Genomic DNA, 57,202 nt, shown 5'->3' with positions numbered 1-57,202 from the left:
GCCGTCAACTCGTCGATCGCTACCTGATCGCCGTCGAAGACGAAACGCCCACCGACAAGCCGAGCATTGAAGAGCGCTTTGCTTCCGCAACGACAGATGGTCTTCAGCTCTTCGAGGCTGTGCGCCAGTTCGAGCAGTCGTCGCGAACCAGGGAACGCTTGGGTTTGAAAGTCGGTGCGAATACCGTACGCCAGCACCGGAACGCCGTCTAAAACCACGATCCGCAGCAGGTCATCCACCTGATCGCGCGTCAGGAACTGCGCTTCATCGACGAGAAAGCAGGCGACATCGGCTTGCGCGGCTTGATCGGCTTCTTCTGGAATCAGGGCTTCTGAAGCGGCACGGCGAGCGCGTGCTCGGTGCTCGTTGAACAGCGCTCGCAAATCGTCATCGGGGCGAATCAGAAAGTCCACCGTGCGCTTCACACCCAGTCGACTGTCGATCTGGTCAGCGCCTTTAGTGTCGATCTCGGGCTTCGCCAGCAACACATGCTGGCCGCGCTCTTCATAGTTGTACGCGGCCTGAAGAAGCGATGTTGACTTGCCGGAGTTCATCGCTCCGTAGCGGAAGTACAGTTTGGCCACCCGCAGAGTCTACGGAACCGCCGGAGCGCTTGTGTCAGCGACCGCGGCAATCTGCCAAACCTAGGCGGTGAGCGAAAGTGTGTCTGCGGTCTCGCCAAGCACCTTCTTGGCAACAGCGGGCTGCGGGTTGAGCGACTCGCCAAAGTTAGGAATGAGCTCACGCAAGCGAGGCTCCCACTCGTCGATCCGGTCGGGGAAGCACGTGTTCAACAGGTTCAGCATGATCGACACCGCCGTTGACGCGCCCGGAGACGCGCCGAGCAGACCAGCGATAGAGCCATCGGCCCCGGTGATGACCTCGGTACCGAATTGCAGCACGCCGCCCTTGTCTTTGTCCTTCTTCATGACCTGCGCGCGCTGGCCCGCTTGAAGAAGCTCCCAGTCGTCATCCTTGGCCGTGGGCACGAAGGTGCGGAGGCTGTCGACCTTGGCTTTGTGGTTTTTGACGAGCTCGCTCATGAGATAGGTGATCAGGCTCGGATTGTCGATGGCGACTTTCAGCATGGGCCACAGGTTGCCGGGGCGCACCTGGGTGACGATGTCGAACATCGAACCGTTCTTCAAGAACTTCGGGCTGAACGTCGCGAATGGTCCGAACAGCAACGAAGTCTCACCGTCAACTACGCGCGTGTCGAGGTGAGGAACCGACATCGGCGGAGCGCCGACTGATGCCTGCGAGTACACCTTGGCTTGGTGTTGCGCGACGATCTCAGGGTTCGATGTTTTGAGCCACTGCCCACCGATCGGGAACACTCCGTAGCCTGAGATCTCAGGGATGCCCGAGCTCTGCAGCAGCTTGATCGCCCAGCCACCGGCGCCGACGAACACGAATCGTGCATTCGTTTTTCCGGGCGTACGGCCCAGCGAGTTGCGCCAGTGAATGTCCCAGGTGCCGTCCTTCAGACGCTTGAGCTTTCGCACCTCGCGATTGGTGACAACGTCGGCCCCCTTCGCCTGAAGGTGAGTGAAGAGTTGGCGGGTGAGTGCGCCGAAGTCAACGTCGGTTCCCGCCGGAACGCGGGTGGCGGCGAATGGCTCATCGGTCTTGCGGCGCTTCTGCATCAGCAAGGGTGCCCACTGGTTGATGACGCGTGAATCTTCGGAGTATTCGATTCCGGCGAACAGCGGCTCCTTCTTGAGCGCCTCGTAGCGCTTCTTGAGGTAGGCCACATCTTTCTCACCGCGAACGAACGTCATGTGAGGGGTCGAGTTGATGAACGTCGTGGGCGCGTCGAGCACACCTTCGTCGACGAGCGTCGACCACAGCTGGCGACTCAGCTGAAACTGCTCGTTGATCGAGATCGCCTTTGCCGCGTCGACGGAACCGTCTTTGCCTGCGGGCATGTAGTTGAGCTCGCACAGGGCAGCGTGACCGGTGCCCGCGTTGTTCCAGGCGTTCGAACTTTCGAGCGCGACATCGTGCAGACGTTCGTAGACGGCGATCTTCCAGTCTGGCTGGAGTTCAGCGAGGAGTGTTCCCAGGGTGGCGCTCATGATTCCGCCACCAATGAGAACGACATCCACCGTCTCGTCACGCCCGTGGGTGCTGTTCACAGGAGATTCGGTCACCGAACAATTCTAGGCGCGCTCAGAACACCTGCTGACCGCAAGACGCGCTCAGAAGGCGAAAGGTTGTCGATTCTTATTCGACAGCCGAACTTCAGACCGCAGCCGGAGCCGACAAGTTCGCCGCGACGAGCTCGGCGATCTGCACGGCGTTCAACGCGGCGCCCTTGCGCAGATTGTCGTTGGAGATGAACACTACGAGGCCCTTGCCTTCGGGCGCGGACTGGTCTGCGCGAACACGACCCACGAAACTCGGGTCTTTGCCCGCTGCCTGCAATGGCGTCGGCACCTCATCAAGAACAACACCCGGGGCTTGTGCGAGCACCTCGCGCGCGCGATCCGGCGTGATGTCTCGATCAAACTCGGCATGAATCGAAAGCGAGTGGCCGGTGAAGACAGGCACGCGTACGCACGTTCCTGCGACGAGCAGATCGGGAAGCTCAAGAATCTTGCGGCTCTCGTTGCGCAGTTTCTTCTCTTCGTCTGTCTCGTTGAGCCCGTCGTCGACGAGGTTTCCGGCGAGCGGGATCACGTCGAACGCGATGGGTGCCACGTACTTCTCTGGCTCAGGAAAGTCGACCGCCGACCCGTTGCGCACGAGGTCAAGCGTGTGTCCCTGAGCGAGCACGCCCTCTACCTGTCCGAGGAGCTCTTGAGCGCCGGCAAGGCCGGACCCCGACACTGCCTGGTAGGTGGAGACGATGAGACGAGTGAGACCCGCTTCAACGTGCAGCGGCTTGAGCACCGGCATCGCAGCCATGGTGGTGCAGTTGGGGTTCGCGATGATTCCCTTGGGCGGGTTCACAATTGCGTGCGGGTTGACCTCGCTGACCACGAGCGGCACGTCGGGGTCCATGCGCCATGCGCTGGAGTTGTCGATGACCGTTGCACCTGCGGCAGCGAAACGAGGAGCGTGGGCACGACTGCCTGTCGCCCCCGCGCTGAAAAGCGCAACGTCGATACCCGCTGGGTCGGCGGTCGCAACGTCTTCGATGATGATGGTTTCGCCCGCAAACTCAACCGCTGTACCCGCAGAGCGGGAGGTTGCGAACAACCGAAGCTCACGAATGGGAAAGCTGCGCTCAGCCAGAATCTCGAGCATGACCGTCCCGACCTGGCCGGTGGCGCCGACGATGGCGACCGAGATTCCTGATTCAGAGATGCGGGTCATGATGTTCCCTTGCGAGTATCGATGTGCGAAAGGCTGATTCTACCGGCCGGTGCCGGCATGCACGACGACGTCGACGTCGCCGTCGAGTCCGTAAGCCGTGTGCACGAGCCGGGCCGCTTCGGCGAGGTCGTCACCGCGCAACACGACTGAAATGCGGATCTCCGAGGTCGAGATCATCTCGATGTTGATCCCCGACACGCTCAGCGCTTCGAACAGCGTTGCTGACACGCCCGAGTGAGTGCGCATTCCTGCACCGACAACCGACAACTTTCCGATCTGGTCGTCGTGCACCAAACTCGCGAAACCGACTTCATCTTGCTCGGCGGCGAGGGCCTTCATGGCTGTCGCCGAGTCGGACTTTGGCAGGGTGAACGAGATGTCGGTGCGCCCGCTGGTTGACACCGACACGTTCTGGACGATCATGTCGACGTTCGCACCAGACTTGGCGACGATCTTGAAGATCTCAGCGGCCTTGCCCGGCACATCGGGAACTCCGATGACCGTGATCTTGGCCTGACTCATATCGGTCGCAACTCCCGCGACAACTGGCTCTTCCATCTTTTCTCCCTCTACGCCATCGGGAAGCGACATTCCCTCGCCGAGCACGTATGTGCCGGTGCTTGAACTGAATGTGGAACGGGCGTGAATGAGCACGCCGTGACGACGGGCGTATTCAACGGCCCTGATGTAAAGAACTTTCGCACCGTTCGCGGCGAGTTCGAGCATTTCTTCTGCAGAAACGACGCCGAGCTTTCGCGCCTTCGCGACCACTCGCGGGTCAGCAGTGAAGATGCCGTCGACGTCGCTGTAGATCTCGCAGACATCTGCATTGAGAGCCGCGGCAAGTGCCACTGCGGTGGTGTCGGATCCGCCCCGGCCGAGCGTCGTGATGTCGCGAGTATCGCGGTTGAACCCCTGAAATCCGGCGACGATGACGATCGCTCCTTCGTCAAGGGCTTCGCGCAGGCGAACCGGCGTGACGTCGACGATGCGCGCTGCGCCGTGCGTAGCATCCGTGATCATTCCGGCTTGACTGCCGGTGAACGAGCGCGCCTCGAAACCCATCGAGTGAATAGCCATCGCCAACAGCGCCATCGAGATGCGCTCGCCGCTCGACAGCAGCATGTCGAGTTCACGCGGCGCTGGCATGGGGGCAACCTGTGACGCGAGATCGAGAAGCTCGTCGGTGGTGTCACCCATCGCGCTGACGGCAACGACCACATCGTGTCCGGCCCTGCGTGCATCGACAATGCGCTTGGCAACTCGTTTGATGCTCACAGCATCGGCGACAGAGGAACCGCCATATTTCTGGACGATCAGGGCCACGTTGAAACTCCTGGAGGTGCCGATCGGCACGCGTGGTGGGGATTGAGGAGAGCGATCGGATGCCGCGTCTCAGCATCCATCCTATTCAGGCCCTCATGCACACTCGTTCATGTGACATTTGTGGGCGCGCGAGCAGGACGCTCAGATACGATCGAGGGCGAGTTCCAAGACAACGAAAGTGAGCGGTAGCGATGCCTCCACAGCGCCGCAAGATTTTCAGCTCGCTCGGCGGTCTCGTGCATACGAATGTCGCCTCGACGGCGCTTACCGAGGCTCTTCCCGTTGTCGATGAAACGCTCGCCGTTCGCATTCTCGATCTCGCCATCCGCATCGGCGAGACGATGTTGGTCTCGGGCGCACCCGCGAGCGAGGTGACCCTGACCATCATTCGGGTGTCGGCGGTCTACGGACTAGACCCGGTGCACGTTGACGTCACCTACAACTCGATCACCGTCGCCCACCATCAGTCGGGCGCGACGCGACCGATCACCCTGATGCGGGTCGTCAAAGGCGCGGTCACCGACCACGACAAGCTGCAGCGTCTACAGGCGCTGCTTGCCGACATCACCACCGGTCTCGCCCTTGATCAGGCGATTGAACGCTATCGCCAGATCCGTCGCACACCGTTTCTCTACCGGCCAGCAATTGTCGTCGCCGCGCAGGCGCTTCTCGCCGTGGGCGTCGCCGTCATGTTCGGTGGAAACTGGCTCGTCATGGTGCTGGCTTTCATCGCGGCCGGGGCTGCCGCGCTCACCCAGCTCGGGCTCGCCCGACTGCGTGTGCCACACTTCTTCAGTCAGATCGCCGGCGCGTTCGTGCTCACCATGGTGGCGGCTGTCGCCCAGCTGTTGCGTCTCACAGGTTGGGCCGATGCTGACATGGTGCGCCCGTCGATCATCGTGGCCTCAGGCGTCGTGCTCATGCTCGCGGGCCTCACTGTCGTTGGCGCGGCTCAGGACGCCATCGACGGGTTCGCACTTACCGCAACCGGACGCATCCTTGAGCTGATGACGCAGACCTTGGGTGTGGTGCTGGGAATTCTGGTGGGTTTGCAGACAGCGCGTGTGATCGGGCTCGGCATGGATGCTCCCAATGACGCACTCCCCCTTGGTCCGATCCCGCTACAGTTTGCCGGCGCCGCAGTGATCGCAGTTTCCGTTGCGGTGTTCAACGGCGCGCGCTCACGAATCATCGTGGTCAGCGCAGTCTTGAGCTTGATTGCATGGCTCGGCTATCTCGCGTCAAGTGCGATCGGCTTTGACGCCGCGACGGCCGCGGGGATTGGCGCATTCGCCGGCAGCGTGGTCGGCATCATGGTGGCCTATCGCTTGCACGTGCCTTCCGTCGCCATCACTACCGCTGCCATCCTGCCGCTGGTGCCCGGTGCCGCGGTTTTTCGCGGTTTGCTGACAATCGTCGAAGCAAATGCGACCCCAGAGCTGATTCTGACCGGATTCGGCATTCTTGTCGGAGCCGCGGTGGTGGGCATCGCGCTCGCCGTTGGCGCTTCGCTGGGTATCTATGTTGGCCAGCCGCTACGAGGCACCCTCGCCAGCGTCACCCGCCCGCGCACGCGAACGCGCCGGTAGAGCGTCGTCACATCGAGCGACGGCCCTCAAAAGCGCGGCCAAGCGTCACTTCATCGGCGTACTCCAGGTCGCCGCCGACGGGAAGGCCGGAAGCAAGGCGGGTCACACTGATCTCGAGCGAGTGCAGCAGGCGGCTGAGGTACGTCGCCGTCGCTTCGCCTTCGAGGTTCGGATTCGTCGCAAGAATCACTTCTTGCACAGTGCCGTCGGCGAGGCGCTGCATCAATTGCGTGACGCGCAGATCATCAGGGCCGATGCCAGCAATCGGGCTGATCGCTCCGCCGAGCACGTGGTACAGGCCTCTGAACTCGCGGGTGCGTTCAATCGCCGACACGTCTTTCGCGTCTTCGACCACGCAGATCAGGGTGTTGTTGCGCCGAGGGTCGCGGCAGATGGAGCAGCGATCTTGCTCAGAGACATTGCCGCAGATGTCGCAGAAGCGCACTTTGTCGCGCACTTCGCTCAGCAGCAGTGCCAGGTGCGACACATCGAAGTTCGGGGACTGCAGAATGTGGAACGTGATGCGCTGCGCTGACTTCGGCCCGATCCCGGGAAGCCTGCCGAACTCATCGATGAGGTCTTGAACGATGCCTTCGTACATGGGCTAGTTGAACCTCGTCGGGGACTCGTATGGCTCTTCGCGGACAAACGTCGCGCCGAGCACCTGCCGTACAACGGCTTCGCCGTAGCGCTGCACCCCGTCGACGCGTGAAGTCACCGTGGGGGCAAGCGGAGGTGCGACAACGGGAGGAATCGGCACCTCGGCGGTGTGGTCGGTGCCAAGGTCATCGTCGTCGTCGCGCGTTGGCGCAGCGTCGAGATCGCGCGCAGGCAGCACGCGGCCTTCGGGCGGAGCGATCGTGGTGACGGGCGCCGATGCGGAACCGGTCGGGGCATCTTCGGGTTCGTCGTCGACTGCGAACTGCGCTGGCGGCTCTGCGAACGCAGCGGGGCCAGGGTCGGGAGGCGGAGCGTCTGCATCCGAGGGGATCGAAGCAACCGCCCACTCGGTCACCGGCGCGGCGGCGCTGGGCGCCGAACGCGGGACGGCCGAGGCGCGCTGTGAGCTAGAAGGGGGACGAGATGCGGCTGTCTGCGACGATGACGCGGGTTGCGAAGGTCTCGAAGCCTGCCCGCTGGGCGCGGCGTCGGACGGACCAGACGGCGTGGCAGACGGATTCGGTTTCTCCGGCGCTGGGCGCTGGTCGGGTGCGTGCTTCGCGAGGTACTTCACGCGCAGACCGACGACGCCGATAATCGCCTGACGAAGGTCTTCGCTGGGGCCCGTGCCGGCGTTCAGTTTTCGGAACTTGTCGATGTCGCCCGGGCTGCTGAAGGTGAGCGTGAGCACATCGTCGGCGAGGTCGGCGACGTTGGCATTCGCAACGAGCAACCAGGATGTGCGGCTGATGCCTTCGAGCACACCCATGATCTGCGTCCACGACGCGCGCATACGCTCTAGGTTCACCGGACCAGCCGGCACAGGTGCGGTCGCAGCGGGTGACGGCGCGTTGAGGGCGGGTTCCGCTGCCGGGCGCGAAGCGGGTGCAGAAGGATGAGACGGCGACGAGGGTGCGACTGGTTCTGCTGCTGCCGGCTGTGCCGGCTGGCCTACCGGGGCGGGCGCCGCCGGCGCAGCGGTAACGGGTGCTGCTGGCGGCGTGTTCTGGGCTGCGCCGCTCACGTTCTGGGCGGCGCTGCCAGCTGACGCTGCGGGCGCCTGCGCTCCAGCAGCAGCCCGCGCGAGAACCCGTGCGACCATCAGCTCGAGCTGCAACCGCGGCGATGTCGCGCCGGTCATGTCGTCGAGAGTGCCAATGACCAGATCGGCTGTCTGCGACAGCCGTGCTGCGCCAAACGCGTCGGCCTGTCGTTGCATGCGAACAAGATCCTCGGCTGACATCCCGCGCAATACCGCGGCTGCCCCTTGCCCCGTCGCGGCTACGACAATCAGATCGCGCAGACGTTCGAGAAGGTCGTCGACGAATCGGCGTGGATCTTGACCTGTCTGCACGACTCGGTCGACTGCTGCGAATGCTGCTGCGGCGTCACGAGCGGCGAATGCGTCGACCACTTCGTCGAGCAGCTCCGCGTGGGTGTATCCGAGCAATGCAACGGCGCGCTCATACCTGACCGTCACCGAACCTGATTCTTCAGACGGATCGGAGCCTGCAATCAGCTGGTCGAGCAATGAGAGCGTGTCTCGCGGTGAGCCGCCGCCAGCGCGAACGACGAGTGGCAATACCCCCGCTTCGACCCCGACCGCCTCGGTCTGGCACATCTGTTCGACGTAGTCGAGCATCGCGCCCGGAGGCACAAGGCGGAACGGGTAGTGGTGGGTGCGTGAGCGGATCGTGCCGATGACCTTCTCGGGCTCGGTCGTCGCGAAGATGAACTTGACGTGGTCGGGCGGCTCTTCGACAAGCTTCAGCAGTGCGTTGAAGCCCTGGGGCGTGACCATATGCGCTTCGTCGAGGATGAAGATCTTGAAACGGTCCCTCGCGGGGGCGAACACCGCTCGCTCGCGCAAGTCACGCGCGTCATCGACGCCGTTGTGCGAAGCTGCGTCAATCTCTACGACGTCGAGCGAACCGCTACCCCCGCGACCGAGTTCGACGCAGCTGTCGCACTCCCCGCACGGCGTATCGGTCGGGCCCTTCGCGCAGTTCAAGCAGCGCGCAAGAATGCGTGCCGAGGTGGTCTTGCCGCAACCGCGTGGCCCCGAAAAAAGGTAGGCGTGGCCCACGCGATCGCCGCGCAGCGCGGTCATCAACGGGTCGGTCACCTGTGACTGACCGATCATCTCGCCAAACGCTTCAGGGCGGTAGCGGCGGTACAGAGCTGTGGTCACGGCACCAGCCTACGGCGTGGCACCGACACGGTTACTGCTACGCCGCTTTCTGGTAGCCGCAATCGATCACGCGTCAGCGCCACGTTCGATATCTGCGGGCGCTCCAATGACCGGCATCGAGGTGGTTACCGTCGGTACCGAAGCTGAAAGCAGCGACCCGTCTTCGCGACGTTGATTGGCGAAGTCACCCAAAGATGGCTTGCCCTCGATCACCGGACCCTGGTCGTCAAGCGCCACGCGAACGGTCTCGCCGGCGCCCACCACGTATCCCGTGCCGCGGACGCTGAACGAGACAGGTGGGCCGTCGTCCGCGGCGACAGCGATCTCATCGCGCGTGATGCTCACCTCGAGCCTGGTGCCGCCCCAGTGCAAAGGGAAGGTGAGCGACGGCCACGCCTCAGGAAGACGCGGATCAAACGACAGTTCCCCGAAATGATCCCGCATGCCGCCGAAGCCAGAAACCAGTGCAGTCCACACGCCGCCAGCGGATGCGACGTGCACGCCGTCGGAAGCGTTGTTGTGAAGGTCGGCGAGGTCGACAAAAAGCGACTCGCGGAAGTACTCCAAAGCGAGGTCTTGGTACCCGACCTCTGCGGCCAGAATCGCCTGCACGACTGCCGACAGCGTCGAGTCCCCCGTGGTTAGTGCGTCGTAGTACTCGAAGTCGGCGAGCTTCTCTTCGGGGGTGAAGTGATTGCCCTGCAGAAACAGCGCGAGAACAACGTCAGCTTGCTTCAGCACTTGGTACCGGTAGATGACCAACGGGTGATAGTGCAACAGCAGCGGGTGCTTGTCGGCGGGTGTGTTCTCAAGATCCCAGATCTCGCGTTCGAGGAACACCTGATCTTGGGGATGGATGCCGAGGCTTGGGCTGAAGGGAATGTGCATCGCCTCCGCGGCGCGATCCCAGGCCGCGGGCTCATCTTCGCCCAGGTCGAGTCGGTCCACCATTCGGCGATAGACCTCGCCATCGACCTCGGCCATCTCGCGAATCGTGCGTGCGGCGAAACGAAGGTTGAACCGTGCCATCACGTTCGTGAACAGATTGTCGTTCACGACCGTGGTGTACTCGTCTGGCCCGGTGACACCGTGAATATGGAACGTGTCGCCCTCACTGCGCGCCTCACCGATGCGTCGGTTTTCGCCCGTGCTCGAGCGCCAAAAACCCAGGGTCGCCCACAGACGTGCTGTTTCAACGGCGATATCGACACCCTCGCGGTGCAAGAAGTCTTCATCGCCGGTGGCGCGCACGTATTTCGCCAGCGCAAAGCTCACGTCGGCGTTGATGTGATACTGCGCCGTGCCGGCCGCGTAGTATGCGGACGCTTCTTCGCCGCTGATGGTGCGCCAGGGAAAGAGCGCGCCGGCTTCGTTGAGCTGATAGGCGCGGCGACGTGCCGCAGGAAGCATGAGATAGCGCATGCGCAGGGCGTTGCGTGCCCACACGGGGGTTGTGTATGCGAGAAAGGGCAGCACGTAGATCTCGGTATCCCAGAAATAGTGCCCTGAATAGCCCGAACCGGTCACCCCTTTCGCAGGCACACCTTGACCGTCAGCTCGCGCTGCCGCCTGCGCGAGCTGGAACAGGCACCAGCGTGTGGCCTGCTGCAACTCATCATCTCCGCCGATCTGCACGTCAGAGCGGTGCCAGAAGCCATCGAGCCAAGCGCGCTGCCGCGCGAATTGCGGTTCGATCCCTTCGGAAAGCACACGATCAACCGAGCGGCGACAGCGATCAACGAGTTCGCGGGCGGGCACGCCGCGGGAGGTGTGATAGCTCACGATCTTGGTGACGCGCACCGGCACCCCAGCCTTCGCGCGCACGCGGAAGACATTCTTGGCGATGTCGGATTCGATCAACCGGCGCGCCGAGAACTCGTTCTCTGTTTCGATGACATGATCCGCGACGACAGCGATCGTCATGCCTGATTCCGAGACCCGATAAGACAATGCTGAACGCTCACCGTCCTGCCAGTACTCCTGGGGTTGCAGCACCCGTTCGCTGATGCGCTCGGCCTTGCGCGGGTCGAACCCAGCCTTCTTGGGAGCTTTGGGCGTGCCACCGTAGACGTCTTCACCGTCTTGGCGATTGAGCAGCTGGCAGCTCACCGTGACGGGGGCATCTGCGTTGAGCACGGTCACGTCGACCGACATGATCACGAGGTGCTTCTCTTCGAACGACACCATCCGCTCGAAGTCGATGCGCACATCTTTGCCTGATGGCGTCGTCCAGCGGATGTTGCGGCGCAATACCCCGTCACGCATGTCGAGAGAACGTTCGTACTCCCGCACGTCGGCCAGGTCGAGCGAGAGCGGCTCGTCATCGACGTAGACGCGCATCACCTTCGCATCGGGGGCATTGATGATCGTCTGTCCGACCTCGGCGAAACCATATGCCTGCTCGGCATGCCGAATCGGGAACGTTTCGTGAAATCCGTTCACGAAGGTGCCGTACTCGTGACCGTGGCGCCCTTCCGGATGGTTTCCACGAAGTCCGAGGTAGCCGTTGCCCGTGGCAAACAGCGTTTCGGTGACACCCGAGCTGTCGAGGTCGAATGATGACTCGACGAGTCGCCACGGGTCTACCGGAAAGCGGTCACGGTTGATCATGCAGTCGGCTCCTCATCGGCCACGTTCGGTTCCACAAATTCGCCAAGGTCGTTCACGACGATGTTGGCTCCAGCTCCAAACAGCGCTTCGGCGCCGGCGCCGCGATCAACGGCCACCACCAGGCCGAACTTGCCCGCAGCAGCGGACTCGACGCCGCTCAGCGCGTCTTCGACGGCGACGCTTCGGGCCGGGTCTACGCCCATCATGCGTGCGGCTTCGACGAACACGTCAGGAGCGGGCTTTGACGACAGATTGTCACGTTCCGCAATGACGCCGTCCATCACGACGGGAAAACGGTCTCGAATTCCGGCGACGGTGAGTACTTCTTGGGCATTCTTCGAACTCGAAACCACCGAGATGGGCACCCCTGCAGCATCCAACAAATCCATCAGCGCGAGCGATCCGGGATACGGCGCGATCCCTTCCTCACGCAAGACCGCTTCGAAGTATGTGTTCTTTCGATTCCCGATGCCGCATACAGTATTAGCCGCTGGCTCGTCATCGGGGTGCCCCCATGGCACTTCGATATCGCGCGACCTCAGCAAGCTCGCGACACCGTCATATCGCTTCTTGCCGTCGAGATAGTCGAAGTAGTCGCGTTCGGTGTAGGCGGGGTCGACATCCCACTCGGTGAAGAGTTGTGTGAACATCGTCTGCCACGCGTGCATGTGCACTTCGGCCGTGGGAGTGAGCACCCCGTCAAGGTCGAAAAGTACGGCGTCGTAGTCAGTCAGGTCGGGCAGTGCATTCGCGGTCACGAAGCCTCCAGCGATGTGTGGATGTCGGACATCGGCTCGCCTTCGCGCCGTCGTGCCAGCGTAGCGCGGCCCGGGCGCGCGGCGTCAATCATGATCTCGCCACGCTCAGCGTCTGGCGAGCAATCTCCAGCTCTTCATCGGTAGGTACCACCAGAACCGTTACGGGCGAAGCATCCGTCGAGATCACACGGATGCCACGCTCGGACGAAAGATTGCGTTCGCTATCGATCTCGATCCCTGCAAAGCCGAGAGTCTCAAGCGCACTCGCTCTGACCAGCGGCGCGTTCTCGCCCACGCCCGCGGTGAACGAGATGACATCGACGCCGCCCAACTGCGCGAGGTAGGCCCCCGCGTAGGCACGCAGCCGGTGAACATAGACCTCGTAGGCGAGCAGCGCATGCTTGTCACCGTCTTCGATCGCCGCTTTCAGATCGCGGTGGTCTGACATGCCTGCCATGCCCATCAGCCCGCTGCGCTTGTTCAGCAGTTGATCGAGCTCGTCGATCGTCATGCCTTCGCGCCGAGCCAGATGAAGCAGCACCGCTGGATCAAGATCACCCGAGCGGGTTCCCATCACCAGCCCCTCCAACGGGGTCAGACCCATCGAGGTCTCCACTGAGCGTCCACGGTCGATCGCCGCTGCCGACGCCCCGTTGCCGAGGTGAAAGACGATCTGGCGCAACTCGCTGTTGGGGCGGCCGAGGAATGCGGCGGCCGCCTCGCTCACGAATTTGTGCGACGTGCCGTGGAATCCGTAGCGGCGGATGCGATGCGCCTCGGCGAGCTTGCGATCGATGGCGTAGGTGTACGCCGCCGGAGGCAGAGTCTGGTGGAACGCGGTATCGAACACCGCGACGTGAGGCACGTCGGCGAACGTTTCGCGGGCCGCGACGATGCCGGCGAGGTTTGCCGGGTTGTGCAACGGAGCAAGCACCGACAGCTCAGAAATGTTGATCTCTACGAGGGGCGTGATGAGCGTCGGTTCGAAAAAGCGCGCTCCCCCATGCACGACACGATGTCCAACCGCAATCGGCGGGTGGTCTGCGAGAGCGGGCCCGTTCGCTGTGAAGGCGTCGATCATCACTTGGAAGCCGGCTGTGTGATCGGCGATTGGCATCTCTTGCACGTAGGAAGCGTCGAGCACCGCAGGAGCGTTCTCGCCGAGCGCGGCGGCGGGATAGACGGTGTGTTTAGCCCTGCCGATGTCTTCGCCGATGCGCTCCACCAGTCCCGAGGCGAGCGTCGCCTCGGTCTCCATGTCGATGAGCTGGTACTTGAACGACGACGAGCCGCTGTTGACCACGAGCACAGGAATCACGTGGAGCTCACTTCTTGCGCCTGGATCGCGGTGATCGCGATCGTGTTCACGATGTCAGACACAAGCGCTCCTCGCGACAGATCGTTGATCGGTTTGTTGAGACCCTGCAGCACCGGCCCCATCGCGACGGCGCCCGCCGAACGCTGCACCGCTTTGTAGGTGTTGTTGCCGGTGTTGAGGTCGGGAAAGATGAAGACCGTGGCACGACCGGCTACCTGCGACGTGGGCATCTTGGCCGCGGCAACGGCTGCATCGGCAGCAGCGTCGTACTGAATCGGCCCTTCCACCAACAGCTCGGGCTGGCGTTCACGCACCAGCGCCGTCGCTTCGCGTACCTTCTCAACGTCGGCGCCGGTGCCTGACTCCCCCGTGGAGTACGAGAGCATCGCCACTCGCACATCGATTCCGAACTGGCTCGCCGTCGCAGCCGATGAGATCGCAATATCGGCGAGCTGGCCGCTCGTGGGGTCGGGAATCACCGCGCAGTCGCCGTACACGAGCACGCGGTCGGCGAGCGCCATCAAGAAGACGCTTGACACCACCGATACGCCCGGCTTCGTCTTGATGATCTCGAACGCGGGGCGGATTGTGTGGGCTGTCGTGTGTGCGGCGCCTGACACCATCCCGTCGGCGAGACCGAGGTGAACCATCAGCGTTCCGAAGTACGACACGTCAGTGACTGTGTCAGCGGCCCGCTCCACCGTCATGCCCTTGTGCGCACGAAGCTTCGCGTACTCCTCAGCGAACTTGTGCACGTAGACGGCATCAAACGGCGAGAGTATCTCAGCGCCCTTCAGATCGAGCCCGAGCTCAAGTGCCCGCGCGCGCACTTCGATCGGTTCACCGAGAATCACGAGGTCGGCGATGTCGCGCTTGAGTACGGTCGCTGCCGCGCGCAAGACGCGGTCATCGGATCCTTCTGGCAGCACGATCTTGCGACGCTGCGAACGCGCGCGCTCAATAAGTTGAAACTCGAACATCAGCGGCGTTACGACGGTCGCTTCGGCGAGGCCGAACGCGCGCCGCAGTTCGTCAGTGTCAACGTTCTGTTCGAACAGCGCCAGCGCGGTGTCGTAGCGGCTACGCGAGTCGGCGGCCAGGCGCCCACGAGTGGACATGATGCGCAAGGTCGTTTCGTACGTGCCGTAGTCGGTCGTGATGATCGGCAAGCTCGAGCCCAGCCCGTCGAGAAGCTGCATTACGGGCTCAGGCACCTCGAATCCACCGTTGAGCACGATGCCCGCGAGCGAAGGGAAAGTTCCAGAAGCGTTCGCGAGCAGCGCCGCGAGCAGCACTTCGGTGCGGTCTGCGGGAATAACGACGACAGCGCCGTCGAAGAGGCGCGGCAACACGTTCACCATCGACATGCCCGCGACCACGACCCCGAGCGCCTCGCGCGTCAGCAATGTGGGGTCGCCCGAGAGCAACTCGCCTTCCACCGCGCGTTGCACGCCCCGCATCGACGGCGACACCAGAATGCGGTCTTCGGGAATCGTCCAAATCGGCACGGCCTCCGAACGCCCGAATGCTGAGGCCCCGATCGCCTGGTTGATCGCCGACACCGTGGCATCCATCTGCTCGGGGTCTGCGCGATTGGCGACAACGGCGAAGAGCTCTGCGCGGCCATGTGAGAGCTCTGCCAGCGCAAGTGAGGCGATCTGGCCCATTTCCGCCGCCGTGCGCGGAATGCTCGAACCGAGTTGCTCGGGCTGACCCTGCGCGGCACGCCCTCCGAGCACAAGAACGACGGGAGCACCCAGGTTCGCCGCGATACGGGCGTTGAAGGCGAGCTCGGCGGGGCTTCCCACGTCGGTGTAGTCGCTGCCCACGATGACTACCGCATCGCACTGCGCCTGCACAGCTTTGTAGCGTTCCACGATCGTCGCGAGCGCCGCTTCGGGATCGGCGCGCACATCGTCGTAAGTGACCCCGACGCACTCCTCGTACGCGAGGTCGACGCCGTCGTGAGCGAGCAGCATCTCGAGCACATAGTCGCGCTCGAGCGTGGAACGCGCGATCGCTCGAAACACCCCCACCTTCGGCGTCGCCGCGCTAAGCGCGTCGAGAACCCCCAAGGCAACGGTCGACTTTCCCGAATGACCTTCGGCTGACGTGATGAAAATGCTCTGCGCCACGGGCACCAGCCTAGAGGCTGTGATCAACGCAAATCGCGGATATGCCTGCAGAAAAAGTAAGACTCTCCGCGAACCCGGCAGAGCCTGGTTACCCTTGCTACGTTTCCGTCCTGGGGGAGTTGGCCTGGATGCCGCCTCGCGGAGAGCTGCCACAAGTCTAACCCGAGTGCGGGCGCCGTCAGCACGCGGCGCAAGTTAGAGCGCTGTTAATCCCACCCGGCCCGCGCGCTCGGGGTGATTGTTACGATTGCATAAAGGGCGATGGGGCCCGAATGACCGTCACCCGAGGCGGCACAAGGGAGGTCACGGTGGTTGACACCACGATGACGAGCACCGCACTGGATCTATCCGGCGACATGAACCCCGGTCGGTTTTCGGATGCTGCGGCCGCCATTGCCGCATCGGTGAGCACCGTCATCGACGGCAAGCCCGACGCGGTGCGAAGCGCATTGGTCTGTCTGCTGGCGGAAGGACATCTACTCGTCGAAGATGTGCCAGGCGTCGGCAAGACGATGCTCGCCCGCGCACTGGCGGCATCGGTCGATGCAACAGTGCGGCGCATTCAGTTCACCCCCGATCTGCTGCCCGGCGATGTAACGGGTGTCAGCGTGTTCAATCCGGTCGAACGCGAATTCGAGTTCAAACGCGGCGCGATATTCGCCAACATCGTGATCGCTGACGAGATCAACCGCTCGTCGCCCAAGACCCAGTCGGCGTTGCTCGAGGCGATGGAAGAAGTTCAGGTCACCGTCGATGGACACACCCACCATCTGCCCAAGCCGTTCTTGGTCGTCGCCACTCAGAATCCCCTCGAGATGGAAGGCACCTACGCACTGCCTGAGGCCCAGCGCGACCGATTCATGATGCGCGTTTCTATGGGCTACCCCGATCAGAAATCGGAGCAGCTCATGCTGCGCCAGCGCGATGCGGTGAACCCGCTCACCACTCTCGCTCCCGTGGTGACGTCAGCGCAGGTCAGCACTCTCATCACCTGGGCACGTTCGGTGCATGTCTCGCCCGCGGTCGAGGAGTACGCCGTATCGCTCGCCCACGCCACCCGGCATCATTCCGATCTACGACTGGGGGCAAGCCCTCGAGCAACACTCCAGCTCGTGCGGGCGGCCAAAGTATGGGCAGCGCTCGACGGTCGCCACTTTGTGATTCCAGACGATATTGCGGCGTTGCTCGTTCCGGTCTTCGCTCACCGGCTCATACCCACCCGCGCTGCGGGCGCAGGACGCGCCCGAGGCAGCACCGATGCCGTGACTGCGATCCTCGAACGGATCGCGGCAAGCACACGAGTGCCCATCGCGCCGAGGCAGTGACGCTCAGATGGTTCGCTGGTGGCCGCTGACAGCGCGGGGTACGGGCGCGCTTGCGCTTTCGGGCGTGTGCTTTGCGCTCGCACACGAGCTCGGCGTCACTGAGCTGCTCTACTTCGGTGTGCTGTTGCTCGCTGTGGTGCTCGCGAGCCTCGCGGCGGTGTCTCTCACTCGACGTACCGACACTGTGGTCAGAACGATCAGTCCCGAAGTCGCGCAGGTGGGCGAAGCGACCGTTGTCACGACTCGTGTGGGGGTACGCACGGCCGTGCCCACGCCGCCTGGCACCTGGCATGACACCCTGCCGAAGGGTCTGAGCGGCACCGCCGACGGCGTGCTCCCGGCGATTAATTCGGCCTTTCGCAACGGCGAGCGCACGGTTGAAGTTGCGTATGAGGTGACTGGTGAGGTTCGGGGAACCCGTTCTATCGGCCCGTTCTTCATCAGAACAAGCGACCCGTTCGGGCTTGCCGTGCGCCGCACGCGCTTCGACACTCGCACTTCCGTCACGGTCGCTCCCGCCTTGGTCGATGTGTCTGCGCTCAATCACTTCACCGGAGAATCCGGCGGGTTGCTGCACAGCGAAACCACCCAACTCGGCCAGGGCGCCGACAACCTCGTAGCGCGCCCGTATGCCTCTGGTGATTCCATGCGACGAATCCACTGGCGGGCAACAGCGCACCGCGACACCCTCATGGTGCGCCAAGAAGAGCAGGAGTCCACGCCCGAGGCCACTGTCGTGCTCGATCGAAGCGGCGAACGGTGGGGACGCCAGGCCCGCTACGCACCAGGGGGCGACGATGCCTTTGAAGCTGCCGTCTCAGCATGCGTTTCCGTCGTGGCTCGGCTCGTGCGCGACGGGTACACCGCCGAGGTGATCGACAGTGACGGCACCGTCTTGATAGAGCGAATCGACGGCGGTGATGTGAGTGAGCTCGACGAGATGCTCACGCAGTTCGCCGACGTGACCGCTCGCCGCGGCGATGACCTGCCTGACCTTGCCCGGCTGTTCACGGGGTCGGCGACGGGTCCGGTCGTTGTCATCACCGGGCAGTTGTCCTCGGCGGATGCTGATGCTCTCGCTCCCGCCGCGCACCACTCCAGCCTGCCCGTCTTGTTCGCTGTCGCCCCCGATGCCCAAGCCCTGGCATCAGCATCCGAAAGCGGCTGGCACGTCGGGCGGATAGACGTTGAGGGCGATTTCGCCGATGCGTGGCGTGAGGCGACAGGGCATGGAGCCAGCCATGTCGTGGCGTAACGCAGCCGCGTCGAGCGTGACGCCAGAGGTTGCCGAGATGCGAGTGTCTCGGCGTGGCGCCCGCACGCTCACGATCGCGGTCTACGCGGCGCTCACGGCCGCTCTGTTGCCCGTATTGAACGTGGTGGAACCGAGCGGGTGGCTGTTCGGCGCGCTCGCGCTTGCCGCTGTCATCTTGATGGCCGGATACTTCGCCCGCCGCGCCCGCCTGCCCGCGATCGCGGTCTCACTGATTGAGATCGTTCTTTGGGCATTGTTCATGACCGGCGCCTTTTTCGGCAGCACTGCCCTGTTCTGGGTGGTGCCGACGCCCGCGACGATCGACGCGTTGCCCACGGTATTGGCCGCAGCTCAAGACGAGATCATCCAGGGAGCAGCGCCCCTGGAGCCCTCCCTCGCGGTGTCCGTTCTCATTGTCGGCGCGATGGGGCTGTTGGCGATCATCATCGACCACGTGGTGATCACCGCACGCATGCCGTTGCTTGCGTCTGTCGGCTTGATCGCTGTTTCACTTATTCCCGCGATCGTCGTCAGCGATGAAGCCGACGTCATGTCGTTCATCTATCTGGCCGCGGCGATCCTCTTTCTGCTCCGCGCCGAGACGCGATCACGCGAGAAGCCCGCCGAACAGCAGGCCGAGCGGACGGCGGGCGTGCCCGCGACAGCGATGGGAATCGCCGCGATCGCCGTGGTCGTCGCAGTAGCGGCATCTCCCCTTCTGCCTGAACCGACTGTGCGCGTGGGCTCGCAATTCGGTGCGGGCCCGGGCATCGACGCTTCACTGTCACTGGGCGATGATCTACGCCAGCCAGATCCGATTGAAGTCATTCGGTACCAATCGAATGCTTCATCGCCCCCGTACTTGAGAGCCACGACGCTGTCACAGTTCGACGGAGCCGTCTGGGAACCCGATCCGTTGCGAACAGTGCCGCTGGAGAGTTCATCGGGGTTGGTCGAATTGAGCGTTGACGAAGATGTGCTCATCACCCCCGCCGAGACCTCAGTGTCTGTGGTGAACCTCGCCTCGTACTGGTTGCCGATCCCGTGGGCGGCAACAGCGGTGTCCGGGCTCGAGGGGTCGTGGTCTGCGGTGCCGGCGAATCGCACGGTGGTCTCACAGTCGGCGACTACTCAAGGCCAGCAATATGAGGTTTCTTCACTCGCAGCGCGCCCGACTCGCGAGCAGATTCGATCAATGGATGCTGCGCCGAGCCCGCGTATCGATGACGCCACCGTCGCTCTTCCCGACGACCTCCCGCCCATCATCGGAGAACTCGCTGCTGAGGTCACCGAGGGCACCACCAACGACTACGACGCGCTCATCGCGCTGCAGCGCTGGTTCCGTGGCGGTGAGTTTCGGTATTCCCTCGAAGCTCCCGTCGAAGACGGCTTCGATGGAAGCGGCGCCGATGCCGTGGCGGAGTTTCTCGAGGTTCGTGAGGGCTACTGCGTTCACTTCGCCGCCGCGTTCACGATGATGGCTCGCACTCTCGATATGCCGACACGTATTGTCGTGGGCTACCTGCCGGGCAACGTCACCGGCGAGGTCGAAGACGGCGAGCCGGTGTATTCGGTGATGAGTGACACCCTGCATTCCTGGCCCGAAGTCTATTTCGAAGGCGTCGGATGGGTCGGCTTCGAGCCGACAGCCGGCCTCGGCACGCCCACCGCCTTCGCCCCGGAATCGTTCACCCCGGGGGCTGCCGATAATTCGCTGACCGCGCAGCCCGAAGAGCGGCCGACCGCGACGTCGACGCCGGGAGCAGATCTGCAGGATCTCAATGTTCCTTTGGATGGCGCCAGCGGAGCCATTCGCGACGCGGAGACGAATTTCTATCCGGTGTTGGGCGCAGTCGTGTTCATTCTCGCTGCGCTGACGGCGCCCGCCATTATTCGCGCGGCGAGGCAACGGTCGCTCATTCGTTCAGCCAATGATGGCGATGCACTGGCCGCATGGGCGATCGTGCAGAACGCGGCGATCGATCTCGGTATCTCGGTTCCCGGTGCTGAAACTCCCCGAGCGTTCGCGAACCGCCTGGTGAGCGACCACGGAGCGTCGAGCGACGCGATGCAGACTCTTGTCTACGCGATCGAGCATGCGAGCTATTCCGGAACGATCGGCCGCAACTACGGTTTGACCGATGCTGCGGCTGCCGCGGCGGTCGAAGCGAGCGCTTCATTGTTCGCTCACGTTGCGGCCTCGAGGCGTGTTCTTGCCGTCGTCGTGCCGCGTTCTTTGCTTGTGCGACCGGGCAGTGTGTACGCGGGGGCAACCGGTCTACGTCAGGAGTGACAGTCGGCCAGCGCAGACAAGGTAGGATTGTCTGCGGCCCTCACGGGCTGCTGGAGGATTCGCCTAGTGGCCTATGGCGCACGCTTGGAAAGCGTGTTGAGTGAAAGCTCTCAGGGGTTCGAATCCCCTATCCTCCGCCATGTGATGTCTCGCGACATATGTCTCATATGTCGCGAGACATCTGTCATTTATGGGGCCATCTGCCTGGTTCTTCTTCGTTGGCCTGCCCACACCTCGCGACGCCCGGCAGCATCCCCATCGCCAGCTTCTTTTATCTATCCGGCGCGCGGGGCGGGAGCGGCCGGGAGCACTTCGATGACCGCGCCGGTATCGACTTGTTCAAGGCTCATGCCGACGGTGTTGATGCGGAACTTCCAAGTGATCACGGCCCCTAGCAGCGATGTCGCGACAAGCACGGTCAACAGCACACCCTGACCCCACACGTCGAGCAGGGTGGGAAACAGAAAGGCAGTCAGCACGGCGCCCACTTTTCCCGCGGATGCCGCGAACCCTGCGCCCTTTCCCCGCACACGCGTCGGGAAGACTTCTCCGGCGAGCACATACGTCATCGTGTTCGGGCCGAGGTTGGTCGAGAAGTTGAAGATCATGAAGCCCGCAAAGATCGCAAACGTCGGGTTCTCGAAGAACACCGACGACGCGGCGATCGCTAGGCCGACGCCGCAGCCGATGAATCCAACGACTTGAAGACGGATGCGTCCGACTCGGTCGACCAGAAAGAGTGCCACTGCAAGACCGACGAGCAAGAAGGTGTCGATGATGAACGCGCCCTCGGCGCCCTGCAGGTCGCTCGCGATCACGCCAGATACGGTGTCGTCGAGACCCGTGGTGTCGGTGCCGAGCGTGGTCGCGATAACGATCGGGGTGAAAATGCCGATGCCGTAGGTGCCGAGGTCTTGCAGAAACCAAGGCACGCTGGTCAGGATCGTCGCGCGACGCAACGGACGTTTGAACAGCGTCTTTATGCTCGACTGAGACGCTTTCTGGTCAGCCTTCACCGCGTCAACGACCGGCGCCTCACGCGTAATGCGCAAGTCGCCCGCCTTGTGGTCTCCGAAACAGAGGGCGGCAAGCACCGCTTCGGCTTCGTCATAGCGGCCCTTCGACGCCAGCCAATGCGGGCTCTGGGCCGTGAAAATGCGCGCGATCGTGACGACGAACGCGGGAATGATCACAAGGGCGAACATGATGCGCCAGTCGGAGAGCTCTTCGCGTTGGCTGAGCACCAGCATTCCCACACCGGTGCCGGCAACCGCTCCGACCGCTTGGAAGCCGAACGCCGCGAGCACTCTGCGGCCGCGAATCTTGGTCGGAAGCGTCTCAGAGATCATCAAGTGCGCGACCGGATAATCGGAGCCAAGAGCCAGGCCAGTGCCGAGCAGAAACAGCAGGAAGATCGGCAACGAATTGCTGAACGATACGCCAACGAGGCACGCAGTGAGCAGGCCCATCTCCCATAGGAAAAGCGGGCGCCGGCCCACTTTGTCAGCGAGCCCACCCAGAGCAGAAGCACCGATCAGAATGCCCAGCAGGGGCATGGCCGTGACCAATCCGATCTGCGCGGTGGACAACGAATATTGCGCGGCGATCAGCGGCGTTGCCACACCGACGAGAAAGACGATCATGCCTTCGAAGAACTTGCCGGCAGCGGCCAAGAACCACGTGCGCTGTTGCAACGCGGTGAGTCCGGCCTGCCCCGTCTCGTCAATGTGTTCCGAAACAGTGCGAGTCACGGGTGCAGTTACAGCCATCAGCGTCTCCTAGATCCCAGGCATCGAGTGGATCCAGGTTGCGGCATCAGTGTTAACAGCGGGCGAACGGCAACTCGCGCGGCAACAGCCGCAGGCATCTCAGTCGCTGCCTGCGAGGGCGCTGCGGCGCTCGACCAACACGGTGTCGCGCCACGTACCAGCGAACGGTCCCGAACCTGCTCGCGCGATCCGTTCCCTCGTACCGACGACCCGGAACCCGAGTGATTCGTGCAACCGCTGGCTCGCGGTGTTGTCAGCAAAAACGCTCGCCTGGATTGTCCAGATGCCTTCGCTTTCACACGCGGCGATGAACGCCATCAGCAGCAACCGGCCAACTCCGCGGCCTCGAGCATCAGGACTGACATAGACCGAGTGTTCGACGACTCCCCTATACGCTGGCCTGGACGACACCCGCGATCCTGCCACCCACCCAGCGACGGTCCCGCCGTCATCGACAGCGACGAATCGCGCAATAGACAGCTTTCCCGCGTCGAACGAATCCCAGCTCGGGGTCGAGGTCTCGAACGTTGCGAGGCCGTCATCGATCCCTGCGGCGTAGATCATCTCTACCGCAGGCCAATCAGCCGCATCCAATGCGCGCACCTGCATCATCGAGCCGGCCTCCTTCTTATCAGGTCGGTTCCACGATATCGGGGGCACCGATACGTAATGCATTCATGGGAATGGATGCCGCTGGCGTACCGTTGCATCCACTATGCAAAGCTTCGGCACTCTCTCATTCGGACACTATGGCCCTCTCGGCGGCGGCCGCATCCTGACCGCTGGCGACTCAATGAAACAGGCCATCGACCTGGCGCAGGGCATGGACGAGCTTGGCGCGAACGGTGTCTACTTTCGGGTGCACCATTTCGCTCGCCAACAGGCCGCCCCCTTGCCGCTGCTCGCCGCGATCGCGGCTACGACGAAGCGCATCGAGATCGGCACGGGCGTAATCGACATGCGCTACGAGAACCCGCTCTATCTCGCCGAAGAAGCCGCCGCGGTGGATCTGATCAGCGACGGACGACTCGCACTCGGTGTCAGCCGCGGCTCACCCGAGTCGGTCGTACGCGGCTACGAAGCGTTCGGCTACACCGGCGCGAACGACCCGCGCGGGGCTGACATCGCTCGCGAGCACTTCTCTACCTTCCTCCGCGCGGTCGAGGGCGAGGGCATGGCAGAGCGCGACCCGCACTCCCCCTTTGGTGGTGGAACCGGACCGCAGCGAATCGAACCGTATTCCCCCGGTCTGCGTTCCCGAATCTGGTGGGGTGCTGGCAACAGCGAGACCGCCGAGTGGGCTGGGCGAACCGGCGTCAACCTGATGTCGTCGACGCTGCTCACCGAGTCTGGCGATGTGCCGTTCGACGAGCTGCAGGCGAGACAGATCGACGTCTTCCGCAACGCGTGGCGCGACGCCGGACATGCCGGCACACCCCGGGTCTCGGTCAGTCGTTCGATCTTTCCCATCACAACTGCCGAAGAAGACATGTACTTCGGCGGTCGACAGGATGGTGACCAGGTGGGCGTGATCGACGGCATGCGCTCAACATTCGGCAAGACATACGCGGCAGCCCCCGATGTGCTCGTCGAGCAGCTGCTCGGCGACGCCGCAATTCAGAGCGCCGATACCCTCATGCTGACGATCCCAAGCCAGCTGGGCGTCGAGTTCAACCTTCGCATTGTGGAGTCTTTTGCCAAGCACGTCGCCCCTTCGCTGGGGTGGAAGCCTCAGTGATGCGATGCCGGCTGGCAGCGAGCTCAGCGTTGACGGTGCTCAAGCGCATCGAGGGTGCGCTTGAGCTGATCGCTGTCCGCTGAGGCCGACCCCGAGCCCAGTCAACCGCGAAAATCGTCGGGATCGACGTTCTCCAAGAAGCGCTTGAACTCATCGACGCGTTCTTCGGCGACAACAGGATCGACGACCTCGGGATCAACTGCGCCGTGTGCAACTTCTTCGTCGTCGGTCACCTCGTCGACGATGCCTGCCTGAAGAATCACCTCGTCTGCGACCCAGAGCTCGGCGCCGACGCGCGAGGCGAGCGCGATCGCATCAGACGGTCGCGCATCAATGCGATGGGTGCCGCCACCGGCGTTGAGAACGATCTCGGCGTAGTACGTGCCCTCGGTGATACGCGTGATCTCGATTCGCTGCACGATCGCATCGAGGCTGGCCAGCATTGAGCGCATCAGATCGTGCGCAAACGGCCGCGGGGTTTCGGCGCCTTCCACCGCGACGAGAATTGAAGTTGCCTCTTGTGCCCCTATCCAAATGGGCAGAATCTGACCTTCACCCGGCAGCTCATCGATCGGCTTGAGCAATATGACATGCTGTCCTGCCGGATCGAGGGCAATACCGGCCACACGCACCTGAACCATCAACACTCCCTCCGCGGTAGCGGTCGGTGTGAAGCCAGGCTAGTAGGTGCCGAGCGCTTCGCGGTCTTCGAGAATGGCGCGAGTGCTCGACAGCCCCAAACGTGTGGCACCTGCCGCGATCATGGCCTCAGCGTCAGAACGCGTGCGAATCCCGCCGGACGCCTTCACTTCGAGCCGGTCGCCGACCGTCTGCTTCATCAGCGATACGGCGTGAAGCGACGCGCCACCCGCCGGGTGAAATCCGGTCGACGTCTTGACGAAGTCGGCCCCGGCTGCCTCGGCCGCGCGGCAGCTCGCAACGATCGCTTCGTCCGATAGCGCAGCCGACTCGATGATCACCTTGAGAACCACGGGCTTGGGTGCAGCCTCGCGCACCGCGCGGATGTCGGCCTCGACGGCGTCGTAGCGCCCTTCGATCGCCGCGCCAAGATCAATCACCATGTCGATCTCGTCGGCGTGGTTGAGGGCCGCAAGCCGGGCCTCTGCCGCTTTGATCTCGCTGTGGTGTTTTCCGCTGGGAAAACCAACCACAACGGCAAGCTTCAACTCTTCGGGTAGCTCAACCGGAAGCACCGAGGGTGACAGGCAAACGCTGTAAGCGCCCAGCTCTGCGGCTTGAGAGATTGCTGCTTCGACATCTGCCGTCGTGGCGGCGGGAGCGAGCAAGGTGTGGTCTACGTACGTGGCCAGATCGGCAATAGTCATGAAGTGTCTCCTTGGCGCATATCAGGCGGCGAGCCCGCGGGAGCGGACTGATAAACCGGTGCTGACGACGACGATGGCGACAACGAGGCCGATTTCGCGCTCAGTTCGGCCACCGTCGAGTCTAGTGGGCACGCCTGGACACGAGCCGAACCTGCTATGGCCGACGTGGTGGCGCGGGCGGAACTTCTTTGGCCGCGATCACTGCGCCGCGCGGAATCGTCGCTACGCCGCGCTTGCCGTCGACCACGAGCGTCTGTTCGTCTGCGCTCAGCAACTCACCCAGAGCATCGGTCGCCTGCCCCGTCGGCAAGATATAGCGCACGACGACACGAGCACCGGGTGACGGCAGGTTCACGGCAGCGTCACCACTGCCCGCGTTCGTAGTCCTTCAAGAAGACACCGAACAGATCTTCACCGTCTTCACCACGCACGATGGGGTCGTACACCCGCGCCGCACCGTCGACCAGGTCGAGCGGAGCATGAAATCCTTCTTCAGCCAAGCGCACCTTGGTCGGGTGGGGTCGCTCGTCGGTGATCCATCCGGTATCGACGCTCGTCATCAGAATCTGGTCGCTTTCGAACATCTCCCGCGCGCTCGTGCGCGTCAGCATGTTGACCGCGGCCTTCGCCATGTTGGTGTGAGGATGCCCCGGCCCTTTGTAGCCCCGGTTGAAGACGCCCTCCATCGCACTGACATTCACGATGTACTTGCGGCGCGCAGGGCTTGCGACCATTGCAGGCCGCAGCTTGGAGATCAGCAAGAACGGCGCGGTCGTATTGGCAAGCTGCACCTCAAGCATCTCGAGCGGGTCGACTTCTTCGACACGCTGAGTCCACGAGTTGATCCCGTGCAGATCGGGAATGAGGCCGCCAGCATCGATTGCCGTGCCTGCGTTGAGGCGCTCAAGCGAGCTGGATCCGGCTGCCATCGCCTGCTCGGTGAGCTCATCGGCTCGCGACGCTGCCGCGGCGAGCACCGGGTGCGCGGCAACCGAACGCTCGAGAGCCTGCGGGTGCTGGTCGTTGGTGTGCCCAAAGGTCACCAGCTCCGGAAGGGGGCCGTCAGGCAGTGGCGAGAGTTCCGCATCGACCAGGGGCTGATACGCACCGGGCGAGCGCCGCACGGTTTGCGTAGCGTTGTTGATCAGAATGTCGAGGGGTCCTGCCGCAGCAACGTCTTCGGCGAGACCGATCACCTGCGCTGGATCCCGCAGATCGATGCCTACGACCTTGAGACGGTGCAGCCAGTCTGCCGAATCGGGAAGGCTCGAAAAGCGACGCACAGCGTCGCGTGGGAAGCGGGTAGTGATCGTCGTGTGCGCGCCATCTCGCAACAGGCGCAGCGCAATGTACATTCCGATCTTGGCGCGTCCGCCGGTGAGCAGAGCGCGCCGATCGGTCAGATCGGTACGAGCGTCGCGCTTGCGGTGGCTGAGGGCCGCACACTCCGGGCAGAGCTGATGATAGAAAGCGTCCACCACGGTGTAGGGCTTCTTGCAGATGTAGCAGCCGCGCGCTTTGATCAGCGTTCCCGCCGTGGGCGCAGTCGTGGCGGTGCTGATCGGGATGCCGCGAGTCTCATCGTCGATGCGGTCGGGTGCTCCCGTAGCCGTCGCAGCCACAACGGCACGATCAGCGTCAGCAACCATGGCTCGAAGCTCTCGACGCCGTTCCCGCTTCACCGCCTTGAACATCGCGGCCGTGGCGCGGCGCACCGTGATGTAGTCGGGATGCGCTTCGTTCATCTGCGCCATGTTCTCAAGCACACGAAGTGTCGTCGCGAGATCGTCGGCATCGATGCCTGCACCGAGATCAGTGCTGGCACCGAGATCAGTGCTGGCACCGAGATCGATGCCCGCTTCCAGATCGTCGGGCAGAGACTCAGCAGGGTCGGTCGGCGAAGAAGGCACACACAAGTGTATTGCGACGGATGCTGAAGGTGCGGTGGCCTTCAGCCCACAGGCGGCTCAAACGGAAGCACGCGAGCAGCATCCCACTGCTCAGTCCAGCCGAGGGACTCAAAGACCGCGTCGAGCAACATGGCGGTGAAGCCCCACACGAGGTGCTCATCGCCGGCGTATGTCGTGATGAAGCCTGGGCCACGCCACTCGTGACCGTCGCGCCGCAAGACGGTCGTTCCTCGGTTGGCGGGGTTGAGCAGGTCTGCCACCGGCACGCGAAAGACGTGTGAAGACTCGGCCTCATCGACGACACCGACCGCCGTCGGGTGTCGCCACCATCCGATCACCGGCGTCACCATGTGGCGCGAGAAAGCGAGCGGCACCTCGGGCAACTCGCCGAGCACCTCGACGCCTGCCGGGTCGAGGCCGGTCTCTTCCCTCGCTTCTCGAAGGGCCGCCGCCACGACCGAGTCGTCCTCCGGGTCGACTCGGCCTCCGGGGAACGCAACTTGTCCGGCGTGTGAACGCAACGTGGACGCTCGCGCCAACAACAACACGTCTAGATCTTGCGAGACGGCAGCGTCTTGCGCGTCATGTCTGCTCGGCAACGAATCGAGCACACCGAACAAGATGAGAACAGCGGCTTTGCGCGACGCGGCAGCCGCAGGCATCCCCTCAAAAGCGTCGAAGCTGTGCTCGGCGTTGTTGACGAGAGCGATTAATGCATCGCGGGCGTTCAGCGCGCGCTGGCCGGCAGACATCTTTTCAGGCTACGCCGCTCAGCGACTCGGCGCTGAATCGGCAGATGGCTAGGGTGTCGAGCCGCTCCTCGAACCAGATCCGCAGCAGACGCGTGCAGAGATCGGTTGCCGTGCTATGCTGATTGTTGCCCATTCGGGTACGCGTCACATTCCTCAATGCCTCACTGTGGAGTAGCAGACAACTGTGGAGTAGCAGACAGCCTGACGCCCGGATCGTCACCATGACATCCGCCTCAAACCTTCGACTTCCGCGCACGAGCGTCTGTATCGCCGCGCATCACCTGAAAGCTGCATGACCCTCGTAATTCCCACCATCTCGTCATCACGGCCGTCGCTCAATTGGCGACAAGCTGATAACGATGTTTTCGTCGCAACCGCTGCAGGCGAGTACGCTGGCTTTGTCGGCATTACTCCGCTCGGATACGAAGCGCATGGCGCGCAAGGCGAAGATCTCGGTATACACGGCACAAGTGAACTCGCCCATGCAGTGGTTGCGGCATCCGCAGCCCCGATAACACCCCTCGCGGATATTCCGCGTCTCATACGCCCGCTCCGCACACGTCGGCGCGGCACTCCCGGTCGCTCACGCGGCCCACAAAGTAAAAGGAAAGACACGATGGCCACTGGCACCGTGAAATGGTTCAACTCCGAAAAAGGCTTCGGCTTCATCGCTCCTGACGATGGCGGCGCCGACCTGTTCGCGCACTTCACCGCGATCACGGGCGACGGATACAAGGAGCTCCGCGAAGACCAGAAGGTCGAATTCGAAGCGGAGCGTGGCCCCAAGGGCATGCAGGCCGCTAACATTCGCCCGCTCTGATTTCATCCGTTGGCCGGGGTTGCGTAAGCTCCCCGGCCAACGAATGGGCTTTCCTGCCCGGATTTTTAGCGTGCTCTCCTCTGAACACATCTCACTCTTGTGAGCGGCGACTCAGATCAACGAGCCACGGCCTCACTGATTGCTGTAGCGCCCTCGTTGAATCGGATCGTTCGTCTGATCGTCGAATCGTCCGCCAACACGGCCGCAATGACTGAAGCCACATCGCCGCGCGACACCTTCGATGGCGCATCAGCGTCCACCTCGATCTGACCTGTCGGCTCGTCGAGCGTCAGCGTGCTCGGTGCGACGATAGTCCAGTCGAGCCCGCTCGCGCGCAGGTGCTCATCTGCGGCAGCCTTCGCTTCTGCATACGCGAAGAACGAGTTGTCACGCGGAACACCGTGATCTGCTCCGGCGCCGAAGTACGACACCATCACATACCGCGACACGCCCGCGGCTACTGCCGCGTCGATCGTGCGTATTGCCGCGTCGCGGTCTACGGCATAGGTGGTTTCGGCACTGGCACCACCCGCGCCGGCCGACCACACAACCGCTTCATTTCCGCTGATCACGTTGCTCAACTGATCAGTGTCAAGCATCTGGACGTCGGCTACGAGCGGCGTAGCTCCCGCAGCCGCGACGTCTGACTCGTGATCCGGGTTGCGAATCACCGCCGTCACGTGGTCACCACGCCCGGTCAACAGCGGTTCGAGCAACAGCGCAATCTTGCCGTGCCCACCAATTAACAGAACTCGAGACATCTCACACTCCAATCGGGTCGCTCCGAGCCTACGTTCGTTTGGGCTGTGGAAGACCTCGGCGCAATTCAGCGCAAAAAGGTGTATGGGTCGTACTCTTCAATCGGGATGACCCGCACCCGCGGAAGCGGGGCGTCAAAGACTTCGGCGTCAAATTCAAGATCGAATTTCTCTAGGCCAGCGATCGCCCCGAAGCCGATGTTGCGAAACTCGGCGAACGCGAGCAAGCCCACGCGACGCTCTGAGTCGATCAGCGCCTCGATATCTTCGAGAAAGTCGCCGTCATGGCTGACCAAAATGACATCTTCATGCCGGTGGCGCAGCGCCTGCAGAGTGCGCTGAATCGCGATGTCGACAACTTTCTCGTCGGGAGCTCCCGAAAGCGGAACTACTCGATAGTCCATCGCCTTGAGCGCTTGAACGAAAGACATCGGAATGCCGCTGGACGCGTTGAGAAAGAACAGTCCCTGCGCATCTTGGCGCCAGGTTCGTCGGGCGAAAGCGATCAAACGGTCCCAGCGTGGGCGCTCGTCAGGTTGCGGTCGTCGACCGAGAATCGATGAGCCCAGTGTGGCGTCGATGTTCTCGCCGTCGACCAGCACCCAGGTGATGCGTTCATCGTGTTCGCTCACTGGTTCCTCTCGATCTGCCGCGACTCGCGACCTGCAATGATCCTACGGGCACACCATGCTCCTGCTCTCGCAGCGCCGTGCAGGCAGACCGCGCGTCACCTGCTCGAGGTGAGTGCTCGAAGATACGCTGGCGACATGGCCGCCCCCAATTCGCGCCGCGCTCGTGCGCAGCGGCGACGCGTGAAACGTGTCGCGACTTCAGGCAGCGATCTGACCGATGCGCAGTGGGCTGCGATCTCTGAGGCCTGGGCGCAGTGCGCGTACTGCGGCAAAGCAGACGGCCCGTTTCAACGTGATTGCGTGTTGCCGATATCTCGCGGCGGCCGCTACACGCTCGACAATGTCGTGCCCGCGTGCCGGTCGTGCAATGCAAGCAAGTCCAACGACGAAGTCACCGCGTGGCTCCGTCGCAAACGGCTCGATGAGCCCGCGTTCCTGCTGCGATACCGCCAGGTGGTGCTCGAACTCAGCGGCTGAGTGCGCCCATCAGGCCGTCCCGGGCCAGACGCACGCCATCTCGATGTCTCGGGCCGCACGCAATGCCACTTCGTCACCGTTCATCGGGCCAATCACCTGCACACCGGTGGGAAGAGACGCAGCATCCAGCCCAGTGGGAACAGCGACAGCTGGCAACCCGAGAAAATTTGCGGCAAGAGTGAGCCACAGCGACCGCCAGGCATCCATTGCCTGTGGCTGACCTCCCAGGTCAAAATCCACGGCAGGAATACCCGAGGCGAGCACCGGGCCCAGGATCAGTGGGATGTGTTGCTGCAGTTGGCGCCACTCGGCCGCCACTACCACCCGCTGCGCCCATGCGTCGGCATACTCGCGCGCTGTCTCGTAGGGCCGTGCTGCGGCCGTGCTGTCGCGCATGAACGCGGTGGCCGCTTCTCCCAACGGCACTGCGAGATCGGCAGGATCGAGGGTGAAGAGCATGTCGGTGCAGGCGAGCCGTCGCCACGAAGTCGCTGCTTGTTCCAGGCGCGGCAGGTCGATCTCGACGACGTCCCACCCTGCGGCGCCCAATGCGTCAACGGCCTTGTCGATGGATGCTGCCACTCCCGGCTCGACGGGCCACCCTGCCGCTCCCCTGACGACACCGACACGACGCGGCGCGCTATCGGGGTCGAGCGCAACCGCATCGACCGAGACGCCATCACGTGGATCCGACCCGAGCAGCACCTGGAACGCCAACTCAAGATCAGCAACATTCCGAGCGATGGGCCCATTCACTGAGAACTGTTGCAACGTCATGGCGACACCTTCGCCGCAAACGGCCGAGCGAGGCACTCTGCCGTGAGACGGCCGCACGGCGCAGACGCCTACGGCATGGGCGGGAATGCGCAGTGAACCGCCGAAATCGTTGCCGAGGCCGATGCTCGACATTCCCGTTGCGACCGCCGCTGCGTCGCCGCCGCTTGAGCCGCCCGCGGTGCGGTGCCGGTTCCATGGGTTGAGCGTTCGGCCGAAGAGTTCGTTGTCGGTATCCCATCGCATTCCGAAGTCGGACATGTTCCCGCGCCCTACGGGAACCGCGCCCGCGGCGCGCATGCGCGAAACGATCACCGCATCTTCGGGTGGGATGTTCTCCATCGCCCCGCGCCAGCCGTTTGTGGTGGGCGACCAGGTCAGGTCGATGTTCTCTTTCACCGTGAATGGCACCCCCGCGAGTGGGCCCGGGTCAAGGCCCGCCGATACGGCTTCGTCAACCTCTCGCGCTGCCGCGAGTGAACGGTCGGCAAAAGTCGCGGTGACGGCGTTGATCGAATCATTGATCGCAGCGATGCGAGACAGATGGGTCTGCATGACCTCGACCGCGCTCAGCTGCGCTGTACGCACGGCAACGGCGATCTCTTGCGCTGTGCGCTGCATTTGCACGGGTTCGCGGCTTTCGGCGGGGCTCACCATCCGAGGCTAGTGCGTGCCGTATTGGTCGGCATCACGCTCGTGGGCTGAGTTGTGCCGCGTGACCTACTAAAGTTCTGCGTATGGCTTCAGAACAGCAGGAACACCATGGCGGCGCGCTGAGCGGAAACGGCAGCCCAGGACTGTGGGGGGCGCTGTTCGGTCTGATCATCGCTGCATTCATCGCGATTCCCCTCTCGGCAGCATTCTCGTTCGCTACGCACCCTCAGACTCAGCAGCTATTCGGGGGGCGGCTGAGCGAGGCGACCCAGGGCGGCTACGTCGCTTTCTGGTGGATTGTCGCGATCTTCTTGGCGGCGCTGCCGTTCTTGGTCGGCTTCGCCGTGGCCAAGATGTCGGGAAAAACGCTTGCCATCGTGGGCGCGATCGTCGCTCTCTTCGTGATCACAGTGCTCGTAATGGGTCAGCTCTTCGTCTTCTAAGACGCATCCCCCAAAGACTGGCTAGTCGACGGGCTGATCAGTCCGCCAGGATCCGTTCTGCGTGCGAGTAGACGTTCATCGTCGTGCCACGCACGAAGCCAGCCAGAGTAAGACCTGATGCTGTCGCCAGCTCGGCGGCGAGGGTTGAAGGCGCTGATACGGCCGAGAGAATCGGAATGCCGGCCATCACCGCCTTCTGCACCAGCTCGAAACTCGCTCGCCCCGATACCTGCAACACGACCCCTGTAAGCGGCAAGCGGTCATTCAACAGTGCCCAGCCGATGACCTTGTCGACCGCGTTGTGTCGGCCGACGTCTTCGCGCACCACGTACCGCTCGCCCGATACCGCGTCGTACAACCCTGCGGCGTGAAGGCCGCCGGTGCGCGCAAACGCGACCTGGTCTTCACGCAGACGATCGGGAAGCGCGGCAAGGGCGTCGGCCGAAACAGTCACACGATCCAGCGAGGGGTCGAACTTCGATGCCGTCTCGATCGCGTCAATGGAGGCCTTGCCACACACTCCGCATGAACTCGTGGTGTAGAAATTGCGCGCGAGCTCTGGGGCTGGAAGCGTGACGTCAGGGGCGAGCGCTACGTCGAGCACGTTGTACGTATTTCCCTCTTCGGTGCCGCTGAGCGCGCCGCCGGGGGTGCCAGCGCCACCACAATGGATGGCGTTGCGAAACTGGCCGCGCTGCGAGATCACACCCTCTGACACCAAAAATCCGGCGGCGAGCTCAACGTCGTGGCCGGGCGTGCGCATCGTGACCGCGAGCGGTTTGCCCATCACTCGAACCTCAAGTGGCTCCTCGACGGCGAGGTCGTCGGCTCGCTTGCGCGATCCCGACCCCAGGGTGATCTTGACGACCGGTCGGCGCGCGGTGATGCGGCCCATTGTTCAGCCGCCGATCGCGTTCATGCCACGAGCGGGCTGCAGGAACGAGGGATCGTTGATGGCATGGCCGGGAAGCTTGCCGCGCACGCAGGCGCGAAGCATCCGATCGACTGCGACCTCACGACTCTGGCTCGACTCGCGATCGGTCGCCCGCAGGATCGGGAGCAGGTCATACTCCGTCTCTGAAAAGAGACAATTGCGCAGCTGCCCGTCAGCAGTCAGCCGCAACCGGTCACAGTCCCCACAGAACGGCGCCGTGACCGAGGCGATGACGCCCACCGTGTGGTCGGTGTCATCGAGCGTCCACCGCTCGGCTGGCGCACCACCGCGCCCGGGAATCGGGGTCAGCGTCCACCGACTGGCGAGGGTCTCCAAGATCTCTTCACGCGTGACCATGCGCGTGCGATCCCACGTGTGGCCTGCATCGAGCGGCATTTGCTCGATGAAGCGCATCTGCGCGTCGTGGGCTACCGCGAACTCGACGAGTTGAACCAGCTCGTCATCGTTGACATCGCGCATGGCGACAGCATTGATCTTCAGCGGGCGAAGAGCAGACGCTGCCGCAGCTTCAATTCCCGCGAGGACGTCATCGAGACGGTCACGCCGGGTGAGCTCGTGGAACCTCTCGGGGCGAATGGTGTCGAGCGAGATGTTCAAGCGATTCAGGCCCGCATCGATCAGACCAGGCAGCTTCTCGGGCAGGCCGATGCCGTTGGTCGTCATAGCGATTTCGACAGGTCTTGCGTCAGGCCCCCGAATCTCGCCGAGTCGCCGCACGACCTCGACGATGTCGGTTCGAAGCAGGGGCTCTCCGCCCGTCAGCCGAAAGGTGGTGATGCCGTTCGCTGCAGCAATCGTCGCGATCTGCACGATCTCGTCGAGGGTCAAGATGCTCGTGCGAGCCAGCCATTCATTGCCCTGTTCTGGCATGCAGTAGGTGCACCGTAGCGAGCACCGATCCGTGAGCGAAATTCGCAGGTCTCGATGCACGCGGCCAAAGGTGTCAACGAGCGGATCGCCAGGCGAAGCCGACGAGGCGTCGCCTTCGGTGGGATCTGAACGAATGCCGATCGTCACCGGCACCGCGCTCAAGCGCGAACCCCCGCTGCAACGACCCCGACCATACCTTGAGCCTAATCGCCGCAAAGTCAGTGGGGGCCATGTGCTCCCGGTGCGAGGCCGGGCGCGGTTGCCAGCCGGTTCGCGAGATTTCTTCTGCGCGACTACCGTCCCACTGCGAGAGCCTGATATGGTGTGGTCAGACCACATCGTTTGAGCGATCGGAGCGCCTCCGTGGACCTGCTGGATCCCCTGTTACTGGCCCGCTGGCAATTCGGGCTCACGACGCTCTATCACTTTCTGTTCGTTCCGCTCACGCTCGGGATGGCATTGACAGTTGCGATCTTTCAGACCGCCTGGTTTCGCACTGGGAACGTGAAATGGCTGCATTTGACGCAGTTCTTCGGCAAGATCTTCCTGATCAACTTCGCAATGGGAGTTGTTACCGGCATCGTGCAGGAGTTCCAGTTCGGCATGAACTGGTCGTCATACTCCCGATTCGTTGGCGACGTGTTCGGGGCGCCGCTCGCCTTCGAAGGGCTGATGGCCTTCTTCTTTGAAGCGACCTTCATCGGGCTGTGGATCTTCGGGTGGGACAAGCTGCCCAAGGGCCTGCACCTGGCTAGCATCTGGATTGCCACTATCGGCGCGTGGTTCTCGGCGTATTTCATCCTCGCCGCGAACGCCTTCATGCAGAATCCTGTGGGATACCAGATGGCGCAAGACGGTGGCCGAGCCGAGATGACCGACTTCTTTGCCGTGCTGACCAATCCGGTCGCGCTCGCCGCACTCCCCCACACCCTCTTCGCCGCCTTCATGATGACGATGGGGGTCATCATCTCGATCTCTGCGTGGCACCTCGTGCGCGGGCAGAACATCGAGATGATGCGTTCGTCGTTGCGTTACGGCCTGTGGGGCATGATCATCGCGTTCGGCGGCACCGCGCTCTCTGGCGACCAGCTCGGTCTGGTGATGGTGGCGACGCAGCCGATGAAGATGGCTGCGGCTGAGGCTCTCTATGACACCGCCTGTGGCGCCGACGCGTCGTTCTCGATCTTCACGCTGGGAACGCCGGATGGTACGAGCGAACTGTTCTCGATTCGCATCCCGTTCTTGCTGTCGTTCCTTTCCACACACACTCTCGACGGCTGCGTCGAGGGCATCAACGACTTGAACATGCAGTACACGACCGAGCTGTTCCCCCAGTTCGCAGACCAGGTCGACGGCAACTTCGCCCCGATCCTGTGGGTCACATACTGGTCGTTTCGCTGGATGATCGGCCTCGGCGCTATCGCCGCTCTCACTGCCGTCGTCGGATTGTGGCTCACTCGCAAGAAGGCAAAGCGCGAGGTGCCTACGTGGGCATGGCGACTGGCCATCTGGGCATGGCCGGCGTCGCTCGTAGCAATTCTCGTCGGTTGGGTGTTCACCGAAATGGGTCGACAGCCGTGGATCGTGTTCGGTCTGATGCTCACCGAAGACGGAGTGTCGCCGAGCGTGCCCGGCTGGACCGTACTCATCTCGCTCATCTCGTTTACGGCGATCTACGCCATCCTCGCAGTCGTCGAAGTTGGTCTCATCATGAAGACCACTCACGCCGGGCCAGCACCGCTGCCCGGTCCCGACGACCCCGATCCGCGTGAGCGGTCGGTCGAAGACACCCCCACGACGGTCTACTAGGAGAGCGCCATGGATCTCGCATACATCTGGTTCTTCATTGTCGGATTCCTTTTCGTCGGCTACTTCGTTCTCGATGGCTTCGACTTCGGCGTCGGAATGTCGTTGCCCTTCCTCGGCAAGAACGACGTCTCACGCCGTCAGGTCATCAACACGATCGGTCCGGTCTGGGATCTGAATGAAACATGGGTCATTGTCGCCGGCGCTTGCCTGTTCGCGGCGTTCCCGGAGTGGTACGCGACCCTGTTCAGCGGGTTTTACCTAGCGCTGCTGCTGATTCTGCTCGCGCTGATCTTGCGAGGCGTCTCGTTCGAGTACCGCCACCAGCGCGACAGTGTGAAGTGGCGTAAGCGCTTCGACACGATGATCGTGGTCGGCTCAGCCGTTCCCGCACTGCTGTGGGGCGTCGCTTTCGCCAACATCGTGCAGGGTGTTCCGATCGACGCAAACCACGAGTTCACCGGGTCTTTCCTGACACTGCTCAACCCGTACGGCCTGCTGGGGGGCCTCACGACCCTGTTGCTGTTCTTCACCCATGGCGTGTATTTCGTGGCGCTGAAGACCGATGGGCAGGTGCATGCAGATGCACGCGTGCTCGCGCGCCGTTCGGGCATGCTGACCGTCGTGGTCGCAGCCGCATTCTTGATCTGGACGATCTTCATCGCCGCCGAACACGGTGCTCCGTTTTTGGTTCTGGTCATCGCGGGCGCCGCTATCGCCGCCGTCGCGCTGATCGTGTCGCTCATCTTCAATATGCGAGATCGCGAAGGGTGGGCGTTCGGCTTCGGCGCGCTCACCATCGTCGCAGCCGTGCTCACCCTCTGGTTCGCGTTGTTCCCGAACGTGATGCCTTCCTCGACCGACCCGGCCTTCAGCCTGTCGATCGAGAACGCTTCGAGCACCGACTACACGCTCACGATCATGACTTGGGCGGCGGTGATCTTCCTGCCGCTTGTGCTGCTCTATCAGGGCTGGACGTACTGGATCTTCCGCAAGCGAGTGACCCGGTCGCACATCGAAAAAGCGGCAGCCGTGACCCATTGAGCTCACAAGCACACGAGGGCCGCAGCGGTAGAGTCAGAGGGTTGTGAATCAAGAGTCGGATGCTGAAGCGCCCCCGCGCACACGGGGCGCACCCGTCGATCCGCGTCTGTTGCGCTATGCGAGTGCGTCACGAGCGTTCTTCGCGGCGATCGCCATCATCGCGCTGCTGCAAACAGCATTGATCGTGGCCTTCGCGTGGCTTCTCACGCGGGCGATCGTCACGGCGATCGATGGCGAACCGGTGCAGTCACTGGCACCGACGCTCGCTCTGCTCGCGGCTGTCGTTGCGGCGCGCTCGCTGTTGCTGTGGGCACGTGAATCAATCGCGGCGCGCGCAGCATCCAGAGTGCAAACACAGCTGCGCTCTGCGCTGGTGAAGGCGGTAGGAGAACTGGGCCCCGGTTGGCTGGGACCGCGCAACTCCACCGAGTTGGCGGTGACAGCGGGGCGGGGCCTCGACGCACTCGAGGCCTACTTCGGTCGCTACCTGCCACAGCTGGTGCAAACCGCCATCGCCACTCCCGTGCTCATCATCGTGATGTGGTGGTCGGATTGGATCTCGGGCTTGACCGTGGTGCTGACCCTTCCGCTCATCCCGATCTTCATGGTGCTGATCGGTCTTGCCACTCAGAAGGTGCAGCGACAGCAGTGGAAGACGCTGCAGCACCTTGCCTCGCGATTCGCTGACACCGTGCAGGGCCTGGCAACGCTCAAGATCTTCGGTCGACAGCATCGCGCGGTGGCCTCAATCGAGCGTGTTACCAATGACTACCGTCGCGAAACCATGCGCGTTCTTCGCGTGTCGTTTCTGTCGGGATTCGCGCTCGAGTTCTTGGCGAGCATCTCGGTGGCGATTATCGCCGTGTCGATCGGCTTTCGCCTGATTGACGGAGCAATGTTGCTCACCGTCGGGCTCTTCGTGCTTCTTCTCGCTCCCGAGGCCTACCTGCCGCTTCGGCAAGTCGGCGTGCAGTTTCATGCCGCGGCCGAGGGCGTCGCAGCCACTGATGATGTGTTCGAAGTCTTGGATGCTGCCCGCAACCGTCCATCGTCCGAGGCTCAGCCATCACGCGAGCGATCGCGTGTGCGGCCGGCGCCCACCGCAAGTCTGCGCGTGGCGAGCCTGCAAGTCTCCTACGGCGACCGTGTTCTGCCGCCGGTGACATTCACCGCGAGACCCGGCTCTGTCACTCTTTTCGAGGGCGCCAGCGGAGCGGGAAAGTCAAGCATCTTCGCTGCGCTGCGCGGCGTGGCGGCTTTCAGCGGAAGCGCGCATCTCGGCGACACCGACATTGGCGCCCTGTCACCGTCGGAATGGCTGGCGTGGGCAGGTCAACAAGCGGGTCTGCTTGCTGGCACAGTGCGCGAGAACGTCGCCCTCGGCGACCCGGCCAGCGACGAAGCGATGGTGACCAGAGCGCTGGCGCTTGCATGCGCCGATGAGGTTCACCCCGACGTGGAGCTTGGTGTGCAGGGAGCGGGGCTGTCGGGGGGCCAAGCGCACCGAATTGCGGTGGCTCGCGCGTTCTACCGACACCTGCGCGGGTTCGCCGATGTCATCGCCCTAGACGAACCCAGCGCTGCGCTTGACTTCGAAACCGAGAACAGACTCTGGACCTCGGTGCGAACGCTCGCCGATCGCGGGGCAGTCGTGCTGCTGATCTCTCATCGTTCGACAGCGCGGACGGTTGCTGATCACACTGTGAGCCTGGCTTCATCTTCCATCACCCCAATGCAGGTGCGCTCATGACGCAGGTCACGCCCCGGTCTGACCGGCACACCGCTGCTGGCGTGCTGCGCGGCGCGATGCCCCCGGCGCGCCGTTTCTGGTGGTCGCTGGCTGCGGGGTTCGCCTCAGAGGCTTCGGCGGTGGCTCTGCTCGCCGTCAGCGCGTGGCTCATCGTTCGGGCGAGCGAACAGCCGCCCGTACTGTATCTGTCGGCCGCAGTCGTCGGGGTGCGCTTCTTCGCACTTTCTCGTGCCACCTTCCGATACCTCGAACGCCTGACCGGCCACGACGCGGCCTTGCGTCAGCTCGCCACGACCCGCGCTTCGCTGGTTCGCCGGTTGATCCCGCTCGCGCCGGCCGGCCTTGCCCGATCGGGCCGTGGCTCGGTGTTGGGCGCCCTCGTCGATGACGTCGATGAGCTGCAGAATCTTCCACTGCGTGTCGTGCAGCCGCTGGTGTCATCTGCCGCTGTCGCTGCAGCCGCTGTGGTGCTCGTCGCCTTCGTCTGGTGGCCGGCGGCGCTGACGTTGCTGGCATGTCTCATCGTGGCGGGATCCGTGGCGGCGCTGTGGGGCTGGGCATCAGGCGCGCGCAGCGAACGATCGATTGCGCCGCTACGCGCCCGCTTGGCTGACGCCGTGACGGATCATCTCAGCAACCTCGACGTGCTCATGGCATTCGGCGCCGAGGAGCGAAGCCGCGATCGCATCATTGACGCAGATCGTGCCCTAGGTCGCGCCGTGGTGCGCCGCGCTGCGGCACAGGCGGGCACGACAGCGATCGTCTCGCTGATGGCGGGTGCCGCGTCGATTGCCGCTGTGCTCGTCGCGGTTCCGGGCATCGCGTCAGGGAGCCTCACCGGCCCGTCACTGGCGGTGGCAGTGTTGATACCGATGGCAGTGTTCGAAGTGTTCACCGCCGTACCCATGGCAGCCTCAGCATGGCGACAGGTTCGCGCCTCGGCGGAGCGGATTGCCTACTCGGTGCCGACTGAGCTGCCACGAGAGATGGTGAACGACCATGTCATGCCGACGAGCGACGTGCCCGAGGTCGGCGACGGGGTGCACCTGCGCGGCGCCACGGTTTCGTGGCCTGGGGCGAGCGAGCCGTCACTGCGCAGCATCGATCTGGACGTTCGCCCCGGCGAACGGCTGTTGGTCGTCGGGTCGAGCGGCGCCGGAAAGTCCACCCTCGCGCACACTCTGGTGCGTTTTCTCGAGACCGAAGGCAGCTACGACATCGGTTCGAAGCCAGTCGCTGATCTCGCAAGCGATGATGTGCGTCTCGTTGTTGGCCTCTGCGAACAGCGTCCGATGCTCTTCGACGAAGATATTCGCCAGAATCTGATTTTTGCCAGACCGCGCGCGACCGATAAAGAACTCATCGCGACGATGGAACGCGTCGGGCTTGGCACTTGGCTCAGCGAGCGGGGTGGTCTTGACGCGCGAGTCGGCGAGCGCGGCTCGCTGGTGTCTGGCGGCCAAGCCCAACGCATCGCGCTGGCTCGGGCGTTGCTGCGCGGCTTTCCGATCCTCGTGCTCGACGAGCCCACCGCGGGAGTCGACGCTGATGCGTCAGATGCACTGCTCACCGATCTGCTGACGGCTGTCGGTGATGACCAGGCCGTGGTGCTCATCTCGCATGTGGGCGTGCCATCTGGTCTGGTCGACCGCGTGGTGCGTCTTGAGCAGGGCCGTCTCGTGTCTGCTGGCTAGTGCAAGTGCATTCCGAACGCCTGTACGCCCGCGTGTGATGCGAGCGGGGTAAAGCCGAGGCGCTCGTAGAACGCCAGCGCGCCAAGATTGTCAGCCGACGCTACCAGGTGCAAACCTGATACTTCGCGCGAGCGCAGCTCTGCACACAGCGCCTCAACCAGCTTGCGGCCCCACCCCTGCCCCTGCAGTTCGGGCATCAGATCGATGTGCAAATGCGCCGGATAGTCGTCTCCGTACGGCTCGGCACCGCCACGACGGCTGTAGGCATAGATTAATGTGCCGTCCTGACGGGTGGTCTCTTTCATCGGCCGAGGCCACCGACCGCTGAATTGCGGCCACCATGACGTGGCGAACCAATCTTCAAAGCTTCGCGTGTTCGTCGCACACACCACATATCCCGCTACTCGCCCGTCGTCGGTCTCAACGACCAGAGCCAGTTCGGGGTGCTGCGCGACATATGGCAGCACGAATACTTCTGCCCAGATCTCGTCGTCGTCGAAGACGCCGGTCGCGTCGGCTCCAGCATCGGCGGTCCTGAGACAGATATCGGCGAGAGCCGGTTCATCACCCGGGCGAAACGGTCGAATCTGTGTCATCCGGTGAGTCTAGAGGTGTGCTGAAACGAATGTCGGCGGGATCGATGCGAAGTCGAACCGGCAAACCGGGTGCGATACCGAGTCCGGCAACGCGGTCAGCTGACAGATCGACGATCACTTCAGGCTCCGCGGTGCGCACCCGCACCCCCGCCGGTGTTTGCTCAAGCCGCGTGACTCGTGTGATCCATTCGCCATCATCTGCTTCCACACGATCGGGCAGGCGCAAGGCGCCGGTCCACGTCGTCGCTTCCATTGCCTCCAGCTGCACCTTGGCGGGACTGAAAATGGCGGTGCTCGCACGTGGGGACTGATCATTGCCTCGTTCAATGCGCAACGGGCCGCTCTTCCACACGCCATCGCTCACCGTTCCCGGCACACGGTTGAGTCCCGCTACCGCAGCGGTGAAACGAGTTGCGGGCTCGGCGAGCACTTCGCGCACCCGCCCCTGTTGGGTCACCCTGCCCGCTTCGAGAACGATGAGACTGGTGGCCAGCGATACGGCGTCGACTGCGTCGTGTGTCGCGACGATCGCGGTGGCGCGGGTTGCGGTGAGCTGTTCGTGCAAGAGCGCCCGCACATCCCCTGCCGTCTCAGTATCGAGCGAGGTCAGTGGCTCATCCAGCAGCAGCACCGAGGGCGAAGTGGCGAGCGCCCGCGCGAGCGCGACCCGCTGTTGCTGCCCGCCCGACAATGCCGCCGGGCGGCGCTCCCCCATCCCTGCCAGGCCGACACGCCACAGCCACTCGTCAGCCGAGGTGTCTGCGGTAGCCGCGGGCACGCCGCGCACCCGCAGCCCGAAGGCGATATTCATGTGCGCGCTGAGGTGGGGAAATAGTCGCGGCTCCTGGCTGAGCAGCACTACGCGACGCTCAGGAGGGGCAACATGCGTTCGGCGGTGGGGCGCAGCATCCAACACCCGATCACCGACTTTGATCTCACCTTCGCTCAGCCGAGTGAGTCCGGCGAGCGCGCTCAGCAGAGTTGATTTTCCGGCGCCACTCGGGCCCATCAGAGCCACCACCTCGCCCGCCACTGCGCTCAGCGACGCGTCAAGCGTGAACCCAGCTCGCTGAACTACAAGCCGCGCACAAAGCGCCTCGCCCGTCATCGCTGCGCCTCCGGTCGCCAGGCTCGCACGAGCAACAGCACAGTGATCGCGGTGATGAGCAGCAACAGCGAGAGCGCGACAGCAGTGCCTTGGGTGACACCCGCCCCGTTGAAGGCTGTGTAGATCGCGAGCGGCATCGTCTGGGTGACGCCCGGAGCATTGCCCGCGAACAGCGCGGTCGCACCGAACTCACCCACCGCGCGCGCGAAGCACAACACCACGCCGGAAATGAGCCCTGGCGCGGCGAGCGGCAGTGTGATGCGTCGGAGGATAGTCCAGCGCCCCGCCCCGAGCGCCGCAGCGACCTGCTCGTAGCCCACACCAGTCGCACGCAGCGAGCCTTCAAGTGCCAAAACCAGAAAGGGCAAGGCGACGAACGCCTGGGCGATCACGACCGCCCCAGTTGTGAACGGGATCTGGATTCCCCAATCGCCAAGAAGCCCACCCAACCAGCTTGTTCGGCCGAACAGGAACAGCAGCGCCACGCCGCCGACCATCGGCGGCAGCACGAGGGGAACGGTGACGAGCGCGCGCAGTAGCGCGGCGGTGCGAGAGCCGCTCCTGGCGATCACCAGTGCCAGGGGCACTCCGAAGAGCACACACAGTGCGGTCGCGATCAGCCCGGTGATGAGCGAGAGACCGAGTGCTGACAGCGCCTCGGGTGAGCTGATGTCGCCCCACAGCGTCGACCACTCCACGCGTCCGACGAGAGCGACAAGCGGCAGCACGAGAAGCGCGAGCCCGACAACCGCCGGAACCGCAAGAATGCGGGGAACGAAACCGTTGCGGTTCATGGTGTTTCGAACCCCCACGATCGCAGCACAGCCTGGCCATCGTCGCTCAGCACGAAGTCGATGAATGCCTGAGCGATCTGGGGATCAGCAGCATCGACGAGAGTCGCAATCGGATAGTGATTGACGACGCTAGCCGCGCCCTCTGGCACAATCACTTCGATGTCATCGCGCCCCACCACATCAGTCGCGTAGACAAGCCCCGCGTCTGCTTCACCCGCCGCGACCTTGGTGAGCACAGCGGTGACGTTCTGCTCCAGACTGGCCGCGACCACATGCACGTCACCATAGCCAAGCAGCGTCTGCGCGGCCGAGCCGCAGGGCACCTCAGGTGCGCAGAGCACCACCGCCAGGTCTGGATCCGCGAGATCTGCAATGCTCGTCACCTCGCCCGGGTTCGTCGATGGAACGGCGATCACCAGCGTGTTCGAGGCGAAGAGCTGAGCGCTATCAGCCAACGATTCGTCGATCACCCTGGCCATATTCTGCTCATCGGCAGAGGCGAACACGTCGGCCGGGGCACCCTCAATCAGCTGCGTGGCCAGCACACTTGAACCGTCATACGAGATTGGGCGCACATCGACCGCGGGATGCTGCTGTTCGAACTCACTCGCCAAGTCGTTGAACGCAGCGCCCAGCGACGCAGCAGCGAAGATGGTGAGTTGCCCTTGCAACTCGGTGCCCGAGTAATCTGCCGAGGCTCCGTCACCGCTCGCGCAGCCAACGAGCGCAAGGCCGATCGCCCCCGCAATGATCGCTGCTGAATGCCGACGAAGTCGCTTCGGCACCGTCAGCTCCGCGGCGATTCGATTATCACGTTGGTCGCTTTGACGACCGCTACCGATAGCGAGCCAACTTCCAGCGCGAGGTCATCAACGGCTTCAGCTGAGAGCAGCGAGACGATCCGCTGGGATCCCGCTTGAATGTCGACCTGAGCCATCACGCCGTCACGTTGAATGCGCGTCACGATGCCCACGAATCGGTTGCGCGCGCTCGAGAGCACATCGGTGGGATCGCTCGGCGCCTTCGCGAGCTCTACCGCGTGCGCGGCCAAGTCCTCGCCCGCGATCTCAGCAGGCGATGCTCCCGTCGTCGCGAGTGTTCCGGCATCAACCCATCGGCGCAGCGTATCGTCGCTCACTCCGAGAAGGCGCGCGGCTTCGGCGATCTTATAGGCGGGCACACTGCACAATATCACCGCATATGCGGCAGTGGGGCGGGCGTTTTCTCCGCACTTGCGTTCGTTGGCGCCGTCACTTCGTCTGAGGTTTACCCTGGGGACATGCCTCTTGCTCCTCTGGTTTCTCCCGTCGACATGCTCGATGACGATGAGGCTGCGCGCACGGCTCGCCACGCGATTCTCGCCGGATTCGGTGACGTCGCACAACGCCGACTCGCTGCCGCCCACGTCGCGGTGGTCGGCGCGGGGGGCATCGGATCGCCCGTGGTGCTCGCCCTTGCCGCGGCCGGCATTGGGGAGCTCACCATCATCGACGACGACGACGTCGAAGCATCGAATCTGCAACGCCAGATCATGCATCGTCGAAGCGACGTCGGGCATCCGAAGGTCGACTCGGCGAGACGCGTGGCGAAAGATCTCTCACCGACGGTTGTGCACACCGTCAGGGAGCGACTCACCGCAGCGAACGCGTCGGCAATGCTCGCGGGGGCTCATCTGGTGATCGACGGCACCGACACCTTCGAAACGCGCGAAGTCGTCGCCGCAGCCTGCGAATCGCTCGGCACTCCCCTGGTCTGGGGAGTCGTGCAGGAGTTTTACGCACAGGCCACAGTCTTCTGGTCATCACCGCCAACGGGAACGCCCGCGGTGCTGTTGCGCGACCTCTACCCGCCAGAGTCGGTAGGTACCGTGCCGACCTGCTCCGAAGTAGGCGTCTTGGGGTCGCTCTGCATGCAGGTCGGTGCGCTCCTTGCCACCGAAGCGATCAAGCTGATCACCGGCACAGGCGAACCGCTCCTGGGTCGCGTGCTGGTCATCGACGCTCTTCGCGGTCGCACCGACGAAGTGCCGCTGCGACCCTCAACCGCGGCACCGGCCAGGCCTGCAGCCTCTCCCCCGTCGTTGATTCGCCTGACAGCCGTCGAGGCGCTTGCAGCTCAGCAGGCCGGTGCCACGATCATCGACGTGCGCGAGCCCAGCGAAACCTCGTCGGGGGTCATCGCCGGCTCCGCCCTCATACCGCTGCAGCAGCTATTGCAGAACCCCTCGCTCGCAGGCACAGAGTCGGTTGTCGTTGTCTGCAAGGGCGGCATGCGTGCAGAACAAGCCGCTCGCGCCTTGATCGCCGCCGGTCGCTCAGCGAGTGTGCTCGACGGCGGCATGGATGCATGGTCTGGCGCAGCACGCGAGGTCGTTGTCGCATGAGAGACGTTCACGACGATCTGATCGAGATTGCCGATCACCTCGCAACGGTGCTCGACGCCGTGCGAGTGGTTGACGCTGAGTCCGTTGACGTCGCCGACGCCTGCGGCCGCACCTTGGCAGCGCCAGTTCTCGCGGCCGTGGACATTCCGGTGTTCGACAACTCTGCGATGGACGGCTTCGCCGTGCGCTATGACGACGTGGCCAGCGCGTCGACTGACTCTCCGGTGTCGTTGAGCGTCGTCGCCGACCTTCCGGCGGGTACCGCACTTGATCCGCCGCTCGCACCGGGTGAGGCCGCGCGCATCATGACTGGCTCCCCCCTGCCGAGCGACGCAACCGCGGTCGTGCCGTTCGAAGACACTCTGGGCGGGCTCGACGATTCGCTCGGTCAGATCACCGTGCTGCACGGCCCGCAAGCGGTGGGCGCACATACACGGCGGCGCGGTGGTGACGCCGAAGTGGGAGATGAAATTCTCACTCCCGGCATCGTGCTCGGCCCCCTTCAACTGGGCGCTGCCGCAGCAGCGGGCGTGCCGACAGTCACCGTTGCGCGACGCCCTTGCGTTGCTGTCGTGTCAACCGGCAGCGAGCTCGTGCCGCCCGGGCAGCCGCTGCTGCACGGGCAGATTCCCGAATCGAACAGCGCCCTACTCGCCGCGCTTGTGGTTGAAGCGGGCGGCGAAGTCGTGCTGCGCACCACGGTGACAGATGAGGGCGACGGTCCGCTTCAGGCCATTGCCCAAAGCGAAGCCCTCGGCGCCGACGTCGTCGTGTTCACCGGCGGGGTAAGCGCGGGCGCCTACGAAGTGGTCAAGAACACGCTTGGCGAGCAGATGACGTTCAGCAAGGTGCGCATGCAACCGGGCAAGCCGCAGGCGTTCGGCACCTCGCCGCAGGGAACGCTGCTGTTCGGGTTGCCGGGCAATCCCGTCAGTGCCGCAGTGTCGTTCGAAGTGTTCGTGCGCCCGGCAATCTCAGCCATGATGGGCAGATTGTCTCTCACTCGCAACGTGATCACGCTTCCGGCGGCATCGGCATGGCGAACGCCGCCCGCGCGGGCACAGTTCTTGCCGGTCACGATCGATCGCTCAGATCCGAATGCCTGGAGAGCAGTGCCCGCCACGAGCGGCGGGTCTCATCTCGCTGGTGGACTCGGGCGCGCCGAAGCCTACGCGTTCGTTGCGGCCGACGTATCAGCAGTGAACGCGGGCGACCTGGTCGATGTCATGCTTTTGTCATGACGTTTACTCATCTGGATGCTGCGGGCCACGCTCGCATGGTCGATGTCACCGAAAAACAGCCGACCGTTCGTGCTGCGACCGCACGTGGCTTCGTGCGTTGCGCCCCCGAGGTGGTCGCCGCGTTGCGCGACGGGAGCGTTCCGAAAGGCGATGTGCTCGCGGTTGCCCGAATCAGCGGCATTCAAGCGGCAAAGCGCACCCCCGAACTGCTGCCACTTGCGCACGTGATCGGGGTTCACGGCGCGACCGTGGACGTCACTATCGAAGACGACGGGGTGTCTGTGGAAGCCACGGTTCGCACCGCCGACCGGACGGGCGTTGAGATGGAAGCTCTCACTGCGGTAGCCGTCGCCGGGCTGGCTATCGTCGACATGGTGAAGGCGCTCGATAAGGCCACCTCGATCGAGAATGTTCGCATCACACACAAGACCGGCGGCAAGAGCGGCGACTGGGTTCGCCCAGGCGAATGACGGCGGCACCCGCGCTGGGAGCCATCTTGCTCGCGGGCGGCCGGGCAACGCGCGTGGATGGAGCCAGCAAGCCGCTGTTCGAGGTCGGCGGTGAAACGCTCTTGCGCGCAACGTGTGCTGCGGTTCTCGAAGCGGGTGCGCGGCAGATCGTTGTCGCTGGCGACGTTCTAGACGACGCCCTCGAGGTTCGGTGGGTTCGCGAGGATCCCCCGTTCGGCGGACCGGCAGCTGGCGCAGTCGCAGCCGTCGAGTCGTGGTCTGATGAAACAGCCCCCACTTGGGTCTTTCTGCTCGCGTGTGACCTGCCCGAGGTTCAGGCCGCCGTCGCACGACTGAGCGAAGCGCTGCCACTGCTGCCGGACGAATCAGACGGTGCGTGCCTGGCCGACGAGACGTCAAGGCCGCAATGGCTGATCGGAATCTACCGCACACGCTCGTTGCGCCGCGCAGCATCTGCCCTTCCTGATCGAGGACAGCACGCAACCGTGCGTTCCCTCATCGATGATCTTGCGATCACCGTGCTGCGCGCCCCTGCAGCCCTGACCGAAGACGTGGATACGTGGGAAGATCTTGCAAAGGCGCGTGAACGTGTCGGCCATCCAACCAACCCGCGTGAGGAGACACAATGAGCGAGCCACCCCGCACACTCCCACCCGAGGCGCTGAACGAGTGGGCCGCCGCGCTGTGCACGCAGTTCGGCTTAGCGCCCGAAGACGTACCGATCCCGCTGATTCTCGATCTCGCAAGAGACGTCGCCGTCGGCGTTGCACGCCCGGCGGCACCGTTCAGTGCGTTCGTCGCTGGTCTCGTCGCCGGGCGCGAGGGCGGCAGCCCCGCTGACGTTCAAGCCGCAGCCGACGCGATCACCGCCTTGGCACGCACCTGGAAGACCGAGGAGACTGCCTGATGGCTCGCGTTCGATACTTCGCCGCTGCCGAAGAGCTTGCTGGTGTCAGTGAAGAGTCTCGCTCGGAGCCGACCCTGGCCGCATTGCGCGCCGCTCTTGCCTCCGAGCGCCCGGGACTGGGCAGCATCCTTCCTCGATGCGCCGTTCTTGTCGGCGGTGCACGAGTCGACGATGAGATCGCGCTCGCTGACGACGACCTCGTCGACGTGCTGCCGCCCTTCGCCGGCGGCTGACAGCCTGCTCTCGCGTCAGCCGCCCAGACCCTTCCAAGCGGTTGTACCGTCGCTCTCGACCTGGCGCTTCCACACTGGCAGATCTGTTTTGATCGCCTCGATGACCTTGCGGCACACCTCGAAGGCCTCGCCCCGGTGCGACGACGCCACGGCGATCACCACGGCGGCGTCGCCGACACTCAGCCGACCCACTCGGTGACTGACTGCGACAAACGCACCCGTTTGAGCGATCGCATCGTCGGCGATTCGGCGCAGCGTTGCTTCAGCATCGGGGTGGGAGCTGTATTCGAGCGCAACCACGGCGGTGGCAGCCTCGGGATCATGATTTCTCACTCGACCCACGAAAGTGGTCTCGGCACCCGCACTGACGTCTGCAACCGCGTCGAGATGTACCTGCAGGTCAAGCGGCGATTCTGAGATGGATGCAAGCCGAACGCCCATCAGTGATCTCCCCCGCGCAGCTGGTCGGCAACGTGTGCTGCCACCGACAGGATCACCGGCATGCCCGAGCGCACTGCCGCACTCGATCCTGGCAGGTTGACGATGAGGGTGGTGCCCGCGGCACCCGCGAGGCCGCGCGACAACATGGCCGCAGGCTTCTGGGTCACACCAAGACGACGCAGTTCTTCAGCGATGCCCGGAACTTCACGCTCGATGACGCGCGCCGTCCCTTCAGGAGTCTGATCTCGCGGCGACAAGCCAGTGCCACCGGTGGTCACGATGAGTGCGGCGCCTGTCGCCACGATGGATCGAAGCGTCTGCTCAACGCTGTCGGCGCCGTCAGGGACCACGACAGCGTCATCACAGTCAAATCCGCCCTCGCGCAATGCGGCAACCGCCGCCGGACCGCTGGTGTCGGCGCGCTCCCCTCGTGAAGACCGATCAGAGACCGTCACCACGGCCGCGCGCAAACTCATTCCTCCAGAGTAGGTCTCTGCCACAGGGCTCGGCCTCATTCCGCGTTTTCGGCTGACGAGGCCTCGGCTGCGGCGGTGATGCGATTGGCCATTCCCTTGAAGATGAACCCGTGAAACGGCAGCACTGCGAGCCAGTAGAGCCGGCCGGCGAGACCGTCGGGAAAGAACACCGCGCGCTGGTGGTAGGCAGAGCCTTCGGGCGAAGCAGTTGCTCGCAACTCGAGCCATGCCAAACCTGGCACCTTCATCTCGGCTCGCAAGCGCAGAAACTCCCCCGGTTCTATCGCCTCGACGCGCCAGAAGTCGAGCGCGTCGCCCACAGCGAGGCGGGCGCGGCTTCGCCGACCGCGAGCCAGACCGATTCCACCGACCAGGCGGTCCATCCAGCCCCTCACCGCCCACAGCACTGGTGAGGAATACCACCCGTTATCACCGCCGATGCCCTCGATCACGCGCCATAGCTCCTCGGAGGATGCCGACGTTGCCACCCGCTGCTCGTCGACGAAAACGACTCGCCCCGCCCAATCGGGATCGCTCGGCAGCGGGTCGCTAGGCACCCCCAGCACTTCGCCGTCTTGCCAGCTCGTCTCAACCGTGTCGTCGTTCACACGACCCAGCGCAAGTCCTACCGCGTGGCGATAGGGCGTCAGCCCGTCTGCCGGCCGCGGAATGAGGTCGTCTACATCGTGATCCTTCATCACGCATTCGTTCTGCAGCGACGCGACCAATGGCCGCGCGATCGATCGCGGAATCGGTGTGACAAGGTTCACCCAGTGAGATGCAAGCCCGGGGGTGAACACCGGCAGTGACGCGATCGGTCGCTGTTTCAACCCGGCCTCGACGGCATAGCCATTCATCATCTGGCCGTAGCGCAAGACATCCGGGCCGCCGACGTCAACGGCACGATTCACATCTGTCGGCACCCGCGCAGCGCCCAGCAGATAGTGCAGCACGTCACGCACAGCGATCGGCTGAATGTGGTTGCGCACCCAGCGCGGCGCCGGCATATAGGGCAGCACATCGGTGAGATGGCGCACCATCTCGAACGATGCTGATCCCGAGCCGATCACGACGCCCGCCTGCAAAACCAGAGTTGGCACTCCACTGGAGAGAAAGACCTCGCCGACAGCGACTCGCGAACGCAGGTGCGGCGATAGGTCGACCCCGGCGGGGTGGAGTCCGCCAAGGTAGACGATTCGAGAGACGGATGCGTCGGCGGCCGCCCGCGCAACGGTGCGCGCGGCAGTCAGATCCGCATCTTCGAAGCCGCTGCCCGCTGCCATGGAATGCACGAGATAGAACAGCACGTCGACATCACTCGCCGCCTCGCGCATCGCCTCGGTGTCTTCGGCTGATCCTTCGACGATCTCCACCTCGTTGCCCCACGAGAATGAGGCAGCGCGGTTGGCGTCGCGGGCGAGTACGCGAACACGGTATCCGGCGGCGAGCAGCCGCGGAACCAGCCGACCGCCGATGTACCCGGTAGCCCCGAGCACTAGTGCTCTCGGCGCGTCGCCGTCGTGGCGCGGCATGGCACGCAGCGGTTCTTCGCGGCCAGTCGGTGATGTCAGTTCACTCATGCCTCATGTTAGGCACCGATTTGCGGCCGCAGGCCAGGGATGATGCGAATGGGAACAGTGCGCTACCCTGCAGCCTGGCGCGCACGACTTGGTGCGTTCAGCCTCGACGCTCCAGTCTGATCAGCACCGACTTCGACGTGGGTGTGCCACTCACGTCGGCGATCGAGTCAAGCGGCACCAGCACGTTCGTCTCGGGGTAGTACGCGGCGGCGTTGCCGCGAGGGGTGGAGTACGCCACGATGCGGAACTCGTCAGCGCGACGCTCTTGCACTGCGCCGTCGGGCGCAGTCCACTCAGACACCAGATCAACGATGTCTCCGTCCGAAAAACCGAGTTTCGCGATGTCGTGCATGTTCACCATCACCACTCTGCGCCCACCGTGGATGCCTCGATAGCGATCGTCTTTGCCATAGATCGTGGTGTTGTACTGATCATGTGAGCGCAGAGTCTGAAGCAGCAGACGGTCGGGTGGAATCACTGGATACTGCAGCGCATTCGCGGTGAAACGGGCCTTGCCGTCGATTGTTGCGAAGCGCCGCTCGTCGCGCGGAGCATTCGGCAAGAAGAATGTGCGCCCCTTGTCGATTCGCTTCTCATAGTCTTCGAAGCCGGGAATGACGCGGGCGATGTGCTCCCGCACCCGCGCATAGTCGCCTTCGAGCGAGCCCCAGTCGGCGCGTGGAGCATTGATCCGCCGAGTGTTCGCCGTCGATTGATCTCCGAACACACGCGAGCAGATGCGCGCCACGATGGCGACCTCGCTCAGCAGTTGCTCCGACGGCGGCGCCAGTCGACCGCGCGACGAATGAACCGCGCCCATCGAGTCCTCCACTGACACGCGTTGATCTCGCCCGCCGCGTTGGTCTCGGTCTGTTCGACCGAGGGTGGGCAGAATAATCGCACGCTTGCCGACCACTGCGTGCGAGCGATTGAGTTTGGTTGACACCTGCACGGTCAGATCAACGGAACGCATCGCAGCCTCGGTCACACCCGTATCAGGCGTTGCGCTGACGAAGTTGCCGCCCATACCCATGAAAAAGCGCACCTTGCCGTCGCGCATCGCGCGGATGGCCTCGACTGTGTCGAAGCCATGCTTGCGAGGAGCCTCAAACCCGAACTCCCGATCGAGCGAGTCGAGAAACGCATCTGAAGGCTTCTCGTAGATGCCCATGGTGCGATCACCCTGCACATTGGAGTGTCCCCGCACGGGGCACACTCCGGCGCCTGATCGCCCGATGTTTCCCTGCAACAGCAGCACGTTCACGACATCACGCAGGGTGGGCACGGAGTGCTTGTGCTGGGTGAGGCCCATTGCCCAGCACACGATGGTCGCCGTTGACGTGCGTACGATGTCGCCAAGTCGGCGCAACGTCTCCTCTGACAGGCCCGTCGCCGCGACAAGCTCGCTCCACTCAGCATCCATCATCAAACGTCGGTAGGCATCGAAACCGCTGGTGTGAGCATTGATGAACTCGTGGTCAAGAACCCCGCCCTGTTCTGCTTCGCACTCAAGCAGGTGTTTGCCGATCGCTTGAAAAAGGGCCTGATCGCCGCCGAGGCGAATCTGCAAGAACCCGTCGGCGAGCGCGGTGCCTCCGAACGCTACGCCGCGAACAGTCTGCGGGTTCTCGAAGCGCATGAGCCCCGCCTCAGGCAGCGGGTTAACCGCGATGATCGTCGCTCCGCGCTGCTTCGCCTTTTCAAGGGCGCTGAGCATTCGCGGATGATTCGTGCCGGGGTTCTGCCCCGCAACGATCAGCAGATCGGCATTGTGAATGTCGTCGATCGATACTGTTCCCTTGCCAATGCCGATCGTCTCGGTCAGTGCGGAGCCCGACGATTCGTGACACATGTTCGAGCAGTCGGGAAGATTGTTCGTGCCAAGACCTCGAACGAGAAGCTGGTAGAGGAATGCTGCCTCGTTCGAGGTGCGCCCCGAGGTGTAGAACACCGCGTCATTCGGGTATTTGAGAGCGCTCAGCGCATCGCCGATCTCACGCAGCGCGTCGTCCCATGCGATGGGGCGATAGTGAGTCGAGCCTTCATCGAGCACCATCGGATGGGTGATTCGGCCCTGCTGGCCCAGCCACCAGTCATCGTGAGAGTCAAGTTCTGCCACCGAGTGCTCGGCAAAGAATGCCGGATCGACTCTCCGCAGAGTGGCTTCCTCGGCGACGGCCTTCACGCCATTCTCACAAAACTCTGCAAGATGGCGCTTGTCTTCTTCAGGCCACGCGCAGCCCGGGCAATCGAAGCCGTCCTTCTGGTTCACCTTGAGCAGGGTCTGGATGCTGCGCCCCATACCCATCTGCTCATTGGCGATCTTCAGGGCATGCAGCACCGCCGGCACACCGACTGCGACCTTCTTGGCAGCGGTAGTGCGCACCTTCGTTTCGTCGATGTCACTCGTGGGCGGTTTCGTCGACATATGCCAAGGCTAGAGGGTTCACCGTCGCCCGGTGCCGAAGATCCCGCGGATCACTCCGTTCAGGATCGTCTGCGTGGATTGCGACCCCAGTACTTGCTCGATTGGCGACTTCTGAGGACTGCGCGCCGTTCGTGACGAAGTACTCTTCAACAGGCGTTCGTACTCTCGCTGGGCTTTCTTGTCAGCCGCTGCTTGAGCCTTATCGATGGCTGCTTGTTGCTTGGCGAACTCGGCGTCTACCTTTGCCTTCTCTGCGGCAGCCTCGGCTTCTGCGACCGCAGCATCGGCCGCCGCCATTTTTGCACTGAGGATCTCGCGCGCCGACTCCCGGTCGATAGCGGTACCGTACTTCGCCAGCAGTGAAGACGCCTCGACAGTGGCGACTATCGCTGACTCGGGCGTAGGAGACATCAGACCCTGCGGTGCCCGCAATCTTGTCCACGCAACCGGAGTGGGCGCACCCTTCTCGCTCATCACGGTGACGATCGCTTCGCCGGTGCCCAACTCTTGCAGCACACGCTCGAGGTCGTAGCCCGATTTCGGGTACGTGCCCACAGAGGCTCGCAAGGCCTTGGCATCGTCTGGGGTGAACGCACGCAGCGCGTGCTGCACCCGCGAGCCCAACTGCCCAAGCACATCCGAGGGGACGTCTTTGGGAGTCTGCGTGACAAAAAAGACCCCCACGCCCTTCGACCGAATCAATCGCACGGTCTGCACGATCGCCGCGGTGAAGTCTTTGGATGCGTCTCGGAACAGCAAGTGCGCTTCGTCGAAGAAGAAGACGAGCTTCGGCTTCTCGACATCACCGACTTCGGGCAACGTCTCGAATAGTTCGGCGAGCAGGTACATCAAGAACGTCGAGAACAGGGCAGGTTTGTCAATGATGCCGGGAACTTCGAGCAGGCTGACGATTCCACGACCGTCACTCGCGGTGCGCAGAAAATCCATCACGTCGAACTCGGGCTCGCCGAAGAAGACGTCTGCTCCGTCATCGGCAAATGTGATCAGCTCACGCAAGATGACGCCGACCGTGGCAGACGAGAGCCCGCCCAGCTTCTTCAACTCGGCCTTTCCTTCGTCGCCCGTGAGGTATTGGAGCACCGCGCGCAGATCCGACAGGTCGACGAGCGCGAGTCCGTGCTCGTCGGCATAGTGAAAGACCAGTCCCAGACTTGACTCCTGAGTGTCGTTGAGCCCGAGCACCTTACTCAACAGCAACGGCCCGAACCCCGAAACAGTCGCGCGCACCGGCACGCCGGTGCCCACACCGCCCAGTGCAAAGTACTCGGTGTGAGATGCTTCCGCTTGCCATTGCTGGCCGATCGCTTCAGTGCGGGCGAGAAGTTTCTCGCTCGGCTCACCCGGTGTTGCGACGCCAGAAAGGTCGCCCTTGATGTCAGCTGCGAATACAGGCACGCCGCGTGCGGCAAGTTGTTCTGCGAGTCCTTGCAGGGTGCGCGTCTTGCCAGTGCCCGTCGCACCAGCAATCAGGCCGTGGCGGTTCATCATGCTGAGCGGAATGCGCACCTGCGCTTCGGCCACCGCCTCCCCGTTCACCAGTGCACCGAGATCAAGCGTGACGGCGTCGAACGTATAGCCGGTGGCTATGGCTGCTACCTCGGCGTCGTCGAGCGGCCCTGCCGTTGACGATGACGGCGGCGAAACAGCCACGACAGGTGTCGGTGCGGGCGCTGCCGACGCTGCGGTTGCGGCTTCATCGCCTGCGTTTTCACCGACTGCGGTTTCGGCTGCCGTGTTCGGCGCGCCCGCGACGCGCGCCCGCGCTGCGGCGGCTTCTGCCTCGGCGAGCGCTGCCCGCGCGTGCGCGGCCTTCAGCTCGGCCTCTGCTGCTGCGGCGTTGGCTCGCAACAGTGCTAGTTCGGCTTGGGCTGCTTCAGATTCCGGAGTGGCGCTGCTCATGCGCTCAGCCTATGCGCGGCCCGTCAACGCCGTTGCGGTGCGCGCCCGGTCTTCAACAGCGAGCCTTGCCACGAACAGTGCCGCAACGATCAGTGCGGCACCCCCGCCCACGCACGCGCCACCGAGGGTGTCGCTGAGCCAATGTGCATGAACGTAGGTGCGGCTCAGTGCCATCAATGCCACCCACGCTGTTCCCACGATGAAGACCCACAAACGCGGAAAGATCACCAAGAAGGCCACCGACATCGTGGCGGCGTTCGCGACGTGTCCAGAGGGAAACGAACCGTGGTCCGACAGCACGATGATCTCTTCGGGCCGAATTCGACCGAACAGGTGCTTGAGGATCTGCACCAAGCCGGCTGAGAGGATGAGCGCCACCAGCAGGTAGAACGCTGCCCAACGGTGCCCTGCGACGAGCAACGCAAGTGCCGAACCGACGGGAACGACGAGCACTCCGAACCAGCCACCACCGACGAAATTCATGAACAGCGAGAAGCCGAGCATGAACGACGATTCCCAACTCACCACCAGGGTGTTCCACCACAAGTCAATAGCGAACGGCTCATCACCCAGAGAGAACGCCCACGCACCCAGCGCCGCTGCGGTGACCACGAGCACCAGTCCTGCCAGCACCAGCCAGAGTCGAGTGGCGTTTAGCTGCCGTCTGGCTTCGGGTTCTGTGAACGTCTCGTCGGTCATCGCCCTATTGTGCACAGGTTTCGCACGCTACGGCGCAAGGCGCTCCACCGTGCGCGGTCGAACGATAAACCACAGCGAGAGCACGGCGATCACTGCGCAGCCGACCATGACCGATGCCATGGTCGTGGCGGTGATGCCCGAGCCAACGGCAATCCAGCCCACGATTGGTGAGACGAGGCCCGCCACGCCGAAGTTCGCTGCGCCGACGATCGATTGCGCCGTTCCCGCTGCTTTGCCATGGCGGTCGAGTGCGAGCACCTGCGCGCAGGGGAACGTGAAGCCACAGCTTGTCATGAAGAAGAACAGCGGAATCATGGTGCCCCAGATGCCGAGGCCCAGGGAGTCGGCCAGGATGATGGCGGTGCCCGTGAGCGCGAGGGCTGCGGTCGAGAACGCCAGCACCCACTGCGGGCCGAAGCGCGCGGCCAGGCGAGATCCGATCTGCACACCAACCACGACGCCGACGGAGTTGATCGCGAAAAGCACCCCATACTGCTGCGCGTCGAATGCGTACTCCTGCTGGAAGAGGAATGGCGAGGCTGAGAGGTAGGAGAACAGGCCGCTGAATGTCATCGCGCCGATGATGAGCACGCCAATGAACACGCGATCGGTGAAGACGCTTCTATAGCGCTGCCAGACCGTGGTTGAGCCCATCTCGTGACGTCGCTCGCGCGGCAGTGTCTCGGGAATGAACAGGGCCGCTGAGATCAACATCACGGTGCTGTACACAGCCAGCACGAGAAAGATTCCCCGCCAGGGCATGACAAGCAACAGCGCCGACCCCAACAGCGGAGCAAGAACCGGCGCAACGCCCGTTACCAGTGCCATACGCGAGAGCATGACGACCAGACGTTTGCCCCCGAAAAGGTCGCGGATCACCGCCGCCGCGACCACACCGCCCGCCGCAGCGCCAGCTCCCATAAGCACTCGGGCGACGGTGAGCAGCTCAAGCG

At 63.6% G+C, this 57,202-nt stretch carries 52 protein-coding genes, 1 tRNA gene and 1 other RNA gene (2 of these 54 only partly in view); 19 read left to right on the top strand and 35 right to left on the bottom strand.

Annotated features, from left to right (window positions below; all coding sequences use genetic code 11):
- The 4 genes from SJY18_RS12995 to SJY18_RS12980 form a co-directional block, all read right to left on the bottom strand.
- A protein-coding gene (locus SJY18_RS12995) for a thymidine kinase (RefSeq protein ID WP_396667872.1) crosses the window boundary here: on the bottom strand, nt 1-584 show its 5' portion. 70 nt of this gene lie to the left of the window's left edge; 584 of the gene's 654 nt are visible here — the first part of the coding sequence; the start codon lies at nt 582-584; the stop codon falls past the left edge of the window.
- Between the two features lie 60 nt (nt 585-644).
- Nucleotides 645-2,153 (bottom strand): malate:quinone oxidoreductase, encoded by a 1,509-nt coding sequence (locus SJY18_RS12990; RefSeq protein WP_337337464.1) that lies wholly within the window; start codon nt 2,151-2,153, stop codon nt 645-647.
- Between the two features lie 91 nt (nt 2,154-2,244).
- The gene (locus SJY18_RS12985; protein WP_396667871.1) at nt 2,245-3,321 is read right to left on the bottom strand and encodes an aspartate-semialdehyde dehydrogenase; all 1,077 of its coding nucleotides are present in this window, start codon (nt 3,319-3,321) and stop codon (nt 2,245-2,247) included.
- A 39-nt stretch (nt 3,322-3,360) separates the two neighbouring features.
- Nucleotides 3,361-4,647: an aspartate kinase gene (locus SJY18_RS12980; protein ID WP_337337462.1), complete on the bottom strand. Its 1,287-nt coding sequence runs from the start codon at nt 4,645-4,647 to the stop codon at nt 3,361-3,363.
- 191 nt (nt 4,648-4,838) lie between these two features.
- Between SJY18_RS12980 and SJY18_RS12975 the strand changes: the two genes are divergently transcribed.
- On the top strand, nt 4,839-6,236 hold the full coding sequence (locus SJY18_RS12975; RefSeq protein ID WP_396667870.1) for a threonine/serine exporter ThrE family protein: 1,398 nt from the start codon (nt 4,839-4,841) through the stop codon (nt 6,234-6,236).
- 7 nt (nt 6,237-6,243) lie between these two features.
- Here SJY18_RS12975 and recR read toward each other — a convergent pair whose 3' ends face one another.
- The 7 genes from recR to ffs form a co-directional block, all read right to left on the bottom strand.
- On the bottom strand, nt 6,244-6,837 hold the full coding sequence (recR, locus tag SJY18_RS12970; RefSeq protein WP_396667869.1) for a recombination mediator RecR: 594 nt from the start codon (nt 6,835-6,837) through the stop codon (nt 6,244-6,246).
- A 3-nt stretch (nt 6,838-6,840) separates the two neighbouring features.
- Nucleotides 6,841-9,087 (bottom strand): DNA polymerase III subunit gamma and tau, encoded by a 2,247-nt coding sequence (locus SJY18_RS12965; RefSeq protein ID WP_396667868.1) that lies wholly within the window; start codon nt 9,085-9,087, stop codon nt 6,841-6,843.
- Nucleotides 9,088-9,153: 66 nt separating this feature from the next.
- The gene (locus SJY18_RS12960; protein ID WP_337337458.1) at nt 9,154-11,697 is read right to left on the bottom strand and encodes a glycosyl hydrolase family 65 protein; all 2,544 of its coding nucleotides are present in this window, start codon (nt 11,695-11,697) and stop codon (nt 9,154-9,156) included.
- Nucleotides 11,694-12,455, bottom strand: coding sequence for an HAD family hydrolase (locus SJY18_RS12955; RefSeq protein ID WP_396667867.1), 762 nt, complete (start codon nt 12,453-12,455; stop codon nt 11,694-11,696). The genes SJY18_RS12960 and SJY18_RS12955 overlap by 4 nt, the downstream gene beginning before the upstream one ends.
- Nucleotides 12,456-12,543: 88 nt before the next feature.
- Nucleotides 12,544-13,773, bottom strand: coding sequence for an acetate kinase (locus SJY18_RS12950; RefSeq protein WP_337337456.1), 1,230 nt, complete (start codon nt 13,771-13,773; stop codon nt 12,544-12,546).
- Nucleotides 13,770-15,908, bottom strand: coding sequence for a phosphate acetyltransferase (pta, locus tag SJY18_RS12945; protein WP_396667866.1), 2,139 nt, complete (start codon nt 15,906-15,908; stop codon nt 13,770-13,772). The genes SJY18_RS12950 and pta overlap by 4 nt, the downstream gene beginning before the upstream one ends.
- Nucleotides 15,909-15,962: 54 nt before the next feature.
- Nucleotides 15,963-16,059: signal recognition particle sRNA small type (gene ffs / locus SJY18_RS12940), an RNA gene on the bottom strand.
- Nucleotides 16,060-16,264: 205 nt separating this feature from the next.
- On the opposite strand from ffs, the gene SJY18_RS12935 reads away from it, so the two are divergent.
- The 4 genes from SJY18_RS12935 to SJY18_RS12920 all read left to right on the top strand — a co-directional run bounded on the left by SJY18_RS12935 (nt 16,265) and on the right by SJY18_RS12920 (nt 20,921).
- Nucleotides 16,265-17,233, top strand: coding sequence for an AAA family ATPase (locus SJY18_RS12935; protein ID WP_396668923.1), 969 nt, complete (start codon nt 16,265-16,267; stop codon nt 17,231-17,233).
- Nucleotides 17,234-17,240: 7 nt separating this feature from the next.
- On the top strand, nt 17,241-18,488 hold the full coding sequence (locus SJY18_RS12930; RefSeq protein ID WP_396667865.1) for a DUF58 domain-containing protein: 1,248 nt from the start codon (nt 17,241-17,243) through the stop codon (nt 18,486-18,488).
- On the top strand, nt 18,475-20,781 hold the full coding sequence (locus SJY18_RS12925) for a transglutaminaseTgpA domain-containing protein (protein WP_396667864.1): 2,307 nt from the start codon (nt 18,475-18,477) through the stop codon (nt 20,779-20,781). The genes SJY18_RS12930 and SJY18_RS12925 overlap by 14 nt, the downstream gene beginning before the upstream one ends.
- Nucleotides 20,782-20,833: 52 nt before the next feature.
- Nucleotides 20,834-20,921: transfer RNA gene (locus tag SJY18_RS12920), tRNA-Ser, on the top strand.
- A 135-nt stretch (nt 20,922-21,056) separates the two neighbouring features.
- On the opposite strand, the gene SJY18_RS12915 is transcribed toward SJY18_RS12920, so the two are convergent.
- Both SJY18_RS12915 and SJY18_RS12910 read right to left on the bottom strand, forming a co-directional pair.
- Nucleotides 21,057-22,550, bottom strand: coding sequence for an MFS transporter (locus SJY18_RS12915; protein ID WP_396667863.1), 1,494 nt, complete (start codon nt 22,548-22,550; stop codon nt 21,057-21,059).
- Between the two features lie 99 nt (nt 22,551-22,649).
- On the bottom strand, nt 22,650-23,162 hold the full coding sequence (locus SJY18_RS12910; protein WP_396667862.1) for a GNAT family N-acetyltransferase: 513 nt from the start codon (nt 23,160-23,162) through the stop codon (nt 22,650-22,652).
- Between the two features lie 103 nt (nt 23,163-23,265).
- Here SJY18_RS12910 and SJY18_RS12905 point away from each other — a divergent pair, with 103 nt between their 5' ends.
- The gene (locus SJY18_RS12905) at nt 23,266-24,288 is read left to right on the top strand and encodes an LLM class flavin-dependent oxidoreductase (RefSeq protein WP_396667861.1); all 1,023 of its coding nucleotides are present in this window, start codon (nt 23,266-23,268) and stop codon (nt 24,286-24,288) included.
- A 101-nt stretch (nt 24,289-24,389) separates the two neighbouring features.
- Here SJY18_RS12905 and SJY18_RS12900 read toward each other — a convergent pair whose 3' ends face one another.
- From SJY18_RS12900 to SJY18_RS12880, 5 genes are all read right to left on the bottom strand, one after another.
- On the bottom strand, nt 24,390-24,929 hold the full coding sequence (locus SJY18_RS12900; RefSeq protein ID WP_337337449.1) for a bifunctional nuclease family protein: 540 nt from the start codon (nt 24,927-24,929) through the stop codon (nt 24,390-24,392).
- Nucleotides 24,930-24,968: 39 nt separating this feature from the next.
- Nucleotides 24,969-25,634, bottom strand: a complete 666-nt coding sequence (deoC, locus tag SJY18_RS12895) for a deoxyribose-phosphate aldolase (RefSeq protein ID WP_396667860.1) — start codon at nt 25,632-25,634, stop codon at nt 24,969-24,971.
- 154 nt (nt 25,635-25,788) lie between these two features.
- Nucleotides 25,789-25,989: a hypothetical protein gene (locus SJY18_RS12890; protein WP_396667859.1), complete on the bottom strand. Its 201-nt coding sequence runs from the start codon at nt 25,987-25,989 to the stop codon at nt 25,789-25,791.
- A 7-nt stretch (nt 25,990-25,996) separates the two neighbouring features.
- On the bottom strand, nt 25,997-27,433 hold the full coding sequence (locus SJY18_RS12885; RefSeq protein WP_396668922.1) for an SDR family NAD(P)-dependent oxidoreductase: 1,437 nt from the start codon (nt 27,431-27,433) through the stop codon (nt 25,997-25,999).
- Between the two features lie 152 nt (nt 27,434-27,585).
- Nucleotides 27,586-28,296, bottom strand: a complete 711-nt coding sequence (locus SJY18_RS12880) for an NUDIX hydrolase (RefSeq protein ID WP_396667858.1) — start codon at nt 28,294-28,296, stop codon at nt 27,586-27,588.
- 616 nt (nt 28,297-28,912) lie between these two features.
- Here SJY18_RS12880 and SJY18_RS12875 point away from each other — a divergent pair.
- A complete protein-coding gene (locus SJY18_RS12875; protein WP_337337445.1) occupies nt 28,913-29,116 on the top strand; it encodes a cold-shock protein in 204 nt (67 codons plus the stop codon).
- A 116-nt stretch (nt 29,117-29,232) separates the two neighbouring features.
- Here SJY18_RS12875 and SJY18_RS12870 read toward each other — a convergent pair whose 3' ends face one another.
- Complete coding sequence (locus SJY18_RS12870) at nt 29,233-29,877, bottom strand: SDR family oxidoreductase (protein ID WP_337337444.1); 645 nt, start codon at nt 29,875-29,877, stop codon at nt 29,233-29,235.
- A 65-nt stretch (nt 29,878-29,942) separates the two neighbouring features.
- Nucleotides 29,943-30,506, bottom strand: coding sequence for an NYN domain-containing protein (locus tag SJY18_RS12865; protein ID WP_337337443.1), 564 nt, complete (start codon nt 30,504-30,506; stop codon nt 29,943-29,945).
- A gap of 135 nt (nt 30,507-30,641) precedes the next feature.
- On the opposite strand from SJY18_RS12865, the gene SJY18_RS12860 reads away from it, so the two are divergent.
- The gene (locus SJY18_RS12860) at nt 30,642-30,983 is read left to right on the top strand and encodes an HNH endonuclease signature motif containing protein (RefSeq protein ID WP_337337442.1); all 342 of its coding nucleotides are present in this window, start codon (nt 30,642-30,644) and stop codon (nt 30,981-30,983) included.
- Nucleotides 30,984-30,992: 9 nt separating this feature from the next.
- Here the strand turns inward: SJY18_RS12860 and SJY18_RS12855 are convergent, their stop codons facing one another.
- Nucleotides 30,993-32,414, bottom strand: coding sequence for an amidase (locus SJY18_RS12855; RefSeq protein WP_396667857.1), 1,422 nt, complete (start codon nt 32,412-32,414; stop codon nt 30,993-30,995).
- An 80-nt stretch (nt 32,415-32,494) separates the two neighbouring features.
- On the opposite strand from SJY18_RS12855, the gene SJY18_RS12850 reads away from it, so the two are divergent.
- Nucleotides 32,495-32,854 carry a hypothetical protein gene (locus SJY18_RS12850; RefSeq protein WP_337337440.1) on the top strand — a complete coding sequence of 120 codons (360 nt, stop codon included), beginning with the start codon at nt 32,495-32,497 and terminating at the stop codon, nt 32,852-32,854.
- A 37-nt stretch (nt 32,855-32,891) separates the two neighbouring features.
- Here the strand turns inward: SJY18_RS12850 and fdhD are convergent, their stop codons facing one another.
- Both fdhD and moaA read right to left on the bottom strand, forming a co-directional pair.
- Nucleotides 32,892-33,749 carry a formate dehydrogenase accessory sulfurtransferase FdhD gene (fdhD, locus tag SJY18_RS12845; RefSeq protein WP_396667856.1) on the bottom strand — a complete coding sequence of 286 codons (858 nt, stop codon included), beginning with the start codon at nt 33,747-33,749 and terminating at the stop codon, nt 32,892-32,894.
- 3 nt (nt 33,750-33,752) lie between these two features.
- Nucleotides 33,753-34,841, bottom strand: coding sequence for a GTP 3',8-cyclase MoaA (gene moaA, locus SJY18_RS12840; protein WP_396667855.1), 1,089 nt, complete (start codon nt 34,839-34,841; stop codon nt 33,753-33,755).
- Nucleotides 34,842-35,042: 201 nt separating this feature from the next.
- Between moaA and SJY18_RS12835 the strand changes: the two genes are divergently transcribed.
- From SJY18_RS12835 to cydC, 4 genes are read left to right on the top strand one after another with little or no spacing between them, the layout of a single operon-like run.
- Nucleotides 35,043-36,488 carry a cytochrome ubiquinol oxidase subunit I gene (locus tag SJY18_RS12835; protein WP_396667854.1) on the top strand — a complete coding sequence of 482 codons (1,446 nt, stop codon included), beginning with the start codon at nt 35,043-35,045 and terminating at the stop codon, nt 36,486-36,488.
- A gap of 9 nt (nt 36,489-36,497) precedes the next feature.
- Nucleotides 36,498-37,529 (top strand): cytochrome d ubiquinol oxidase subunit II, encoded by a 1,032-nt coding sequence (cydB, locus tag SJY18_RS12830; RefSeq protein ID WP_396667853.1) that lies wholly within the window; start codon nt 36,498-36,500, stop codon nt 37,527-37,529.
- A gap of 43 nt (nt 37,530-37,572) precedes the next feature.
- Entirely contained in the window at nt 37,573-39,279 is a 1,707-nt protein-coding gene (gene cydD / locus SJY18_RS12825; protein ID WP_396667852.1) for a thiol reductant ABC exporter subunit CydD, read from the top strand.
- Entirely contained in the window at nt 39,276-40,973 is a 1,698-nt protein-coding gene (gene cydC / locus SJY18_RS12820; RefSeq protein ID WP_396667851.1) for a thiol reductant ABC exporter subunit CydC, read from the top strand. Before cydD ends, cydC begins: the two co-directional genes overlap by 4 nt.
- Here cydC and SJY18_RS12815 read toward each other — a convergent pair.
- From SJY18_RS12815 to SJY18_RS12795, 5 genes are read right to left on the bottom strand one after another with little or no spacing between them, the layout of a single operon-like run.
- Entirely contained in the window at nt 40,970-41,569 is a 600-nt protein-coding gene (locus SJY18_RS12815; RefSeq protein ID WP_396667850.1) for a GNAT family N-acetyltransferase, read from the bottom strand. The genes cydC and SJY18_RS12815 overlap by 4 nt on opposite strands.
- Complete coding sequence (locus SJY18_RS12810; protein WP_396667849.1) at nt 41,538-42,677, bottom strand: sulfate/molybdate ABC transporter ATP-binding protein; 1,140 nt, start codon at nt 42,675-42,677, stop codon at nt 41,538-41,540. Before SJY18_RS12810 ends, SJY18_RS12815 begins: the two co-directional genes overlap by 32 nt.
- Complete coding sequence (locus SJY18_RS12805; RefSeq protein WP_337337432.1) at nt 42,674-43,471, bottom strand: ABC transporter permease; 798 nt, start codon at nt 43,469-43,471, stop codon at nt 42,674-42,676. The genes SJY18_RS12810 and SJY18_RS12805 overlap by 4 nt, the downstream gene beginning before the upstream one ends.
- A complete protein-coding gene (modA, locus tag SJY18_RS12800; RefSeq protein ID WP_396667848.1) occupies nt 43,468-44,256 on the bottom strand; it encodes a molybdate ABC transporter substrate-binding protein in 789 nt (262 codons plus the stop codon). Before modA ends, SJY18_RS12805 begins: the two co-directional genes overlap by 4 nt.
- 2 nt (nt 44,257-44,258) lie before the next feature.
- Complete coding sequence (locus SJY18_RS12795) at nt 44,259-44,651, bottom strand: TOBE domain-containing protein (protein WP_337337430.1); 393 nt, start codon at nt 44,649-44,651, stop codon at nt 44,259-44,261.
- Nucleotides 44,652-44,750: 99 nt separating this feature from the next.
- On the opposite strand from SJY18_RS12795, the gene SJY18_RS12790 reads away from it, so the two are divergent.
- The 6 genes from SJY18_RS12790 to SJY18_RS12765 are packed head-to-tail and all read left to right on the top strand — an operon-like array spanning nt 44,751 to nt 48,705.
- A complete protein-coding gene (locus SJY18_RS12790) occupies nt 44,751-45,854 on the top strand; it encodes a ThiF family adenylyltransferase (protein WP_396667847.1) in 1,104 nt (367 codons plus the stop codon).
- Nucleotides 45,851-47,095: a gephyrin-like molybdotransferase Glp gene (gene glp / locus SJY18_RS12785; RefSeq protein WP_396667846.1), complete on the top strand. Its 1,245-nt coding sequence runs from the start codon at nt 45,851-45,853 to the stop codon at nt 47,093-47,095. Before SJY18_RS12790 ends, glp begins: the two co-directional genes overlap by 4 nt.
- Nucleotides 47,092-47,565 (top strand): cyclic pyranopterin monophosphate synthase MoaC, encoded by a 474-nt coding sequence (gene moaC, locus SJY18_RS12780; protein ID WP_337337427.1) that lies wholly within the window; start codon nt 47,092-47,094, stop codon nt 47,563-47,565. The genes glp and moaC overlap by 4 nt, the downstream gene beginning before the upstream one ends.
- Nucleotides 47,562-48,194, top strand: coding sequence for an NTP transferase domain-containing protein (locus tag SJY18_RS12775; RefSeq protein ID WP_337337426.1), 633 nt, complete (start codon nt 47,562-47,564; stop codon nt 48,192-48,194). The genes moaC and SJY18_RS12775 overlap by 4 nt, the downstream gene beginning before the upstream one ends.
- On the top strand, nt 48,191-48,472 hold the full coding sequence (locus SJY18_RS12770; RefSeq protein ID WP_337337425.1) for a DUF6457 domain-containing protein: 282 nt from the start codon (nt 48,191-48,193) through the stop codon (nt 48,470-48,472). Before SJY18_RS12775 ends, SJY18_RS12770 begins: the two co-directional genes overlap by 4 nt.
- On the top strand, nt 48,472-48,705 hold the full coding sequence (locus tag SJY18_RS12765; protein ID WP_337337424.1) for a MoaD/ThiS family protein: 234 nt from the start codon (nt 48,472-48,474) through the stop codon (nt 48,703-48,705). The genes SJY18_RS12770 and SJY18_RS12765 overlap by 1 nt, the downstream gene beginning before the upstream one ends.
- 15 nt (nt 48,706-48,720) lie before the next feature.
- On the opposite strand, the gene SJY18_RS12760 is transcribed toward SJY18_RS12765, so the two are convergent.
- From SJY18_RS12760 to SJY18_RS12730, 7 genes are all read right to left on the bottom strand, one after another.
- On the bottom strand, nt 48,721-49,149 hold the full coding sequence (locus SJY18_RS12760) for a molybdenum cofactor biosynthesis protein MoaE (RefSeq protein WP_337337657.1): 429 nt from the start codon (nt 49,147-49,149) through the stop codon (nt 48,721-48,723).
- Complete coding sequence (locus tag SJY18_RS12755; protein WP_396667845.1) at nt 49,146-49,622, bottom strand: molybdenum cofactor biosynthesis protein B; 477 nt, start codon at nt 49,620-49,622, stop codon at nt 49,146-49,148. Before SJY18_RS12755 ends, SJY18_RS12760 begins: the two co-directional genes overlap by 4 nt.
- A 35-nt stretch (nt 49,623-49,657) precedes the next feature.
- Nucleotides 49,658-51,202 (bottom strand): SDR family oxidoreductase, encoded by a 1,545-nt coding sequence (locus SJY18_RS12750; protein ID WP_396667844.1) that lies wholly within the window; start codon nt 51,200-51,202, stop codon nt 49,658-49,660.
- A 97-nt stretch (nt 51,203-51,299) separates the two neighbouring features.
- A complete protein-coding gene (locus SJY18_RS12745) occupies nt 51,300-53,630 on the bottom strand; it encodes an FdhF/YdeP family oxidoreductase (RefSeq protein ID WP_396667843.1) in 2,331 nt (776 codons plus the stop codon).
- An 18-nt stretch (nt 53,631-53,648) separates the two neighbouring features.
- Nucleotides 53,649-55,550 (bottom strand): helicase HerA-like domain-containing protein, encoded by a 1,902-nt coding sequence (locus SJY18_RS12740; protein WP_396667842.1) that lies wholly within the window; start codon nt 55,548-55,550, stop codon nt 53,649-53,651.
- A 9-nt stretch (nt 55,551-55,559) separates the two neighbouring features.
- Nucleotides 55,560-56,249, bottom strand: coding sequence for a phosphatase PAP2 family protein (locus SJY18_RS12735; protein WP_396667841.1), 690 nt, complete (start codon nt 56,247-56,249; stop codon nt 55,560-55,562).
- 27 nt (nt 56,250-56,276) lie between these two features.
- On the bottom strand, nt 56,277-57,202 hold the 3' portion of the coding sequence (locus SJY18_RS12730) for a multidrug effflux MFS transporter (RefSeq protein ID WP_396667840.1). It continues 421 nt past the right edge of the window; the window shows 926 of its 1,347 coding nt (coding positions 422-1,347); its start codon lies off the right edge, out of view; the stop codon is at nt 56,277-56,279.

It is taken from the genome of Microbacterium sp. R86528, assembly GCF_044596335.1.
GTDB classification, from domain to species: Bacteria; Actinomycetota; Actinomycetes; order Actinomycetales; family Microbacteriaceae; genus Microbacterium; species Microbacterium marmarense.
Note: the sequence above shows the minus strand (reverse complement) of the source record. Positions and strands in the feature narration are given on the sequence as shown.

Excerpts from the sequence above, each read along its gene's own strand:
- SJY18_RS12985 (WP_396667871.1), bottom strand. The coding sequence starts at position 3,321 with ATGACCCGCATCTCTGAATCAGGAATCTCGGTCGCCATCGTCGGCGCC.
- SJY18_RS12975 (WP_396667870.1), top strand. The coding sequence starts at position 4,839 with ATGCCTCCACAGCGCCGCAAGATTTTCAGCTCGCTCGGCGGTCTCGTG.
- recR (WP_396667869.1), bottom strand. The coding sequence starts at position 6,837 with ATGTACGAAGGCATCGTTCAAGACCTCATCGATGAGTTCGGCAGGCTT.
- SJY18_RS12960 (WP_337337458.1), bottom strand. The coding sequence starts at position 11,697 with ATGATCAACCGTGACCGCTTTCCGGTAGACCCGTGGCGACTCGTCGAG.
- SJY18_RS12935 (WP_396668923.1), top strand. The coding sequence starts at position 16,265 with ATGAACCCCGGTCGGTTTTCGGATGCTGCGGCCGCCATTGCCGCATCG.
- SJY18_RS12930 (WP_396667865.1), top strand. The coding sequence starts at position 17,241 with ATGGTTCGCTGGTGGCCGCTGACAGCGCGGGGTACGGGCGCGCTTGCG.
- SJY18_RS12925 (WP_396667864.1), top strand. The coding sequence starts at position 18,475 with ATGTCGTGGCGTAACGCAGCCGCGTCGAGCGTGACGCCAGAGGTTGCC.
- SJY18_RS12915 (WP_396667863.1), bottom strand. The coding sequence starts at position 22,550 with ATGGCTGTAACTGCACCCGTGACTCGCACTGTTTCGGAACACATTGAC.
- SJY18_RS12910 (WP_396667862.1), bottom strand. The coding sequence starts at position 23,162 with ATGATGCAGGTGCGCGCATTGGATGCGGCTGATTGGCCTGCGGTAGAG.
- SJY18_RS12905 (WP_396667861.1), top strand. The coding sequence starts at position 23,266 with ATGCAAAGCTTCGGCACTCTCTCATTCGGACACTATGGCCCTCTCGGC.
- SJY18_RS12900 (WP_337337449.1), bottom strand. The coding sequence starts at position 24,929 with ATGGTTCAGGTGCGTGTGGCCGGTATTGCCCTCGATCCGGCAGGACAG.
- deoC (WP_396667860.1), bottom strand. The coding sequence starts at position 25,634 with ATGACTATTGCCGATCTGGCCACGTACGTAGACCACACCTTGCTCGCT.
- SJY18_RS12880 (WP_396667858.1), bottom strand. The coding sequence starts at position 28,296 with ATGTCTGCCGGCCAGCGCGCGCTGAACGCCCGCGATGCATTAATCGCT.
- SJY18_RS12875 (WP_337337445.1), top strand. The coding sequence starts at position 28,913 with ATGGCCACTGGCACCGTGAAATGGTTCAACTCCGAAAAAGGCTTCGGC.
- SJY18_RS12870 (WP_337337444.1), bottom strand. The coding sequence starts at position 29,877 with ATGTCTCGAGTTCTGTTAATTGGTGGGCACGGCAAGATTGCGCTGTTG.
- SJY18_RS12860 (WP_337337442.1), top strand. The coding sequence starts at position 30,642 with ATGGCCGCCCCCAATTCGCGCCGCGCTCGTGCGCAGCGGCGACGCGTG.
- SJY18_RS12855 (WP_396667857.1), bottom strand. The coding sequence starts at position 32,414 with ATGGTGAGCCCCGCCGAAAGCCGCGAACCCGTGCAAATGCAGCGCACA.
- SJY18_RS12850 (WP_337337440.1), top strand. The coding sequence starts at position 32,495 with ATGGCTTCAGAACAGCAGGAACACCATGGCGGCGCGCTGAGCGGAAAC.
- fdhD (WP_396667856.1), bottom strand. The coding sequence starts at position 33,749 with ATGGGCCGCATCACCGCGCGCCGACCGGTCGTCAAGATCACCCTGGGG.
- cydB (WP_396667853.1), top strand. The coding sequence starts at position 36,498 with ATGGATCTCGCATACATCTGGTTCTTCATTGTCGGATTCCTTTTCGTC.
- cydC (WP_396667851.1), top strand. The coding sequence starts at position 39,276 with ATGACGCAGGTCACGCCCCGGTCTGACCGGCACACCGCTGCTGGCGTG.
- SJY18_RS12815 (WP_396667850.1), bottom strand. The coding sequence starts at position 41,569 with ATGACACAGATTCGACCGTTTCGCCCGGGTGATGAACCGGCTCTCGCC.
- SJY18_RS12810 (WP_396667849.1), bottom strand. The coding sequence starts at position 42,677 with ATGACGGGCGAGGCGCTTTGTGCGCGGCTTGTAGTTCAGCGAGCTGGG.
- SJY18_RS12805 (WP_337337432.1), bottom strand. The coding sequence starts at position 43,471 with ATGAACCGCAACGGTTTCGTTCCCCGCATTCTTGCGGTTCCGGCGGTT.
- SJY18_RS12790 (WP_396667847.1), top strand. The coding sequence starts at position 44,751 with ATGCCTCTTGCTCCTCTGGTTTCTCCCGTCGACATGCTCGATGACGAT.
- glp (WP_396667846.1), top strand. The coding sequence starts at position 45,851 with ATGAGAGACGTTCACGACGATCTGATCGAGATTGCCGATCACCTCGCA.
- moaC (WP_337337427.1), top strand. The coding sequence starts at position 47,092 with ATGACGTTTACTCATCTGGATGCTGCGGGCCACGCTCGCATGGTCGAT.
- SJY18_RS12775 (WP_337337426.1), top strand. The coding sequence starts at position 47,562 with ATGACGGCGGCACCCGCGCTGGGAGCCATCTTGCTCGCGGGCGGCCGG.
- SJY18_RS12770 (WP_337337425.1), top strand. The coding sequence starts at position 48,191 with ATGAGCGAGCCACCCCGCACACTCCCACCCGAGGCGCTGAACGAGTGG.
- SJY18_RS12765 (WP_337337424.1), top strand. The coding sequence starts at position 48,472 with ATGGCTCGCGTTCGATACTTCGCCGCTGCCGAAGAGCTTGCTGGTGTC.
- SJY18_RS12755 (WP_396667845.1), bottom strand. The coding sequence starts at position 49,622 with ATGAGTTTGCGCGCGGCCGTGGTGACGGTCTCTGATCGGTCTTCACGA.
- SJY18_RS12750 (WP_396667844.1), bottom strand. The coding sequence starts at position 51,202 with ATGAGTGAACTGACATCACCGACTGGCCGCGAAGAACCGCTGCGTGCC.
- SJY18_RS12745 (WP_396667843.1), bottom strand. The coding sequence starts at position 53,630 with ATGTCGACGAAACCGCCCACGAGTGACATCGACGAAACGAAGGTGCGC.
- SJY18_RS12740 (WP_396667842.1), bottom strand. The coding sequence starts at position 55,550 with ATGAGCAGCGCCACTCCGGAATCTGAAGCAGCCCAAGCCGAACTAGCA.
- SJY18_RS12735 (WP_396667841.1), bottom strand. The coding sequence starts at position 56,249 with ATGACCGACGAGACGTTCACAGAACCCGAAGCCAGACGGCAGCTAAAC.